Genomic DNA, 57,671 nt, shown 5'->3' with positions numbered 1-57,671 from the left:
GTAACGTTTAGTTAATGCAAACTCCCCATGATTAATTGGCATAGCAATTGATTGATTGACTTCAGGCATTTTATTCAATAAAGCACGGCACCAAGCTGGTGCCATTACATCAATTTCAATAGTTGGCTCTAGATGCTTTAAAGTGCGATATAAACTTTGGGACATCATCATGTCACCAACCCAAGATGGACCAATAATCAGGGTTTTCATTGTAGTTCCTCTTATTGCTCGTTTAACCATTTCATATATTCAGTTGTACCTTGTGCAACTGTTTTAAACTCAATTGGACATCCTGTTTTTCTAAATTTAGTCAAATCAGCTTGAGTAAAGCTTTGGTAACGTCCTTTCAGGTGATCTGGGAAAGGAATATAATCAATTTCACCTTTTTGATGATAATTTAAAACGGCATCAGCTACTGATTGGAAAGATTCAGCTCGTCCAGTTCCACAATTAAAGATGCCAGAAACATTATTTTTCCAGAACCATAAGTTTACCTCAACGACATCTCCAACATAAATAAAATCACGTCTAAAATTATCACTTCCAGTAAATAATTTAGGTTTTTCCCCTTTATTGATTTGTTCATTTAAATGAAACGCAACACTAGCCATGCTACCTTTATGGTTTTCCCGTGGACCATAAACATTAAAATAACGAAATCCACAAATTTGTGAATTTGCTTGTGGTAATATTTCACGGACATATTGGTCGAATAAGAATTTTGAATAACCATAAACATTTAATGGTTTTTCATAGGAACGCTCTTCAATAAAATTATCGCTCCGACCACCATAAGTGGCAGCTGAGGATGCATATAAAAAAGGAATATCAAAATCTAAACAATAATGGAGCAAATCCTTAGAATAATTATAATTATTTTCCATCATAAATTTGCCATCCCATTCAGTTGTGGATGAACAAGCACCTTGATGGAAAATAACTTCAATATCAAGATTTTCGCCAGATATTATTTCTGCTATAAATTCATCTTTATCCATATAATCAGCAATATCTAAATCGGCTAAATTTGAAAATTTAGTACCATCAGTTAAATCATCTACCACTAAAATATCTTTGTGCCCTAGATCATTTAATCCTTTAACGATATTACTTCCAATAAACCCAGCACCGCCAGTAACAACAATCATAATCACAACCTTTGACTAGTAAAAATAATATAATAACGATTTATTGGCAAATTTTCGAGTATTCATTTCTACATCTTAGTTTTGTTGCTAATGAATTTATGATAAAAAATGACACGATTTAATGGTATATATCAGTTATGTGAATCATACCTATGAATTTTTTATTAACATCAAGTACCGGTAAAACTGTTATTGGTCTTGGCTTGTGTTGTTCCATTATATTTAAAGCATCTGATACTGTTTGGTGTTGTTCAACTGTTACAGGTGTTGATATCATCAACTGAGTAACATTAATATTTAATAAATCTGGATAAGTCTTTAGCTGTCTTCGAATATCGCCATCAGTGATTATACCAAGTAATGCATTTTCCTTATTTACTATTGCAACTGCACCTATTCCAGAATTAGTCATCACAAAAATGGCATCAGAAATAGATTTTTCAGCAGTAATCGATACCTGTCTATTATGTTTTTCTACCAATTGCTTAACAGTCATTAAACGAATTTGCCCTAAACTTCCGCCAGGATGATAAAAAGCAAAATCATTTTTGGTAAATTTTTTAGCGTTCATAACTGAAATTGCTAAAGCATCACTTAATGCTAATTGAACAGTAGTACTTGTAGTTGGCGCTAAATTTAATGGGCATGCTTCATTAGTTATATGCGCGTCTAAATTATATGTTGCAAATCGGGCTAACGTCGATGAAGGATTACCACAAATTGAAATTAGTGGAATGTTAATTTTTTGTATGGTGGATAAAATATTAAGAATCTCGGCGGTTTCTCCGCTATTTGATATCGCAATAATGGTGTCAAATTTAGTAAGGCTACCTAAGTCACCATGGATTGCTTCAGCTGGATGTAAATAAAATGATGGTGTTCCAGTACTCATAAATGTAGCTGAAAGCTTACGAGCAATATATCCTGGCTTTCCCATTCCAGTTACGATAACTCTTCCTGACGTATTCAAAATTAACTCGACAGCATTAAAGAAACTTTCGTTGATGGTATCAACAATATCCTCTATTGCAGCTGCTTCTTGTTTTAAAACTTGTTTCGCCATTTTTAAAGTTTCAATTTTAAGCGTCAAAAGGTTTGCAGATTTTGTGGTCATATCTCAATTATCCTTATTTATAAATTGATTTAATTGAATTAATTCTGTCAAAAACGAATTAAACATGTTTAGAAATTGTACTAATAAAATGAAAAATAATTTTGATGATTCACAAAATACTTACGATGAAAAAGTGAAAGTTTGATTGTGATCACAATTGTTAAACTTGGTTGTGAAAGTGTTAAAAGATTAACATTTTGTGAATTATTTTATTACTACAATGCCCTCAAATTAATCGAGAAATTAACTATGAAACAAGAATTACCGAGATACAAAAGAATTTTAGAGTACTTAGATGAATATGATGTTGCCAATATCAATTCATTATCTAAGCTATTTTCCGTTTCGCATATGAGTATTAGGCGTGATTTAAAGCTTTTGCAAGAAAAAGGCCTAATAAAAGTATCTTATGGTGGTGAAATAAAGAGAAGTTTTTTAAATGGTACCCCTCTATATAACATCAAGCAAAATCGATTTTCAGAAGGAAAAAAGAAGGTAGGTAAAATTGCAACAGGATTATTGCAACCAGGAATGGTGATCTTTATTGATGCAGGCACAACAATGCGAGAATTTGCATTGAACATCAATGTTCCTATTACAGTTATTACTCCAGATTTACACGTTGCTCTTGAATTATCTTCCCATCCAGAAGTGAATACCATTATTTGCCCTGGTGAGATACAAGCGTCTAGTGCAGCCATTTATAACTCACAATCAATGAAGTATCTATCTGAACAGGTTATCGATTTGGCATTTATTGGCGCTGATGGTTTTAATCTTGAAGATGGCGCATTAACGACATCTCAAATTAAAGCTGACTGTAAATGGATGGCCTTAACCCGATCTATTCAATCTGTTTTGCTTGTTGACAGCAGTAAATTAGGACTTAGATGTCGATTTAAAATCTGTGATTTGAGTCGCTTTAATTACCTTATAACTGAAAAGCAATTTCCAAGTAATTTTGAAAAGCAATTATTAAAACAGGATATTAAATATATGTTTGAAGTCGTGTAACAAACTACCTAATGGTAGATGTATAAAAAGTTCATTAACTGAACTTAATTTTTGAGAGGAAGCAAAAATATGAAAGTAGCCGTTGTAGCTGATGATTTAACAGGTGCTAATGCCACATGTGCTTTATTAAGCAAAAAAGGGTTTAACGCGATCACTTGTTTGGAAAAATTTAATGAAGATCTTAGCAAATTTGATGTTATTTCGTTTGCAACAGATTCTCGTTCAATACCTTATAAAGAGGCATATTCGCGTGTTGTTGATTGCATAAATCAATTTAGTAAATATCAACCTTTAATTAGTAAACGAATTGATTCAACATTACGAGGAAATCTAGGAGCAGAAGTTGATGCCGTTATTGATAATGATCCTAATTTAATGGCTTTAGTTGTTCCAGTTTACCCATCGAGTGATCGTATCTGTGTAGGTGGTTCTTTATTAGTTAATGGCGTTCCATTACAAAATACAGCGATGCGTAACGATCCTAAAAATCCGATGACTGAGTCTTCAATTATTGAATTATTTCGATGCCAATCCCGTTATCCAATTTCTCATATTGCACTAAAGGATGTTTTAGAAGGCAAAGATAGAATTGAGCAACGGTTAAAACAAATATATCAACAGGGAGGACGAATTGTCATATTTGACGCAACAACAGATACGGATATAAGCGTTATCGCTCAAGCAGCTAATAATATTAATTTGCCTGTTTTTTGTGTAGATCCTGGACCTTTTACTGCGCAATTTGCAGATCTTCGTTATTCGTCTGAAAAAAAAATGGCAAACAAAGTCTTTGTTGCAATAGGAAGTGTTTCGGATCTTACTCAAAGACAAATTAAAAAATTGAGATATGACCGGAAAGTTTGGTTAGAAACAGTTTTAGTCGATGAATTAATTGAGATTGCAAAAGACACTAAGAAAGCTAAACCTATCGTCGATAAATTGTTAGAAAAAGTCGAACAATTTGATGTTATTGGTATTGATACAGTTGAAATGCCTGAGCATGTCTGTGATTTAAGTAAACTCGCTACTAAACATAATATGAATAAGAGCGAAATTAGCAACACGTTAAATCAAGCCATTGCTGAAATTACTGCACAGGTATTACTCCATCCTGAATCTATCATACGTGGCATTTATACCAGTGGAGGTGATGTAACCGTAAATGTTGTTAATCGCTTAGGCAGTAGTGGGTTCTTGCTAAAAGATGAAGTAGAACCATTAACAGTTTACGGGCATTTGGTTGGAGGACAATGCGATGGTTATTCGATTGTAACTAAAGGTGGTTTTGTTGGTAATGATAATACTTTAGTTCATTGTATCGATTATCTGAGTACAAAAATTTCATCACATGAAAGTTTAAAACATTAATAACCCTGAGTTAATTTAGTTAATAAATAAAAATTGAGTTTAATAAATTCTGAAAAAAGTTAAAGGAGTAAGACATGAACCATCGTAGCTTAATTGGCGTGCCTATGGGCGATCCAGCAGGAATCGGTCCTGAAATTGTTGTTAAAAGTATCGCTGCACCAGAAACGTATAAATATGGATGTGTAGTGGTAGCTGGTGATAAAAAAGTATTAGAAGATGCCTGTAAATTCTCCAAAGTAAATTTACATATCAATCAAATAACTGATCTTTCACAAATACAAGATGAACCTAATGTTTTGAATCTTATTCAATGTGGCCAATTAAATTATGACACTTTCAAAATTGGCCAAATTGAAGGCCAATGTGGGCAAGCTGCATTTAATTATATTAAAGTTATAACCGAGCTTGCTATGCAAAAGAAACTTGATGCTATAGCAACTACACCAATCAATAAAGAGTCGTTAAAAGCAGGAAATGTTAATTATATCGGTCATACCGAGATATTAGCAGACCTTACTGGCAGTAAAGATCCTTTAACCATGTTTCAAGTTAGAGATTTACGAGTCTTTTTCCTAACACGCCATTTGGCTCTTATCAAAGCCATCGAATCATTAACACCAGAAAGAGTATGTGATTATGCTATCCGTTGTAATGAAGCATTAATCAAATTAGGTATTGATAAACCTAAAATGACCGTTGCAGGAATAAATCCTCACTGTGGTGAGCATGGTCTTTTTGGTCATGAAGATGATGATGTCCTATTACCTGGTATTGAGATGGCTAAACAACAAGGGATTGATATTAATGGTCCGAAACCGGCAGATAGTGTTTTCCATTTTGCCATGGGTGGGGGATATGATGCAGTGTTATCTCCGTACCATGATCAAGGTCATATTGCAACGAAAATGGTTGATTTTCATCGTACTATTTCAATTACCAATGGTATGCCTATTCTCCGTACTTCAGTTGATCATGGCACAGCAAATGACATTGCCGGCAAAGGAATAGCCAATCCAGTTAGTTTGATTGAAGCAATTCGTTTAGCTGCACTTTACGCACCAAATTTCAAACGTTAGTAAGTATTTATACTTATAACTATTTATTTTTCGATAATGATTATCATTGTCGAAGGAGGGTTTGCATATGTCTAAAAAAGAAAATAATAAAAAATCACTTTATCCTTATGTCTTATTAAATGGCATTATTCTAGTGGTTGTAGGATTAATTGTTTTTTATTTAGGAAGTTTACATAGTATTGAAAAAAGTAGCTGGCGAATGGTAGCTGGTTTGCTTGTTGCAATAACTTTATTACTTTTTATGATTTTAAAAACAAGAATTCAAGCATTTCCTGCATTAATTATATCAGCTGTAATTACTGGATCATTAGGGGGAATGCCTGGTGAGTTTATGATAGCAACAATTAGTAAAGGCTTTGGTAACACACTTGGTAACATCGGAATTGTAATTGGTTTTGGTGTTATGATGGGGTCTGTTTTGCAGATGAGTGGTGCTGCACAAAAAATGGCTCAAGTTTTTATTAATTTATTAGGGAAAGGAAGAGAAGAATTAGCCCTAGTTATTATAGGATTATTAGTTAGTTTGGCTGTTTTTTGTGATTCAGCATTTATTGTCCTATTACCTCTTGTAAAGGCAATTTCTCGTAGTACAGGTAAGTCTGTTGTGGGACTTGGTTCAACATTAGCAATGGGATTAGTTATTAGTCATAGTATGATCCCGCCAGCAGTTGGGCCATTTGGTGTTGTTTCTCAGTTTGGTATTGGACTAGGTGAATATATGCTATGGGCAATGGTTGTAGCTATACCTATTACTATTGCTGGATTTATTTATACTCGTCATGTGGGTCGTAGCATTTATCAAATTCCAACTGAAGATGGTGAAAACTTCACACGGGAACGCTTGACTGTTACATCACAAAATATACAAGATGACCAACAATTACCAAGCGCATTAGCATCTTTTGCACCAATAGTTACTCCAATTATTCTGATATTAACTGCGACATTAGTTAATGAAATGAAATGGGATAACTCTATTGCTATTATGTTAAAAACTATTGGGCACCCAATTGTTGCTGTTGGAATTGGGCTATTAATCGCAATTATGGCCTTAACCAATTCATTCCCAAGAAAAGATGTTGTACATCAAATGGAAAATTCAATTCGATCAGCAGGTATTATATTGCTTGTCATTGGTGGCGGTGGCGCATTAGGAATGGTGTTGCGTGATTCAGGGACAGGGCAAATAATCGCAGAGTATATTGTTCAAATTGGAGTCCCAGGTATTTTGTTACCGTTGACAATCTCGACTTTGATTCGATTAATACAAGGATCAGGTGTGGTTGCAATGATTACAGCAGCAAGTATTACTGCCCCAATGATTGGGACACTAGGTGTAAATCCAATTATGGCAGGGTTAGGGTGCTCTATTGGATCATTTATGTTCTCTCACTTCAATGATGCATACTTTTGGGTGGTTAATCGTTCATTAGGGGTTACAGAAGTTAAAGAACAAATTAAAGTTTGGAGTATGACAACTACCGTTCTTTGGGCTGCAGGAACGGTTACATTATTAGTTGTTAATGCAATTTTCTTTTAAAATAAAAAAGGATAGCGTAAAGGAATATGCTATCCTTAATATCTTCTATAAATTTCAATTTAATAATTTTGCAGTAACTAAAATATATCTAGCTAAGTTAATATAAGGTTCGCTTTGGCAGTATTGTTTTTCAATTTCTAATAACTGATCAAAATGAGTTTCTGCTTTTGACTTATTAGTTAAATAGTCATGAAAGACTCGGATTCCTGTTTTATTCGTAATCTCAAAACTTTGTTCAATTAGCCATTGATACACTTGATTTGGATCACGAGGATAATCAGGCGATAAGGTTTTCTTTTTGCGTTTAGCAAGTCCTGATTGAGTATATCCAAAATTACCTAATGTCACCGTTTTAAATAATAGTCCATGATAGTTATAAAACATTAAAGATAAATAACCCTCTTTTTTTAGATGTCTTTTTAAAGATTGGATTATCTGTACAGGATCAGCTACCCACTCTAATACAGCATGGCAAATCACAAGATCAAAAGGTTGATCGATAAACTTATCAAGATTTTGAATTGAACAATGAATAAAGTTTAAGGTTAAATTTTCTTGCTGCGCTTGATGGTTAGCTAAATCCAGCATTTGTTTGGAAATATCACAAACAGTTATATTATGTCCTAATTTGGCAAGTCTACACGCTATTTGTCCTTGACCACCACCAGCGTCAAGGATGTTGATAGGTTTAGGATATTTGGCTAATATGTTTTCAAGTTCTTGCCAAACAATAGCTTCTCGGATTTTGCCTTTAGTTGTACCATAAATATTTTTGGCAAATTTATGGCTAATATCATCAAAATTACGATCGTTAACAGTCATATTTATTATTTAATTTAGTTACTTCTAAATTAATCTGAGCAATTTTTTCTGACATTTGTTGATAACATTGTTCCATCAAAGTTCTTGCATCTTCTTTACGTAAATTTTTTGTCTCAATAGGCGAGAGCATTTCGACAATCATATGACCATTATTGAGGCGATTTAGCTTAATGTTATTCGTATCCGATACACAAATTGGCACAATAGGGACTCCAGCTGCAATAGCTGCTTTAAATGCGCCTGTTTTAAAGGGTAACAAACCTCGCCCTTTACTACGGGTTCCTTCAGGAAACATCCAAATTGATATACCACGTTTTTTTATTTCTTTAACGACCAAATTAATCGTATCACGAGCTTTTGATTTATTGTTACGGTCAATCAAAATATTTCCTGTAAGGTAATAAAGTTGACCAAAGAATGGAATCAAAGCAAGACTTTTTTTGCCTACTGTAACTGTTTTAGGCTGTACAATATCAGCAGCGACAACCATATCATAATTATTTTGGTGATTAGCAATAAATACACAGCTACCTAAATTTTCAATTTCGGGGTATTTACGAGTATCGACTTTTACTCCTAATATTGGTTTAAAGAAAAAGCTGAAAAGATGGGCAAATCGAGCCACATTTTTGGGGTTGCGAGGATTGAATAAGCAAAAAATAACGCCTAGTACACAAGTTAAAATACCAATAAATAACACGATGATTAAGCGAAAAAGAAAAACCATAATTTACCTCATAAGTTAACTTGGCGTATTATATACGTAATCTATAAGAATATACAGTTTGTTAAATATCGCTTTGAAGGATGTTTATGCACGAATCAACAATCATTTGGGATGAAAATCAAACCCCAATTTCTCGTTATTTTGATGATATCTATTTTAATACCAACGGCGCAATCGATGAAACTCGTTATGTGTTCATTGAAGGAAATAGTTTATATGAGCGTTTTTTGCTACATCAGCGCGAAAGCTTCACTATAGCAGAAACAGGTTTTGGTACAGGTCTAAGTTTTTTAATTGCTTGGCAAATGTTCAAACAATTTAGAGAGAATAAACCTAATAGTCCTCTTAAAAGATTGGATTTTTTTAGTGTTGAAAAATATCCTTTATCTGAAAAAGAAATGTCAAAAGTTCATAGTAAAATAATCAACAGTAATGATTCTTTGAGTTTACTAGCCAAACAATTAAGAGATTCTTTAAACGAGTCTCAAAGTATCGTTTTAGATGATACTCATTTAGTTATTTGTTATGACGATATCACTCACTATCCAAAGTTTTTAAAACAACAAAATTGTTTGATTGATGTTTGGTTTTTTGATGGTTTTTCACCTGCAAAGAATCCTGAAATGTGGTCGGAATCGCTTTTTAAAAAGTGCTATGACTTAACGAATGAAGGAGGTTCTTTTGCTACTTTTACAGCGGCAGGCTTTGTTCGACGTAATTTAATCAATGCAGGTTTTAATGTCAAAAAACATAAGGGATTTGGGGTTAAGCGAGAAATGCTTATTGGCAGTAAATCTTAATTTAGTTTGCCAATTTTGACAAACTAAATTAGAGTTTGAAATTAATTAAATTCAAATTGATAAATAAGATCTAAAGTTTGTGCTAGACCAGAAGCAGCTTCCACGTATAAATTTGGTAAAAGTCTATATCGTAAGGTAAAGGTTGCTAATGAGTCAAAAATACCTACACCGTATTTTAATTGTAGATTAGGTAAAATATAGCCACTTACTACCACTTTTGAATTATTACCTGCTCCTTGAGTATCTAAAGTTAGATTTTTAATTCCAAAAGCATTACCTATATCACCGATGAATTTTCCTGTTTTTGCTGTCCCAACACCAACTAAAAATGCCGTCATCATATCGTTGTCACTCTGATCGGAGCTATCAAGACCTTGACCTCGAATTAAATAAGAAAGTGCTTCTTGTTGTGACATAGCTGGATCAGAAAATATTTCGATCTTAGGATCTTCTGTAGATCCTTTAACTCGAATCCCTGCAGTAATATTGCTATTATCCATTGAGTCAGGATTTCTTATAGCTTCTATGTCTAAGATAGCTTGATCGGTTGGTCCTGAAAAAGTGACAACGCCTTTGTGGATAATTAAATCTTGTCCATAGGCATGAAATCGACCATTAGGAATAAGAATTTCACCATGTAAATCCAACCCTTTATTAGTCTGTGTTGCGATCAATTTCCCTTTTAATGATGCTTTTAATCCAAATGCATCGACCGTGACGTTATCACCAATATTGATTTCGATATGACTATTAATTTTCATACCAAAGTTTTGTGGTTGAATTTGTTTATAGTTCCTATCCAACATTACTTCATCAGGAGAAACATCAATACTTGAAGGCGGAAGTGAATCAACCGTAATTTTACCTTTTGGAATTGAAACTTTACCAAGTACCGTTAGTTCATCTTGCGTTGCCTCGATCTTAATGTCTGGAATGACAGACATAACAATCATTGGCGGTACAGTAACCTCCATAGCGGCACCATTTACAGTTATGTTAGCTTGCCATTTTTCAAAGTTATTCCAACTAGCTTGGCCATTAATATTGATATTTCCAGATTTAGTAACTAATACACCTTTTAATGTTGATGATTTACCATTAAATTTAATATCAACCATAGCGGATTTTACATCAATTGGTAATTGATAAGTCTTAATATCACTATGTCTTAAATTGATGCCACCATTTAAGATTGGGTCCATTAATGAGCCAGAGAATTTGATATTACCATTGATAGCGCCTTTGGCATATTCATCTTTACTTAATAACGGATTTACAATCGCTAACGCCAAATTGTCAATATTCAATTGGCCACTTAACTCTTTTTTGGCGGTAGGATCTTTAATTAATAAATCACCAGTGATCTTTCCTAATTTATTTAAACTAAAACGCCAATCTAGCTTAGCTTGTTGCTCATTAAATTCTGCATTGATATTGAATAAATCAAATGGAATCGGCAAAGCTTGATTAGTGATCATTTGTTTAACATAAACTTTATTACTAGTTATATTTGCTTTGATACTTGGAATTTTGCTTGAGTCATCAAATTTAATATTTGCCTTTCCATTTATGAAACCATCAATTTTAGTTTCACCATCATTTGGAATAGGTAACTTAGCCAGATCAATATCTTTTAATGTAATTGATGTTTCATTATTTGGCGCAATGGAAAATGATTTATCTAAACAGATACTTGAAATATTATCACGCCAACAATGAGCGCCAATAGTTGGAATTTCTTTAGTGATATCATAAGAAAGACTGATCGGCTTGGTTAATTGCCAACGGCTCTTATCACCTAATGTTATTAAACTACGTGGTATATTTCCAGTCCATATAGTATGTTCTTTATCAAGTTCACCTGTTAAAGAAGTTGTCATGGAAAGAGGGCTACCATCAAGATTGATGGTTAAAGTGTGATGAGCTTCATTACCTGAAAGTTCTATGTTAGCTTTTTTGATACTTTCACTTGCAATATCGATATTTTGACCAACTAGATTCAATTGACCACTAAATTGATTGGTATATTGAACTTTGCCAGTTAGGTTTGCTTTGGCTATCGAAATAGATTCATAACTTAATGCGTTAATATTTAAATTTGTATTAATAACAGGGGAAGCACTATTTCCTGTCATTTTAATATTACCTACAACAGCACCATTGAGATTATCAGCCAGTAATGATAAAGCACTTAAATTAAGTTGTGCAGTCAAATTTCCCTTATCTGTAGAACCATTGATGTTAATTTGGTTTTTACCCCAAACCATTTCAAGGTTATTGGCTGATATAGCGTGGTTAGAATCGGCAAACAAATTACCATTAGCTGAAAAGTTTGCTTGTTTTATATTACCTTTTAACTGCATATCCGGTATATTTAATTGCCATGAATCCTCATCGAATGCCCCTGTGGTTTTTAATTGTCCGGCTAAACGAATAGGGTAGGCAGGTAATTCTTTAGTAAGATCAACATTATCTAATTTTATATTAGTATCCCATTTTAAAGCTTTTTGCCAATCTAAATAACCTGTAATATTAATGCTACCTTGAGGTAATTTAATATTAGCATGATCAAAGGATGCTGATTGATTTGTGCCATTACCAACAACGTCGAAACTGGTACCAGGTAAACCTTCACCTTTAATATCGCCTTTGGCTAGCATATTATATTTTTCGGTATTTCCATCTAATGCGATATTAAAATTATCTAACTGATATTGTGGCTTACCTTCAATTGGCCATTGAATATGTTTACCATTGATTTTAGCCATTAATGGTAAATATTTCTCAATAAAGTTAATTTGCCCATCAATAGTAATTTGGTTCAATCCGTTAATATTGGTGTAAGTGGACAATTGACCTAATAATTTTCCTGAAAACTGTCCATTAAGATGATTACTTTCAGTATCCACTTTCACTAAAGCAAAAATAGGCCAATCATCGCCTAAGGTAATCTGCCCTGATACAAAAGCATGCCCATTGGCATATGGTGTTATAGCATCAGTTTCAACTTGTTTTACAATAATATGATTATTAATCATATCCGTTTTAATACTAACCTGGTTGAAATGGTAATCTTGACCACCAATACGTAGCAACCAATTGTTACCGGTTAAACTAGTAACATCAAAATCTAATGGAATATTAACTTGTGGTAGTGACGTAATTAGAGGTTGGTTAAATATTTGGTTAATTTTTTGATTTAATGGTAAATCATCATTTGAAGTAGTAATTGATTTATTATCATCATTATCGGCAAAGATAGCTGATAAATCCATAGCAACTGATGGATAAACATAAATTTTTTCATTCACCCATCTAGCTTTACCTGTAAAGTCTGACATGCCAAATTGCATATCATTGACTTTTACATTGACATTAGTGATATGGGTCTGCTTAAGATCAATTGGTAGTGGTGTACTAATTGTTTCTCGTTTTTCGGGAATAGGTTCATCTGGTGAACGATTGATTTTGTCAGTATCAATAATAACGCTTACACCATCAGCATCAAACTGTTTGACACAAATTTTGGTTTGAATCAAACATGAACCATTCAATTTGAATTTTGCATCTTTTACTTTAACATCAATGCCCGGAAGTTCTAATGACAGCCCTTGAAGGTGTAAATTATGAAAAGTGCCATCTATTTGTTCAATTTTTAATTCTGGTAAAAACTTATTAAGTACGTAAGTTGTTAGTTTTACACCTAAACTGGTATAGATCATCAAAATAATAAAGGTGATGAGAAAAACAAAAATGGATAACACGACAATACTGCGTTTTTTCCACTTTCGGATTCGCTTTATTTTTTCAGCTTTTTTTACTCTATTTGGATTTTTTGCCATTTTATAATTCGCTTCCCAAACCAATATATAGATGTATTGAGCCTTTATCTTTTTTGTTTAGAGGTGTTGCTAAATCGAACTTAATTGGGCCTACCGGTGAAGCCCATCGAACACCTAAGCCTGTACCTGTATAAAACTTAGCTTTATCGACTTTATCTATCGCTTCACCAGTGTCAATAAATGCCGCTCCCCACCAAGAACCAGTAACATTGTATTGATATTCAGCAGAACCGGTTATCAGTTTTGACGCGCCTTTTAATTTACCTTTTTTATCTTTAGGTGATATGGATTGGTAACTATATCCGCGGATGCTTCGGTCACCACCAGCAAAAAATCTGAAAGAGGGCGGAACTCGTTCAAAGTTACTGGCTTGGATAATGCCGAAATTACCTCTAGCAATGAATCGATGAGATTGATTTATTGAACGAATCCAAGTTTGTTGCGTTTGAAAACGCACTAAATTGATATCAGATCCTAACGCATCAGCACCGCCTTCAATTGAAAAACGTTGAGAATCCCCCCACATAGGCAATAACTTACCATCATTACGAACACGCGAAATACTAACTGATGGATAATATAAGTTGGTTTTGTAACTGTCATCACCTTGGGTGAAGTTGTCTCGCAACATATTTAAGCCTAATGCTGTTTGCCAACCATCAAAGTTATCCCAATTACGAAGCACGCCAAATGTATAAGATCGAGAATAAGTATCGTTATTATCGATTTTCTTATAACCACCTTGAATCGTGTAATATTGTTCAATCGGATTTTTTTTCAATGGGATTTTATAGCTCATCGTAATAATCTGTTCAGGCGATGAGAGGGATAAGCTACTTTGAAAACTCTGTCCTCGGCTATTAATCCAAGGTTTATTCCAACCAATTTTACCATGCACACCATTATCGGTTGAAAAGCCTAAACCTAAGTCCATTGCATTTCTTTTTCTAGGTGTTGTTGCAACTTCAATGGGTAATGCTTTATCTGCTGTAAGATGAGGAAAATCTGGTGTAACCACAACAGAATTAAACCAGTTAGTTGAACTAAGACGGCGATTTAATAAAGATAAATCTTCAGCAGAGTATTCATCACCTTCTTTAAACGGTACAATATTTTGAAGATAATCCTGACGGATTTTTGCATTAGGAAAATTGACTTTACTAAATTTGTAACGCTTACCTGTATTAAAGTCGATATTCCAAAAAGCTTGATGATCAAATTGAGCTATCGCCAATTGATGAGTAGGCATATCTGCGTCAAAGTACCCTTTTTTTAACGATATGCTTTGTAATCCTTTCTTGAAATTCTCATAAGTGCCATGGTTCAACACATCACCAATTTTAGGTAATTGTGTTGCCATTAATTCTTGAAAATCTTTATCTTGTTTCCCTTCACCATTCAGATTGATATTTAATTGTTTTATTCTAACAGGTTGTCCAGGAGTTATTTTTACTGATAATACTTTAGGATCGGTTTCATCATATTCAAAAGTAGGGGAATAATAACCTAAAGCACGTAGTGCTTTTTGCGTTTCACTCTCAAAATAACGTTTGAAATTTGGCGTATTATTAATCTTATCTGGCGTAATTAAAGAAAGGCGTGCGTCGACATTTTCTTCAAGCTCTCCAGACAATCCTTTAATGGATAACTTCATATCTGCATAAGTTGATGCTGTCGTAACCATTAAAAGTAAGCATAATGAGCGAGAAAATCGTAACACATACACCTCGATAATGTTTAAGATTCAAGTAATTTCACATGTCCAATATAAGGTAAGTGGCGGTAATGTTGTGCATAATCGATACCATAACCAACCACAAACTCATCAGGGATGGAAAATCCAATATATTTAACAGGTACTGCTACTTCACGCCGAGATGGTTTGTCTAGTAATGTACAAATTTCAATACTACGCGGATGACGCAACTTAAGTATTGCCATCACTTTGCTAAGCGTATTACCTGTATCAATAATATCTTCGACAATCAACACATCTTTATCACGAATATCTTCATCTAAATCTTTTAATATTTTAACATCTCTATTACTTACCACCGCATTGCCATAACTCGAAGCCGTCATAAAATCAACTTCATGCCCGACAGTAATAGCACGGCTTAAATCAGCCATAAAAATAAACGAACCTCTTAACAAACCAACTAATATAAGCTCGTTTTGACTTTGAGCATAATCTTGGCTAATTTGTTGTCCTAATTTACTTACTCGTGTTTGGATATCTTCAGCCGATATCATCGTTTCTAATGTGTGCTTTTTCATCAATAATGCTCAGTGTACTTTTAAAAAATCAGAACAGATTTTAACAATTTTCATAGGTAAAAAGAATAACTAAACTAATTTTTTATCAAATAATTAAGAAATGATTAAAAGAATTTTCTTTTAAATATTAAATTAATCTTCAATTGTTTTGAGGATTGATTGTTTATTTTGCTTTTTTTGTTGGCGGCGCTTCTGAAAAAAAGCGCTTAACATTGAACTACACTCATCAGCCAATACGCCACCAATGATTTGAGCATAATGATTAATTCCTGTTCGGGAAAGAATATCAATGTAAGAACCTGCCGCACCAGTTTTAAAATCACTTGCTCCATAGACCACACGCTTGATGCGACTATGAATGATTGCACCCGCACACATGATACAAGGTTCAAGGGTGACATATAAAGTTGTATTTACTAATCGGTAATTCTTTTTATACTGACCGGCTTGTTCTATTGCCATAATTTCCGCATGAGCAGTTGGATTATGATTAATTATTGATTGGTTATAACCTTCACCAATGATTTGGTTATGTTCATCAACAATAACCGCTCCAACAGGAATTTCGCCTAGTGATTCTGCGTGTTTTGCTAATTCTAATGCTCGTCGCATCCAAATTTCATCTAACATACTCAATATTATAGATTGTTTAAATTAAGCACATCGCGCATATCATAAAGTCCTTCAGGTTGCTCAGCAAGCCATAATGCAGCACGGACTGCACCATTGGCGAACGTCATTCGGCTTGAGGCTTTATGGCTAATTTCGACTCTTTCGCCAATATCGGCAAAAATAGCCGTATGCTCACCAACAATATCACCAGCACGAATAGTTGCAAATCCAATAGCACCTTTTGGTCTTTCTCCGGTATGTCCTTCACGGCAATAAACTGCGCGGTCGTTCAAATCGCAGCCTAAAGTATCAGCAATTGCTTCGCCCATAGCTAGTGCGGTGCCAGAAGGTGCGTCAACTTTATGACGATGATGTGCTTCTATAATTTCGATATCAGTATAACTACCCATAATTTTAGTCGCTTTTTCAAGTAACTTGAGCACTAAATTCACGCCAACGCTGAAATTTGCAGCAAATACAATAGCAATTTGCTTAGCGGCTGTTGCAATCGCTTTTTTGCCTGCTTCATCAAATCCTGTTGTACCGATAATCATCATTTTCTTATTGTCTGTACAAAAAGCTAAATGAGCAAGTGTGCCTTCAGGACGAGTAAAATCGATTAATACATCAAATTGGTCTTTTGCCTGTTGTAGATTATCAGTCACTTTAATTCCACAGGCCCCAATTCCGGCAAGTTCACCAGCATCGCTACCGACCAATGATGATCCTTCTCGTTCAAATGCTGCACCTAATGTAACCCCTTCTATTTGTGACACAGATTGAATAAGCTGTCGCCCCATTTTTCCACCAGCGCCAGCAATAGCGATACGAATCATACTTGTAGCCATATAACTTTCCTTAACTTTTTTATCAGATATTTATAACAAATTATTATAGCGGAAAACTTTCAAGTTATATACTTAAACAAAATGATATACATTTCATGCTTTATGAGACTAAGTCGAAACTAAATAGCAATAACGGATGCCATAAGACGGCACTTTTAACCATATTTTTAAGAGGATTGATTTGAAGGGGGCATTTTTGCCTATTGCTGATAATTTACACTTTAGTCAAAAAGCGTTGTCTTATTTTATAGATAATACTTGCTTGGTATATCCATTTTTTATTGCGATATATTGAGAGATCAAATAAAGCAATTGATTTGCGATTGAACTTGATAATATGGACGCGAATGCGCCCATATAAACTTATAGCACTTTTAATAATTCTACATCGAAAATTAATGCACTATAAGGAGGAATTGAAGCGCCAGCCCCTTGCGCGCCATAGGCTAATTCTTGAGGAATATATAAACGCCATTTTGAACCTTCTGGCATTAATTGTAATGCTTCAACCCAACCGCGAATCACACCATTGACAGGGAATTCAGCTGGCTGTCCTCTTTCAACTGAGCTATCGAATACCGTACCATCAATTAACTGTCCAGTATAATGGACTCGAACACGGTCTGTTACTTTAGGGAATGCACCATCACCTTGTTTAATAATTTCGTATTGTAAACCAGATTCAGTCGATTTGATGCCATCTTTTTTTAGATTCTCAGCTAAAAAGTCTTTACCTGCTTGGGCAATTTTTTCAGCTTGTTTAGCTTTTTCTTTAGCTGCTTCTTCATGAACATGACGAAGGGCATCATGTAATTCTTGTAAAGGTAAAGCCGGTTGATTACCGCTTAGCACATCTTCCATAGCAAGTTTTAATGCATTTAACTCTAAATTATGTAAGCCAGATTCTTTTAGCTGTTGGCCAATTTGAAGTCCAATTGCATAACTTGCTTTTTGCTCAATTGTATCTAATTTCATTTTTTACCTGTCATTTGTTGAGAATAGTTTTTTATTATAGAGCATTAACATTCGAGATAAAAAGTAAAATATTAACAGTTGTTAATTATCATCAATATAAGCAAACATTTTATATCCTATTACCTAAAGTTTTTTTTATTTTATCTAGCGCTTAGTCAAAATATCAGCGATAATAAGCGACATTATATATTTGAATGGATTAATTTAGATGTCGTTTTTCAAACTTATTCCGCTTGCAATTGTGACTAGTATATCGATAACTGGTTGTTCACTTGTTGACCGTTTAGTTTATAGACCTGATATCAATCAAGGTAATTATATCTCTCCAGAAGCGATTGAATTATTACAAGTTGGTCAATCCAAAGATCAGGTCGTATTTATTATGGGCTCGCCAATGTTAACTTCAGCTTTTGGTGGTAATGTTTGGTACTATGTTTTCCGTCAACAACCTCAACATGGAAAATTAAGCCAAATTAATTATGCTATTTACTTTAATGAAATGGGTATAGTTACTGATATTAAAACTTCGTCTTTAGAAGGTTCTTTATCTTTAGAAGAGATGAACCAACAGGGTATTTCAGACCCAATTAATATAAAATCTGATGATGATCAACCGAATAGTTCACGTCCGCCACAAGCCCCTGAAGAGTAACAATCGGAATAAAAATTTCAAAAAAACCTCGTCATTCTGCGAGGTTTTTATTTATTTAATTCGATAAATTACTACTGTGGAAATTATTAGTGATTAGCTACAGAAGCAATGATTGAAAAGATGATTAAAAAGTAGATAAAGAAAAGAATAACTGTACATATAATTCCAATTAATACATATTTCCAATACCCATGTAAATTTCTGATAGCTTCAGTAAAGTCTTCTCCTCTACCGAGGGCTGCTGCTAGACTAAATGCACTACCGGATTGAAAAAGTTTAACTCCGTTGATTATTACTGGAATACCAACAATAGCTGTAATTATACCTAAACAGCTAATTGCACCTAAAACAATATTTACTACCCCAAAGATTTGTTGCATAGTCCCAATAAATCTCAATTGGCTTTTTAACAATTCTGTTGATTTAATTAAAATAGTATCTGTATTATCTGTTAACATTTCCATTCCTATCACTACCAATTATTATATTAAAAAAATGCAAGTCAGAATAACACGTTATTTACCTATGTCGAGGTAAATTTGTTTAAGAATTGTACATTGTTAACTTTTATATTAATCACATCATTCTAAGGTAAACCCCTGAAATAACGAAACGACTAGCTCCAACGTGCATTTGAGTAAGATAATTAAATGAAAAAATAGTACCACTGGGAATGATATTAAAAAAGACTTCACACATCTTAAAATTAGCTGCTTAATGCCTGATTAAGGATAAAGTGTATTACAATGAAGGTTTAAAGAATGTAGATGAAGTTGTTCCAAGTATAATAATATTTTAATATAACCAACAAAGACAGCCTTAAATACCGGTATATCAATGAAATCAACCTTAAATAAATTTTCTATAGCTCCAATGCTGGATTGGACTGACAAACATTGTCGATATTTTCATCGAATATTAACTAAGCAAACATTACTTTATACCGAAATGGTAACCACTGGCGCAATTTTATATGGTAAAGGAGACTATCTCGCTTTTAATGAACAGGAACAGCCAGTAAGTTTACAATTAGGTGGAAGTGATCCCATAGCGTTGGCTAAATGCGCTAAGTTGGCAGAGGAACGAGGATATAATGAGATTAACCTTAATGTAGGTTGCCCATCAGATCGCGTTCAAAATGGTATGTTTGGTGCTTGTTTAATGGGAAAAGCTGATTTAGTCGCAAATTGTATTGATGCCATGCAAAAAGAGGTAAATATACCTGTCACGGTAAAAACACGCATAGGTATTGATAACCAAGATAGTTATTCATTTTTATGTGATTTTATTGAAAAAGTGATGCCATATACCGATACATTTATTGTTCATGCTCGCAAAGCATGGCTTTCGGGGCTAAGCCCAAAAGAGAATCGAGAAGTACCACCACTTGATTATGAGCGAGTTTATCAGCTAAAGCGTGACTATCCGCAGTTAACTATCGCCATAAATGGTGGGATTAAAACCATTGAAGAAATCAAACATCATCTAAACTATGTTGATGGTGTCATGGTTGGGCGAGAAGCTTATCAAAATCCAATGCTATTAACTCAGATTGATCAGCAAATTTTTGGAGATGATACGCCAATTATCGATCCTATTGTCGCAATACAAACTCTTTATCCTTATATTGAAACACAACTTAGTCAAGGCGGACAACTCAATCATATTATGCGACACACCTTAGGAATATTTAATGGTAGAAAAGGTGCAAAACAGTGGCGACGTTACCTTAGCGAAAATGCGCATAAACCAGGAGCGGGAATTGAAGTTGTTGAACACGCGTTAACTTTCATTCATTAAAGAATTTTGTCTAGCTTAATTGGTCATGCGTCTGATTGCGCGGGATTGATAAATCAGTATATACTAACGAACAATTTTACTTAGGGCTTTTCTTCTGTGCGTTTAAATCCAAGTCAACAACAAGCTGTGGAATATGTTTCGGGGCCATGCCTTGTATTGGCTGGTGCGGGTTCGGGCAAAACTCGGGTAATCATTAATAAAATAGCTTATCTAATTCGAGTCAAAGAGTATTTACCTCGTCATATCGTTGCCGTGACTTTTACTAATAAAGCTGCACGAGAAATGAAAGAACGTATTGCTCAATCGCTAAGTAAGCAAGAGGCAAGAGGTCTGAAAATTTCAACTTTTCATACTTTAGGCTTAGATATTGTTCGACGAGAACATAAACATCTTGGTATAAAATCTAATTTTTCATTATTTGACGACCACGACCAAATTGCTCTACTCAAAGAACTAACACAACAATGGTTCGATGGAGACAAAGATCTCATCAACCAATTACGTTCTACCATCTCAAATTGGAAGAATGATATCGTTGATTCGACAGTAGCAATGGCTAGAGCACAAACCAACAAAGAAAAATTATTTGCTCACTGCTATCAACTTTACGAAAAACAACTTAAGTCTTGCAGTATATTAGATTTCGATGATCTAATCTTACTACCTACATTGTTACTAAAAACAAATGAAGAAGTTAGAGAAAAATGGCAAAATCGTATCCGCTACCTGCTTATTGATGAATATCAAGATACTAATACCAGCCAATATGAATTTATCAAATTATTAGTAGGTAGCCGAGCTAAATTTACGGTTGTTGGTGATGATGATCAGTCGATTTACTCATGGCGGGGGGCTCGTCCTAAAAATTTAATTTTACTAAAACAAGACTTTCCTAAGTTAGAAGTGATTAAATTAGAACAAAATTACCGATCATCAGGAAGAATTCTAAAAGTTGCTAACATCTTAATTGAAAACAATCCGCATATCTTTGAAAAAAAATTATTTTCAGAACTCAGTTATGGTGAACATTTAAAAGTGATCTCCGCCGACAATGAAGAACACGAAGCGGAAAAAGTTGTTAATGACTTAATTGGTCATCGTTTTGCTAATAATAGCCAATACGGTGAATATGCTATTTTATATCGCGGAAATCACCAGTCTCGCTTAATTGAAAAAATGCTAATGCAGTATCGAATACCTTACCGAATTTCTGGTGGGACATCTTTCTTCGCTCGCATTGAAATTAAAGACTTAATGGCATACCTACGCCTATTAACCAACCCTGATGATGATAATGCTTTTATCCGCATTATTAATACACCAAAACGAGAAATAGGGCCAGCAACTATCCAAAAACTGGGTGAGTGGGCAAATCAACGTGGTGTAAGCTTATATCATGCAAGTCATGATATGGGGCTAACCGAATTATTATCAGGCAAAAGGATGGAAACCCTACATGCTTTTATCCATTGGTTTGATTCTCTGATAGAAAAATCACATTCCGAACCAATGGCCGCGATTCATGAATTATTACATGGGATTCACTACGAAAGTTGGATCTATGAAACGTCTACCTCACCAACAGCCGGGCAGATGCGAATGCGTAATGTTGAACAGTTAGTTAGTTGGCTAAATGAAATGTTACAGGGTGATGAAATAGACGAAGCATTAACGCTAGAACAAGCAGTAGCAAGATTTACGTTACGTGATATGTTAGAGCGAAATGAAACTGAAGAAGAGCTAGATCAAGTACAATTAATGACATTACACGCCTCAAAAGGCCTCGAATTTCCTTATGTTTATTTAGTTGGTATGTCTGAAGGGGTATTACCTCATCAAACAAGTATTGATGAAGACAATATCGAAGAAGAGAGACGACTTGCTTATGTAGGCATAACTCGAGCTCAAAAAGAGCTAACCTTTTCATTCAGCCGGCAGAGAAAACAATTTGGTGAAACAGTTTATGTTGAACCAAGTCGCTTTTTACTCGAACTTCCACAAGACGATTTAGCTTGGCAAGATCAGCGTAATGAATTATCACCAGAAAAGAAAATGCAACAAGGCCAAAGCCGGTTAGCGATGCTAAAAGCGCAAATAGCTAGCGCAAAATAAATTATCTATATATCAAAAACAATTAACTACAGCTCAAATTATTAAACAAATTTATCGACATAACTGAAAAAAAGTTGAGGAACGGGGTTTTTGAGATCGAATAAATGAATATTTTTTCATTTTTTCTGATTATTAATATTGAATTTATTGCTGATAACGTCAAAATTGACGATATTTTGTCTATATAGATTGATAATCAATTAAAAAGCATTGACGGATCAAAATAGCTTTATATAATACTCAGCGTTTAATCACTAAATCCAATCGATGTCTCCTTAGCTCAGCTGGATAGAGCAACGGCCTTCTAAGCCGTAGGTCACAGGTTCGAATCCTGTAGGGGACGCCATTAAAGCTATATATAATCAACGAGTCTTAAGTTTAATCCTTAATATCTTTACATACTCTATCACACTATTTAAAGTGTTTACGTCATAATAAATTTTAATAATTAATAATTGCATTAATTAAATTAAATCAATATTATAAAATGAATATTATAAACGGTATTGATAATTCTATAATATTCGTTTATCCATATTATCATTTTCAAAATTATTAGAATTTATAAGTGAGTATTAATTGAGTATTAAAAAAATTCGAAACATTATCTTAAGTATTATTGTTTCAGTTGTTTGCTATTTTTTTTGTTAACCAGTTTGATCTATTTAATAAAAGATCTATTAGTGGCCAACTCTTTAAGATTTCTCAGTCACTGAATGAACGCACTCCAATTCGTCTAGATCAATTTACTATGTTGACCACATCTTATGCAGAAAACAATACATTAACTTATAGATATATTGTTGAAAAAATTAATTTTAATGAGATAGATAAAAGTGAAATTGATAAATTCCGTGATTTTCTGTTTTCTCAAATAAAAAATGATGGTTGTACTAATGATCAAATAAAACAATTATTAAAAAAAGGCGCAATTTTTCAATATCTATACTCAACCGAAGAGAATAAATATTTGTTTATGATTACCTTAAAAGAAAGTGATTGTTCAGGCGTAAAGCCTATTGATACAACAAAATAAAAAAGAATCTAATATGAACGTCCGTCATCTATAAAATCGTCGTTTGGAATTTGCCTGGTTATTAATTTTGGTTCGATTTTTTTACGCTTTTTATTAACCCTAGTTAATATTTAAATATTGCAAATTTAATTCCTTAACGACGGAATTATTAGCATAATATTTAGGAGCTTTAACTTTTTTATATGGGATAATTAATCTTTATTAAATTTCTTAATATGATTGATTATTATATTCAAAGCGAGCTTGCGAATAACAGATGTCAACGATAAATTGGTTATAAATATCATCATCAATACTTTTACTTTCCAGTTTGATTTTGAGTAGTTCGATGATTTGCCAGTCATTGTCATTACCAAAGTTTTTAATTAGTTCTTCGGCTCGGCTTTCAATCCATTCTTCCTTGGCATCTTGCATTTCAATATTGTTTAACATATTGCAGTAAGCGCTTTCGTAACCATTTTCAACCAATTTATGTAACTGCATAACTCACCTCGTAGCAATCTGTAGCATCCAGTAGAACAAGCCAAATAATCCACCTAAAATCACAAAGTATGTGCAAAAGAGGGCAAACTTTATTTCGCTGTCTGTTAACTCATAATCCTTATGAAATCTATCTTTGATTTTCATATTCACAAAATCTTTATCAGTCATATTTCCCTCGAGAAAGCCCTCAAAAGAGGGCAAAGGAGCTGAAATGTCGCCTTTCCGAGCTTTGAATACTAGTAGACACTCTTTATAAAAGTGTCTAGAAATATTAGGCGGCAAATTGATTGTTATCAAAACCGCTGTACTTTCATATGCCCCAGCTAGCTACTTGAATCTCGTTAACTAGTTAAATAACTCGTAGTCTTGTTTAACTTTGTTGTTAAGTTGATTGGTTTTGACGCGATAAATGATAATATAAGTTATCGTCAATGTCAATAATAAAAGTTATCAAAATAAAGATAAAGTTATCAAGCATTATTGTAGAGTGATAGCAAGATATGTTTAGCGGATTGTTGGAATAACTGGTAGGTTAATTCGTTAATGATATAAAGTTAATGTGCTGTAGAACTTTTCTTTGTTGCATCTATTAAGTTAGTTAATGGTAATGCTTTTGCTAAACTTGAAATTATTTTAATTTCCTCTATAGCTTTTTGGTTAAATAAATCATCCCCTCGATTGTCTACAATAACCATTATTTTTCTTCCATTTAATTGACTACCACTGACAACATCACCTACTTTTCTCATTACTGCTCCAACAGCATTTGGAGTAGGGTTAATAGCTAAAATTAACTCATTATCTATTTCAAAATCAAAATTATACTCATGATTAGATATTCCTTTTATTTTTGGATTTGGAGTTAATTTCTTTCGAGGCTTCCATGCTTTTAAATATAACTCAACCTCTTCCGCTAATTTATTGATTCTGTCAGGAATTCCAACCATTTCATATTCATAATGCATTAATGAGCACATAGCTGAAATATAATCAGAAAGTAAAGTATTTAATTTATCTTTGTTTGCAATAGCAATGATTTCACCATTCTCACTCAGCCCTATGTCACTGTGTGTACAATTTATTTTATCCCTTACTAATGACCAACTGCGTTTGTCTCCAATAACACCATTGAGTCTTAAATTAAAAATTGTCTCACCATCATCGGTAATCATTATTTGAGAATTAAGATCTATTATATAAAAAGATAATGGGCTTTTATCGATCCATAAATGATTTGTTTGTAGGCAGATTGCTTTCTCACCATTCACTGTTTCTACAGTATGGCATATTAATAGCTTGTTATGCTCTAAAAAACTACAATCAAATTTCATTTTTTCTACTCATCAGTTATACTGTTTATTTTTCCAGTAAAATCTAAATATACTTTATCACAAAAGAAATCAAACCAACTAGAAATATCTTCAACTTTATATAATGGGCTAATTTTATTAGTTTCCTTTCCAATATGTTCATGACAGCCATTTATATTATTAACGCCATCATGTGAACTAACTTTTTTCTCATCGCACGCTTCAACTTGGTATGCCCTTAGTTTTATTCCAGATTTTATTTTAAATAGCGTAATCACTGTTTTGTTGGATGTTTTAATTCGAATTGGTTTTTTATAATCAATTTGGACGGTTACGCCAGGGATAGTTCCCTTTAATTCATCACTAGAATCATAAGGTGTAAAATTAGATGTTATGTAGTTAGCATTGTTTGCTTTATTCCAATTAATATCTTTATCATAAGATTTTGGCATTGATATTAGTTGGAGTGAATCACTTGTGCCTAAACAATTTAAATGTTCTTTCCTTGCCTTGATCATTTTATTACCTTTTTTTACTATCAAAAACCCCCGAAGCGGTCATTTTAGTTTTTATTATCAATCCAATATAGACGACTGCCACCAAACACGGCCTAAAATAGTTATTTCATCTTGAGACACTATTTCATCATCATAGCCAATGTTATAGCTTTTGATTTTTATTTGATTGCCAGGCATTTTTTCTAAAATTTTTATTCTTAATAATCCATCGTGATTGATTGCATAGATTTTGCCATCTCTAACATATGTATCAGCTTGATCGATTGCTACTGTAGAACCATCTCTAAATACAGGTTCCATGCTGTCTCCATAGACAGTTAGACATACAGTGCATTCTTTATCAATGCCATATTTCCGCATTGTTGATTTGGATAGGCGTAATTTATATCCGTTATAATCTTCAATATCATCAGTGAAACCATCACCAGCTGCTAGCCGTACATCCTTATAAAATGGCACTTCAATTTCATCATCATCTAGCGGTGTTTTACTATCCCAATCTTCGATAGATCCTAATACTGTCGCATTAGACTTATTTTTGTTTACTTTGGCTTTACCAACACCTTTTGTTAGCCATATAGGATCAACGTTTAATGCGTTAGCGATTTCTAATATTTTTCGTGATGTACTGGATTTTCCTGAAAGCAATTTTTGAATAGCTGGTTGGCTAATTTTTACTTTTTCGGCTAGTTGATGCTGAGACATCCCAGATTCTTTTAATGCCAAATTTAATCTATCTGTAAATGTAGTCATGCTTTTTTCTCGGGGTTGTTAATTTTTTAATTATATAACTCAAGTTATCACTCATCAAATAACAATAGTTATTGATTTATCCAATAACTTTGGTTATTATTGATAATAAATATTATCGTTAGATTTAAAGAATAATAATTGAGACTGCTGCAAAAGCTATCCATATTTTAGGAAGTTAAAGGAGATAAAAAATCACTATTAGATTACACAAAAGGGGGTATGGACACATTAAAAACTAAAGTCAATGCGTTCGAAACCTTACAACACTTGCAAGTGATAAAACAATCAATTCAGCACAAACATAAAATTTATCCGATTGTTAGATTAAAGGCATGTATCCACGATTTAATAAATTACCAAATAGTGACTGAAATTATTTATAAAAATGATAGCAATTTTGCTGAATATTTTTGAGGTAAAACAATGAATATAGTTGAAATATTGAAATTGAAAGGAAGACCCAACGCCTATTATCCAAAAATGGCTAAGCCGTTAGGTGGTGTTAATGCAGCTGTTTTATTTTCTCAATTATTTTATTGGCAAGATAAAGCTATATCTGATTTAGGGGTGTATAAAACGCGCGATGAACTTGAGGAAGAAACTGGTTTATCTCACAACGAACAAAGAACAGCTATAAAAAAACTACAAGATAAAGGCGTTTTGATAATTACTGAAAAGCGATTAGATCATAAAACTTTTTACAAAATTGACAATAAAAAGGTCAATGAAATTTTAGCTAATTTCGCCAAATCTATTAATCATTTACCGCGAAATGAAGAAAGTAATCACCCCGAAGTAGACATCGTAGATTTCGGGGAGGCTAGAAAGTCGAGTTCGTTATTTCAAGAGATTACAACAAAGACTATTACAGAGAATACTACAAATATTATTGCGGATAAACCACAACCCCAAAAACGGGAGTTGCCTAATGATTTTAAACCCAACGATCATCATCGAAACATAGCACTAAATGAAAATGTCAATTTGGATACTGAATTTATTAAGTTTAAAGATTATTGCTTGGCTAATGGGAAAAAATATATTGATTGGAACGCTGCATTTAATAATTGGCTACGTAATGCAGGGAACTATAAAAAATCGAATCACTCTCAATCAAGATTTATAACTCTTGCAGAACGTAATCGAGCTGTCTTAGAGAGTATGAGGAGCTGATTATGGCAAAAATCTCAGATGGTTTTTTAGCAATTATTGGTGGACTTCTTGAACTCTACGGACAGCAAGCGAGTACAACTAAAATCAATATTTATTGGTCAACACTTAGTCAATACCCAATTGATTCATTGCGCAGAGCAGCCAATGTATGGGTGCGTAAAAGTGAATTTATGCCGAAGCCTGCTGATTTAATTAATTTAATGGGTGGTCCTAATAACCATTTATCACCCGATGAGGCATGGGCAATAGCAATACTTGCTAGTGATGAAACTAATACTTTGGTTTGGACTAAGGAAATAGCAAAGGCATGGGCACAAGCTGAACTTGTTTATCGTAATGGCGACAAAATTGGAGCAAGAAGAACTTTTATCGAAGCTTATGGACGTTTAGTTAACTCATCAATGATGAATGGCAAAAATGTAGAGGTGTTTGTATCACTTGGTAGCGATAAAACAAAACGTGCTGATGCAATTAATCGTGCTGTTTTCATTGGTTTATTATCACCAGAAAAAGCTAATTGCTATTTGCCAAAACCAGAAAACACGATCGCAATGCTTGAGTTTAAAGATGATCAGGTTTCTGCAAAGAGTATGGAGCATATCGCTAACATTAAAGAGATGTTAAAAAAAAGCAGAACTTGTATTAAAACTGATTAGCCTTTGTTAATAGCGACTTTATTAGATGTTTAACAAAATAGTAATAGGCTGTGTATTAGGATTAACAGCAAATGTAGCAAAAAATAAATATAAATCTGTAAAGCAAGTCAATAAACGAAACATTCGGAACAATGTAAGCAAATCGAAGGGGTTAATATTGAAATGAATTACAAAACAACGGCAAAAGTGAATGAAGATTGGCAAAGTAGGGAGAGAGTAATGAGAGAAACTAAAGATATTTTAACTGCCTGGAAAAATACGCGTATATTGAAAAGAATTGGAACTGAATATCCTTCAAAATCGGCTGTTTTTTTGGGAGCGCCAACAGATGTTGATTATCGCCAATATTTAACAGAAGATGAAGCTGAAATTGTTGATAATGCGGTACTGATTTTAAAAAATGACAATTATTCTCAATGGATTGTATTGACCGCATATTATCTGCGAGGTATTTCGTGTAACTCGCAGGCAAAAGCAATTGGGAAGCGTCCACACGATATCATTAATTTATTGAATCAAGCCGAGATGTTTATAAGAGGAAATATTTATCAATATTTTAAAAAAGTTGCATAACCGCTTGACTTTGCGCAAATGCGCATATATAATAAGGTAAAAATGCGGTTTAGAACGCATATAGTTAAACCCAGCTAATTAGTTGGGTTTTTTTATATCTATATTATTCTGTTTTTTCTAGAAATAATAATCAATACGCTAGCTATTAGCTTGATTCCTTTTTTGCCAACCTCATTTAATGAAATACTAACTGTGATTTTATTTCTGTTGTAGCTATTTCAATTTATTTCCGTTTACTATATTTTTTATATCAATATTTTGACTATTTGCTCATCACTGAATCGATAGCAATGCTAGACTCAGCCATAACTCACATTCAGCTAGTATGCTGCCACTCATAACTAATAAGAAGATTTAAATATGCCGATAAAAGACCCTAACAACGTCAATTGGACTGTTGTTGTGTATTTATTTTTTGTTACTTTGCTTGGTTCTCTATCAAGTTATTGCTATCAGTTCCTAAATGGTAATAAATTTAATATTGGGGTGCTATTTGCGCAAATATTTATATCGATATTTACTGGAACGCTTGTTGTATTAGCCGCAAGTTATTTTAATTGGGACTTTGAGTTAGCAGGAGGTATAGCTGGCTTAGCTGGATGGTCAGGTGCAGCGTTAATCAAGGCGTTAGAAGAACGATTAATAAGAAAAGCCAAAGGAGATGATTAATGAAATTAACTGAACATTTCACGCTAGAAGAATTTACACGTTCATTAACTGCTAGTCGTTTAAAAATTGATAATTCAGTCCCCCAAAATTTAATGCCAAATGTGCAGTTAACAGCCATAAAGCTAGAACTTGTTAGAAAAGCATTAGATAAACCAATTATTATCACCTCTGGATATCGCTGTCCTGCATTAAATGCAAGAGTAGGCGGAGTCTCAACAAGCGCTCATACTAAGGGCTTAGCGGTTGATTTTCGTTCATCATATGGTACCCCTAAAGAAATATGTCAAAGATTGATTGATGCTGGTGTTCAATTCGACAAACTTATCCAAGAGCATAATCAATGGGTACACATAGGATTTAGTCCTAGCAATAACCGGCAAATAGTATTAACAGCCGTTAAGCAAGGTGGTAAAACTATTTATAGGAGCGGTTTGCTATGAATAATGAAAAGATATTGAGCATATCATTAATCATTATCACTTTTGCTATTTATTTTTGTTATAACAATTTTGAAGAAAAAAAACGATTAAAAGACGCTAATGCTGAGCTAACTAATCAAATAAATCAGTTAGAGCAAACCATATCTAGAAACAACCAAATCATCGCAGATAACGAATTATCAAAACGTGAACTTGAAAAACAATCACTAGAACGGCAGGAGCAAATTAATGAGCAACTCAAAGATAATGATTGTGCTAAGCAGTTTGTGCCTATGCCTGTTTCTGCAAGCTTGTACAACCGAGCGAAAGGCATACGTGAATCGACCGATACCACCCAATCTATTAAGTGACTGTTTACCAAATTTACCACCTAATCCCATGACTTTTGGTGATAGCCTCCGATATAACGAGCATTTATTAAATGTCATTGAGAAGTGTAATGCAGATAAAAGGGCAATAAAAAGGATTGGTAATGAATTATAGTGAATCTTTTAAAGAAATGTTGAAACAAGTTGAGTCTGAGTTTAATTTTTATGGACCTGTTAAAACGGCGGTTTTTTCCTTAGGGTTGTCTAATGATTCTATAAAGCAACACTTCGAGCAAATTAGAGACATTTTGCTTGAATATAAAACAATCCAATACAGAAATGTTAATAATAAATGTAATTTGAACTCCTATTCACTTCTATTGCATTAACCCTAAAAATTCACGAACAGTTATAAAAAATAACTGCATATTTAATCAATAGCCACCTAGTGTGGTTTTTTTATTTCTGAAGGGAACATATGACAAAGGGCGAAAAGAAAAAATAAATTGCCCAAGTGAGTTAGCCAATTGTTTAGTCAAGGTTAAGGAAGATTTGCGTGGGGGCTTCAAAAATGTTGAAGAAGTTGTGCCAAGTATTGCTGGCTTGGCTAGCTATCATGGTAAGGCTAGATCGAGAGTATACGAATACAAAAAATTAAATGAAGAATTTAAGGACACGTTAGAGACTATTCAATCACTACAAGAATGTTTGTGGTAAATAAAGGTTTAATTGGTGATTTCAACGTCCCTATCACAAAGCCAATGCTATCTAATCATGGCTATAGCGAAAAACAAGAAATCTATCACCAATCATCTGACGGTACTATGTCACCAAAACCAACGTGGTTAAAGTTAGTCACACTCGAGTCAATACTATGACAACAGCACAAATCCAGTTATCTAAATTGCAATCGTTGCTGATGGTAGGGTTGGCTCAGATTGTAGATTAAACGATAGTAAAACAAAATAGGAGCAAATTTAATGCTTAAAAAAAATAAATTACTAGCATTGATAGATTCGTTTCGTAAACGTCTAAATGATGCCGAGGAGGAGTTGTCAAAAGAGGAAATCAATAAAATGGTTTATGAACTCACAAAACAACTTGAGGAAGTTCAAGGTAAAGAAGATGAGAAATCAAAAGCTAAAACCATTGAACTTCAAAAACAAATTGTTACGACTGTCTCGCAACTCGATATGACGGAAGTCAGGCGCATCATAGCGGAGGTTTTGAAGTTACCTGAATCATTGGTATTTGATGCTAATAATATGCAGGAAGTTTCAAAACTAGATAAATTCATCACAGTCTTAAATGTATCCCAATCGGATATCGGTACTGAAATTAAATTCAAAGGTGCTGACGAAGTAGAAATCGCATCAACATTATGCGAGGTCACAATTTCAGTCAATGCCTATGGTAAAAATGCTTACGATATGTTATGCCAACTCACTGAATCAATGCGATTTACCGTAGTTTGGCAACGGTTAAAGCGTTTAAGAATGGGTTATCTAAGGTGCTCGAAAATTCGTAGTCTACCAACTGCGATTGCTGGCGGTAAAGAACAGCGTGCGCAAGTCGATCTTATATTTTCAATTAATCCAATCGTCAAGTCTCCATTGAATCGTGGCGATACAGTAAAATTTAATTTAGAGAAGGGGTAATAATGAGTTTACCAATCAGTCAAGTTGTAGATGTCACTCTGCAACAATCGCCTCGCGGGGCACAAAAACGTGATTTAAGCGTTGTTGCTATTTTCACTCACGAAGTGTGCGAAGAGTTTACTAATCCAGATACACGATACATTGTTGTAACAGATTCTAACTCTGTAGCATCATTGTTCGGCACTAATTCAGATGTGTATCGTGCGGCATCTGCGTTATTTTCAGCACGACCTAAACCAAAAACCGCGTTAATTGCTAAATATATAAAAGATGATTTAACGACATCAGCAATTAGTTCGAAAATAAATGGTTCCGCGTTAACTGTTTCATATATTCAGTTTAAAAATATCACAGATGGTTATCTGTCATTCTATTTTGGTGATGCAAAAATCGATGTTAAAGAGCTTGATTTCTCTACTGTTTCAAGTATGCAAGATGTAGCAAATGTCGTTAATGCAAAACTAGCTGATATTGGTGTTAAATTTATTTACGATTTGGTCGGAAGTCGTTTTATTTTGTCATCTAATACAGAGGGTAAAGGTGCCAATTTCGGTTATGTGTTCGATTCGCAATTAGATGGCAGTTATATTGGTCAGTTAATAAATTTAATTGACGGTAGAGGCACGTTAATTAACGGTGAAGATGCAATCACTTATAACAAGGAAACACCTGCCGAAGCGCTGAGTAAATTACAAAATCAATACCAAAATTGGTACGGCGTTTATTTCGCCAACACAATCACAGATGCTGAATTGTTAGAGGCTCATGATTGGGTAGTGGCTCAAGGCGTTGAAAATGCAAAAGTGATGGCGTACACAGAAACACGACCAGCTAACATTGAATATACTGATACAAATGTGCTTAAAACACTATCAAAACGTAACAGCGGTCGTCTGATGGTTCAGTATAACAACAAGGGTAATACACATGCAGCAGCCGAACTTATGGGGATTGCCTTAACTACCGTTTGGACTGGTGTTAATACTGCTAAAACTGTTAAATTCAAGCAAGAAGTTAGTGTTACATCAGATGATAAAATCACAATAAACGAAGCCACAAAATGTCGTCGTCTTGGTATCAATTATTATACCGATTATGCGGGTGTAAATATGCTTGCTGAGGGTGTTATGCTTGGTGGTACGTTTATCGATGAAACAACGGGCTTGGATGCTTTTATTAATGCGGTGCAGGTTCAGGCGTTCAATACACTACAAGGTCAGCCTACAAAAATCCCTCAAACCGATCGTGGTCAGCAAATTTTAATTAGTTCTATCAAAGTTATCGGTGAGCAGTTTATTAATAATGGCTTCTTGGGGCTAGGTAAATGGACATTGGGTGACTTAGGCGAACTATCATATGGTGACCAAATCAATGGCTATTACTTCTATTCTGATTCATTCGATATGCAAGATACAGCAGATCGCGAAGCCCGCAAGATGATGCCAATTAACTGCGCACTTAAATTAGCTGGTGCGGGTCACAGCGTCGATATCATTGTTCAATTTAATCGATAGAGGTTTACATGACTAAATCATTTTCTTTAGAAGATGCCGTTTTGACTATCGACGGCACAGAAATTACTGGCTACGAGAATGCGCAGGACGCTATCAGTATTGCGCCAATTGGCGATGATGGCGATATTACGTATGGCGTTAATGGCAAGGGGGTATTTGTTCACTCTTGCAATCGTGGTGCAACAGTAACAATCAAAACGTTACAGCATTCTGAAACTAATCAAAAATTAAATCAATTGCGCAATGCTCAAATTAACAATTCGACAACGGCGACGGGTAAATTAATTACATACAAAGATTTACGTAATGGCGATGAGTTTTTACTTACTGGTTGCTGGTTTACAACACCACCAACGCACGCACGTGGCACAGCACACAACGGCGTAACATGGACATTTAAAGCAACTAAAGCAGAATTTGACATTAAAGGCGGTTTATAATGCAAAGCACAGATTTTACTATTGATGATGTGGTTTACACATTCACGCAAGCAGATTTTTTTAAATCAAATAAATATCTAAAAAAATTAACAGCTCTACTTCAGGGCTGTTTTTCATTTGAAGGGAATAAATCAGGTTTTGATATCGGACAACTTGCCTCCAATATCGGTTCTGACCAATTTGCTGAAATAGAAAAATTCATTCTTGATTATGTTACTGCGATAGATGAAAACGGTAAAAAAGTACTGTTTCAAAAGCCGCAAGAAGCAGGTGAATTTTTCAATACACATCGAAGCCATTACTATCAAGTGATAGTTGAGGGTTTAAAATTGCATTTTTTGGGTTTTTTACCAAATGGTATATTATCCAATCTAAGTACGCTCAGCTTGGAGGAGATAGCCAAGAAAGCGATGTAGATTGGTTTGTGTGGGGTGTTATCGTAAACAAATACGCCACACTCCACGAACTCAGAACAGTTTATTCACTCGATGATGTTATCGATATGCATAATGTGATAGCAGAAACTAAATTAGCAGAAAAGCAACAGCAAGAGGCGCAATAATGGTTTTAGAAGAATTTTTGATAAAAATTGGCGTTGACGCCTCAAAAGCTGGCGATATTGCAAAAGTGGTTAATAATTTGCAATCAGGCGCTAATCGGCTTTCTGATGCGGCAAATAGCATACAAGAAGATGCAAACAAAGCAATTCAAGAAACTAATAAATCAACATCGGAGACAGGTAACGCGGTAAATAAAACTGGGTCGAAATTAGATTCATTGAAATTGGTTTCAGTTGCGTTGGCGGATACCGCAGTGCTGTATGGAAAAAAATTAATCGATGCTTTTCATAATGCAATCGACAAAGCTAAAGAGTTAGCTACAAAAAAAGGTACGCTGTTCAAAATATCGCAAAATGAGCTTCAGCAAGCTGAACTTTATAAACGAGAAATGAGCAAAACAGGTGTAGCGCTTGATAGTATCAAAACTAAGATTGCGCTAAATGTCGCGCCCGCACTGACTAATTTAATTGCTGGATTTAGAAGCTGGTTAACAGTTAATAAGGACTTGATTGCCAATGGAATCAAAAAAGTAATTAAATTTGTTGGAATGGCAATTCAGGTTGTTTCTAATTTTATCGAATTTATTGACAAAATTGTATCTGGGACATTAGGTTGGGAAAACGCACTAATTGCATTAGGTATTGCATGGGCGGTTCTCAATCGAGCGTTATTATTTAGTCCTATTGGTATTATTTTAGGCTTATTAACTGCTTTAATGCTGTTAATTGATGATCTTATTGTCTATATGAATGGCGGTAAAAGCCTATTCGGTAAATACTGGCAACCATTTATTGACGGAGCAAAAGTGGCGTGGGAATTTGCAAAAACATTTTGGGAATTTCTCAAAGCATTATGGTCTGGCAATACAAAAAAATTAAAATCATTATCAGAAGGCTTGTTTGATTCAATAGTAGGCGGTTTTAAATCGCTAATATCGGGTATAAAGTCGTTATTGTCAACAGCACTCCAAAACATACTAATGTTTTTTGGCATGTCCGAAGGTGAAGCAAGTAAAATGGTTGATAGAATTGGTAAAATTTTCAATTTTATTATTGATGTGCTTACTTTCCCGTTTCGTATGGCGTATCAGGCTATCTGCGCGATAATGGATTGGCTTGGCATTGATGCCGGTGATGTTGTTAACGCGATTGGAGAAATATTTGAGGCTATCATAAACTTTGTTACCGCGCCATTCGAAGCGGCTTGGAAATTAGTAAATGATTTATTTGACATCTGGGAAGATGATACAACATCGACGACTGATAAGATAGGTAAAACGTTATGGGCAATATGGGATTTCATTACTTGGCCATTTAAGGCCGCGTGGGATTTTGTTAAAGGGTTGTTTGACTCATGGATGGATGATACGAACGAAACTACACAAAACTTTGCTAAAAAATTTTTAGAAATTCATGAGTCAATTACAGCGCCGTTCAAAAATGCGATGAAGTGGATAGAGGATAAATTTTATGGATTTATTGATTCAATTAAAAGCAAAATAAAGGGCGCATTATCGTGGTTAGGGATAGGTGGTGACGATGATAACGAGTTAGAAGTTACGTCAAAACGAGAAATTCTAGCGAACGGTGTTACTGATATTGCGAAAGCAGGACGTCTTACACCAAGCAAAAAAATAAATAATAACAATGCAGTAACTATTAATAATACAATGAATGTCACATCCGTACAGGATGGCGTGGACAGTTTAAATAGTGTCACCAATAATTCATTACGCGAATTAGCGGATAACACCCAAACGGCACTGGGATCTAACTAATGTTTCAATCTATATTAAATAAATCATCAAAAGACAGCGGTTTGATAATTACCGAGAACACGGTATTTAGTCTCGATATTAATACTGTTGAACAACACGCATCAAAGCTGAGGGTAACTGAAAACCCGATTGAAAACGGGGCTAACATTGCAGACCATGCGGTATTAGACCCTAAGGAAGTAACTGTTTATGGTTTGGTCGTAGGATACGAAACTAATACATTTTCATTTGATAATGTATTAGGTTTTAATTTTTCAGATTATCCGCTACCAATGCCGATTAAAACCATAACAGCTCAGGCGGAGAGTATGGTAAATCGTTTTGCATCACACTTTAGAGCTGGCGCTAAAGCTGTGAACCAAGTTATAGCTGATTTTCTACCTGATTATCAATCTCCACTTTTAAATAGTTTCTCATCAGACCGTATCGCTGATGCTCATGAAAAATTGTTAGCTGTACAGCGAAGTGGTGAGCCTGTAACGCTACAAACAAATACACGGCAGTATAAAAACATGATTTTGACATCTGTTGGACTGACTCAAAAGCAAAACACAAGCGGTGAATTTGTATTAACGTTTCGCGAAATTTTCATTGTAGATACTCAGACAGCGAGCGGCCTAAATGTGCCAAAACCAAAAACAAGAAATCTTGGTAAAACTCAACCGAAAGAGGTTGATAAATCAGTTCTGAGAACTGGAAAGGGAATACTTACAGGTAGGAAAGGATAGAATGCACATTATACAAACAACAATAGATGATGTATTAGAGCAATCATTTTCACTATACGATATGAATTTGCGCTTAACATTGAGATATAACGCAATATCAACAGGATATCAATTTGATTTATTTGATATTGATAATGACGAGTATATAACAAAAAATAAAGGGTTATCTGTTGGTAGTCCATCTTTAATTGAATTCAACTTACCGTTTGTGTTGGTTTTGGATGACAAATCAGGATTGGGTATTAATGCGATATTTAAAGACGATTTAAATAATCGTATGCAACTATTAATAATGACTAAGGAAGAATATCGTGCGGCAATTCGGCAGGGTTTTAGAGCTTAAAATAGGTAATCGTAAAGAAAGCATTGTTATTAATAATCTTAGAGTAACTTTCTCAATTAAAAAAACACTATCTTCAGAGCCAAACACTGCCGAAATATCAGTCTATAATCTCAATGCGTCAAATCGTAACCTTATTACGAGCAAGCAATATCATTTTTTAGAGTTATCAGTCTGCTATAAAGAAGATGTTTTAAGATTAATATTTTGTGGCGATATATTGACGGTAGAAAATAAACTGACGGGGCAGGATATCATCACAACAATGCGTTGTGGTGATGGACATCGAGCCTATAACGAAAAAACCATTATTAAAACGATGCAAAAAGGGCAAAAAGATAGCGACTTTCTAAACGAAGCAGTAAGTAGTTTTGGTGTTCAGAAGGGAGCTATTAATTTACCCAATGATAGAGCTTTGCCTCGCGGTAAAGTGCTCATGTGCGATACGCGCGAAGCAATGCATAAAATCGCTATTAACAATAATGCGGACTGGTCTATACAAGATGATCAGCTAGTTGTTATTCCTAAAAATAAAGCCCTTGCTAATAACGAGGGCTGGGTTATTTCTAGAAATACAGGAATGATTGGAAGCCCCAAAAAAAGCAATGAAGGATTAGAAGTTACAACGCTATGCAATCCTCATTATAGAATAGGTTCGCTTGTTTGCGTTGAATCAAGGCTTACTGAGTATAACGGCGATTATAAAGTAAAATCGATTGAACATAACGGCGATTTATACGGTACGAACTGGCACAGTAAATTAGTTTGCACGGCCGGAAAGTTTGAGAAAGTATAAAACGAATCATCAATCCAAAGTTGATCACAATTATAACAATTTGGTTAATAAAACATTAATCAAAAATATAAAAACACATCGCACTTAAAGATATCATTTATCAATAAATTAATCTTATATCAATGCTTAACATTGATCTTAACCCGCTTCGGCGGGTTTTTATTGCTCGGGGAAAAGATGACAGATTCACTATTTGAAGCGATTGAAAATCAAATAAAACGCGCTCAATCAAATATATATACTGCTTTGCCTGCAAAGGTTATTTCATTTGACGGTCATACAGTTCAATGTCAACTAATGATTAATAGAGTACTAGCAAATGGACAAGAAGTTTCAATCCCTCCTCTGGTTGATGTTCCTGCGCAGTTTCCTCATGCAGGCGGATTTTGCATTACGGTACCTATAACAGCAGGTGATGAGGGGCTTGTTATCTTTTCGAGTCGTTGCATAGATGGTTGGTTTGCATCGGGTAATGTATCTAAACCATTGGATAATCGAATTAATGACTTAAGCGACGGTTTTTTTATTGTCGGTTGCAATAGTGTGCCAAATAAAATACCTGACTTTTATCATGATGGCCTTTCGATGCAAACTGACGACGGTTCGACACATATAAGGCTTACAAATGGAACAATCTATATAAAAGGGAACATTGAGCATGAGGGCAATATGAATCAAATCGGAAGCTACAATCAAACAGATGGTAATACAAATAGCTCTGGCACGATAACGGCTCAGGATGTTAAAACCAATAAAGGTATTGATTTGAATACGCATACGCACACAGATGTAAAAAGCGGCAATGAAAAAACAGGAGCACCGACATGATAGTCAGAGGTTTAGATAACAATCACGATTGGACTTTTGGCCATGGTCTGGGTAACTATTTAGATTGTTCTGATGCGATAGCGCAATGCGTGAAAACCAAATTATTAGCACTAAAAAAAGACTGGTTTTTAAATCGTGAGGACGGCATCGCATGGTTTGATTATCTAACTAAAAATCCTAACACAAAACAATTAGAAATTGATGTAAGAACAGAAGTTTTTAAAGTTGATGGAGTTGTAAATATCGATAGTTTCGACATTTTATTAGATACCGATAACCGCAAATTTCTAATTCAAATCACATACACCGATAAATTCAATAAAACTAACGAGGCATCATTTAATGTTACAGATAACAGATAAAGGTATCGAAATTGATGACTTATACACTATTCAAAATCGATTAGTTTCCGCATTTAAATCGATATACGGTGATGACGTCAATCTCGATAGCGATACTCCTGACGGCCAATTATTAGGGTTATTTTCACAAGAACTTGCAAACATACATCAAGCTGTTTCTTTTATGGTGCAAATGTTAGACCCGTACCAAGCAACTGGGCATTGGCTGGAACAGCGAGCAATGTACGCAGGAATAACCCGAATTACTGCGTCATATTCTTATATTGATGAAGTAATTTTCACGGGCTCAGCAAAAACGACAATACCAAATAATTCTATTTACATAGATAAAAACAAAAATAAATGGGTTACGACAGAATCAATAACATTGAACAATTTAGGTAGCGCTCGTGTCAAATTCAGGTCGTTAGAACTCGGTAATTACACTGTTAATGCAATGGACGAGTTCACGCCAAGTACAATAATCATAGGCGTAGATAAAGTCACTGCGAATACTAAAAGTTATGGTGGCGTTGATGAAGAAACGGATGATCAATTATTAAAAAGGTTTATGTTATCGCACTCAATTAATAACTACGATGATCGGCAAGGTATACAGTCTTCATTAATGAATATAACAGGTGTGACTAAATGCGTTTTATATGAAAATTATACGAATAAAACCGATGAAAAAGGTGTGCCTGCTCACTCATTTAACGCTGTTATTTTAGGTGGAGCTGATGAAAAAATAGCGGAAGTTATTACTAAAAAGAAAATTGGTGGATGTGGGTTATATGGTCAAATTGAATCCTCTTATTTATTAGATGGTATACCGCGTAGAGTTTATTTCGATAGACCAAAAAAGGTCGATATCAACGTCTCAATGGTAATTGGTCGTTATAAATCATTTAACGATATCAATACTGAGCAAATCAAAAGCAACCTTAAAAATCTTGATTTTGACATCGGCGAAAATGTTTATTCATCACGCATTATCTCAAGCATTAACCTAGTTGACGGGTTTTATATTAAAGAACTCACGGTTAATGGCTCAAATATAGCAAATATCGATCATCGAGAATATGCACAGATAAACAATGTTGAGGTGCTAATTGAGTAGGGAAAAATTCATTATTTGGCAGTATAGATCAAAGCCAAAGGCTTTAGGCACTATTAAAGCTATCTACGAAGAAACCGACCAAACATTTAGAAACATTATTCAAGTGGCGGATATTCTCAATATTGACGATGCAACAGGTTACGCATTGGATTTAGTGGGTCGCCATGTTGGTGTATTTCGTGTTTTACCAACGGCTATTGCCAAAGAGTATTTTGGTTGGTTAGAAGACGATATTGCGCTTTCATTCAATGTTGGTGAATTTTATAGACATGGCGACTCTTTACGCACATCGGTTGTTTTGAACGATAGTGATTTTCGTTTTTTTATTAAAGCACGAATTTCAAAGAACTATCAAACTGGTGAGATATCAAGCATTGTTAAATCGATCAAATTTGTTATTGGTCAGTATGGTAATGTGGTTGATTCACAAAACATGACAATGAACATATTGGTTAACAGTGATCAATTAAGCTCACTAACATTATATGCAATTAGCAAAATGGATATTTTAGCTCGCCCAGTAGGTGTTATGTATCAATATGTTGTGTTAATTAACAATGAGCCATTCGGATTTGATCATGATAACCAATCACAAGGATTTAACTTAGGTAAATTTGTTCGACTACAAGAAATAGGAACTATTCAATGAAAGTACAGAATAAACCAGATTATTTAATTTTCGCTGATTCAGCAAAAAAAGGTGAAAATATAGATTTTCCTGATGTGAGTAGGGGCTGGGGAATCACCATCGATCAAACCGCATCAAAACCACCTCTTGAATGGATGAATGGTGCATTTAACCGCATTGATAAAAATATGATTTATTTGCTCCAGCAGGGCGTGCCAGAATGGAGTGAGTTGGTTACTTACCCAGTAAATGCAATTATCAAATATAACGGGGTGTTGTATACCGCTATAGTTGAAAATGATAATGTTAAACCCTCCACGAATACAACAAAATGGAAAAAAACACAGGCTGAAATACCAATTGCCAGACTTGATCAAAAAGGTCTCGTCAAACTAAATTCAGAAATTAATAGCGAATCAGAAACCGACGCTGCTACACCGCGTGCAGTAAAAAAAACATATGATCTAGCAACTATTGCTAATACAACAGCAACCACGGCAAACAATACAGCAAACGCAGCAGTTAAACGATCTGGCGACAACATGGCTGGCGAGTTGTTGATTAATAACAAACGAGTGTTGGTCGATGGCGATGCATTTCGTTTCAATGGCTATTTGAATAAAACCAATCTCAATAGTATCACTGCATCTCAGCACGGGGTTTATTTGCAAAACATGAATGAATTTGCGACGATATCGAATAATTATCCGATAAACGCAGCAGGGTCGTTAATTGTGACTCAAACAGGCGGCGACGGTATCAAAGGTTGCTTGCAAATTTACACTGATTATTACTCAGTACGGCAATTTGTAAGAACTTACAGAGACGGACCAAACATATGGTCGCCTTGGGTTGAGCAGATTACATCTGCAAATCTAAACACTTATTTACCTCCTCCGCCACCGCCTCAAGTATGGCATAACGAAATATCGCAACGTGCCGCAAATGTAGTTTATACGAATACAACAGGACAGACTATTTTCGTAATGATCTCGTTTCAACACGGCTGGTCCGGGACTGCAATAGACATGCGCCTATTCATCAATGGCATGGAATTTTATGCAACAACGGGAGGCTCTGGAAGCGGTAGCACAAAAAATGTAACAATGTATATGCCGATCCCGGCGGGGTGTACATATAGAGTAACCGGGGGTGGCAATTTAACAGCATGGTATGAGTTGAGGTGAAATCATGAAATATTATAAGGATGCAAATAATCAAGTTTATGCGTACTGCGACGACGGCTCTCAAGACGAGTTTATTTCTCGGGATCAAATTGCGATAACAGAAAAAGAGGCTCTAAAATTAATTAAGCCAAAACCAGCGGATATTCAATACCAAAATCAATCAATAAAAACAGCGTTAATTAATGAAGCCAATGAAAAAATAGCGGTGCTTCAGGATGTTATAGATTTAGATATGTGCAAATCAAACGAGAACGAGCAGCTAAAACAATGGAAAAAATATCGTATATTATTAACTCGTGTTGATACGTCAGATGTTAATGCCTTGTTTCCTGAAAAGCCGAATAACTAAACGCTATCAATCTTCAACTTCACATACTCTACCGCATCTTGATACGATTCAAAAATTCCGACTTCGTTTAATCCGTTGTTCCGATAAAAGCACCACCAGTCATTGTGTATATCGTATGACGGAAAAATTAAATACGAATCATTGTCTCAATCGAAAATTGAATCGTTATCATGGTCGGTTAGTATGTAAATTGTTTTTGTGTAGTTTATTGTGATAATGTTATGAAAGATTAGTTAGTTTTATTCATCATAAACTAATATTTTTCTGGAGCGTAAATTGAAGTGAAATTGTGGGAAGTAGATCGCGAAAATAAGTGTGACCAATTTGTGACATAAAAATCTATTAATATATACTAAAATCTATCAAAATTTACTAATTGAAATTTTGATTAACTCTTGTTATTTATAGGTTTGTTAAGGTTTTTCAATTAATGTATTTTAGTAAGCCAAGACACTTCTAAGCCGTAGGTCACAGGTTCGAATCCTGTAGGGCTCGCCATTAAAATTAAATATAATTAAAGGTTTAATTTTAAATATTTAAGTCTTGATTATCTTTATTTACATTTTGCGACACAGATTGTGATCACATCTAAAATTTGCACAAATGGATAGCATTCAAGTTATTATGTTATTTCAACCATTTTAACGTTTCTTACCCACCAAATTCTTTTAAGTTGTACTGTAGCAGATCAAGCTTTTTCATTTACATTTCATAAAGCGATGTTAGGTCAAAGCGAAAAAAGAATTGAGCTTGCTATTGCTTTATATACTCCAGAGCCGTCAAAGGGTGAATTAACGGCTTTCGGTTTAACAAAAGCTGATTATTAAGATAAGTATATAGAAATATGGCAAGATAATTTAAAAGCTTTTAGATTATTCAAGGTGATGTCTACTCAATGAGGTGCAAGCATGGGCAGCATAATAAGGCTTGATTACAATTGCCTTTCGTTGGTAGTGAAACTTAAGGATATTTGTGAAAATGAACGCATTTTTAATACATGAATTATATTCTTTAATACAATTTGGTAAAATTAACTCATTTTCGTGTTCTCCATGTACACTGGAATGAATTTTTTGAAAAAACTATTATGATAAAAATCGAAAATTTAATAGGATTATCGATAACTGAATTTTAATGTAAAAAGTTTGACTTCAATACTAGAGGTTATTTTGAAAGAGTAATGTAACTATCTGAATATTAATTACAAATCACAGTGAGTAATAATGCCGATGAACTTATTGTTCATAATCTTTCCCAATTAGAAACTACCCCATATTTTATCCCAGATTGGGCAAATAACTTCACCAATAAGCCTCTTATGCAATTTTTGGATGTTGAAAATGAAAAAGGATATTCTGATTTAATTTGTCTGGGTATTGATGAATTTATACCCAGTATCGTTTTGTCTTCTTTAGCTTCTGAAATAAAAGTTGGATTAGTCAATTATGATAAATAACTAGAAAAGGATAAAATAGAAAAAAATAATTAATGGAGTTAATTAAATGATTTATTTAAATGGAATAGATTTTTTTATATTGTCACTATTTATCTTTTGGTGGGTTTATTTATTAGTTTTCGTAATTGGTATAATAATTTTATGCTTCGCTAAAACCAAAATTATGCGAAGATTAGGTATTTTATTGATAATCACACCAATAGGTTGTTATATTTTTGCCTATTTATTATACGGATTTTTATCATTAATGTGGATTTGACCTATTTTAATTACCTTTTTTCCTAAATAATAAAATATAATTAAAATTCGCTATTTACCTTTTGTATTTCTTTTCTCTTTTTTCGGTTTTTTATTTGATGATAACTGCAAAGCCTGTACACTTTGCACTAAGTCAGCCAATTGCGTAACAATTTGGTTTCCGGTATCACTTTCATCACCACCTAGAGTTTTATTGCGTATAAAATCAGCTTTGATTTGTTGCCAACGTTTAGTTTGTGTATCAGTTAATACGCCACGAATTTCAGCGAGTTTAAGAAGATTTTCTTCAGCACCATTAGTTAATAGCTGAGCTTCACCCAAATAGTGATCGTTGATGATTTGATTAAGTTCATCATCATTCATAACAGAAGAAACCTTCTCAGCAAGTTTATTCATGTTTCGATAACTACCTTGAAGTTTGAAAGGTGGTTCTGTACGGTATTTATCTGATTGAGCAGCACTAACGATGTATTGCTGGTTAACTTTGAACACCACTTCTCTAATTTTCAATAAGTGACTAAGTACTGCAACAATTTCGCTGATTTCTGCTTGGCTGTAAGCATAACTTAATTCATTGCTATTAAGTGGCTTGCCTTGTGCATGGTCAATGAGTTGATAAAGATCATTTAAGTCACGTAAAGCAAGTGGTGCTAAAATTGGATTTGAAGTTAAGCAGTTTTCGATATAACTTGAAGCAAAAACTTCATCCATACCACCAAGAACTTCACCTAAATTATAAATATCTGCACGGTTAGCCAACATATCTGGTATTTTGAATACTTCTCCTGATTCAGTATATGGGTTACCTGACATAATAACGCAGAATTTTTTACCTCGGAGATCATAGGTCTTAGTTTTTTCTTTCCAAACACCTTCGATTCGGCGTGAACCATCACAAAGGGAAATGAATTTTTGTAAGAATTCCGGATTGGTGTGCTGTATATCATCAATATAAAGCATGACGTTATTTCCCATTTCAAGCGCTAGATTAAGTTTTACTAGCTCTTGTTTGGCAGTTGCATTCGGTGCTTGATTTGGATCGAAAGATAACACACTATGACCTAAAGCCGGACCGTTAATCTTCATAAAGATTAATCCAAGACGATTAGCAACATATTCCATTAACGTCGTTTTACCATAACCTGGTGGAGATATAAGCAGTAATAACCCCATTAAATCGGTACGTCTAGTTTCACCAACCGTTCCCATTTGTTTAGCTAAGTTATCACCAATGATAGGTAAGTAAACTTGATTAATGAGTTTGTTTCGCACAAACGAACTTAATGGTTTAGCCTTAAATTCCTCCAGATGTAGAAGATCACGTTGTTCATCGAGTACTTCCTGACGAAGACTTTGATAATGCTGAAACTCCGGAATAATAATTCTGGACTGTTTACGCATGCGACTGAAGAAATCATCAAGATTAATATTCAACACTCCCTGAATTATACTTGGATGATCGCCAAGTAAATCGTTGACGGAAATATCAAGCTCAAGCTCGCTAATTCCTAGCGTAATGCTACTTTCTTTATCTAACATACACAATACTAAAGCTTCAGCAATATAGTCTGATAGTTTTTGATATTGGGGTAGGGTACAAAGACCTTTAAACCAACTTTCGATTAGAATCCAGCGATCGGCAAGTCGTTTTTGAAGATTGCTTTGTGATTGGTTAAAATCACCCCACATATGAGATTCCTCGAGGCGGGCTTTTAAACCTTCAAATAGATAGTGGCCATATTTACTTAACGTAAATTCTTGTGGTGTTTCGGCTAATATATAGCTTAAATATTCAGTTGCTTGTTTTACATGATACTGTTCATGTTGAATAGGATATTTTTCTAAAAATTGGGTTAATTCAAAAGACATCTCTGTTTGAAGATTTCTTATACCTTCATCATGACCAAATAACGCCTGTATATCTTTACAAGTTTTGGCTCGCTCTGGCCATAATTTGGCAATATCACTCTTTTGATTATGATGCCAAAAAAGGATAGCTAAGCTTCGGGCTAAAGGGTTATAGCGTAATAGACCGGCCGCTTCACCTAGCGGGATCAGTTTGGCTAATATTTTTAATGCATCGTGATCGTGAATCCCTTTTTCATAGCCTTCACGATATCGCATTGACGCATAATCTCTTACTGTTTTAGCTAATACCTCAGGTTGGTTTAATTGATTTTTTAAATCGTCATAACTTAAATCATGCTCTTTTTTAAGCGCTGAATTAATTATTGAATATGCTAAATATTCACCACGGTAAACACTAGGCGATTCGGATTCTAATGAAATTGACCAGAAAGGTTTATAACTTTCTAATTTAGGGTGATTAATTCTTTCTTGATAATCAGTACCCGTTAATTGCAAATAAAGATGATCTTCTTTTGGTACAATGGTTAAATCAAGCTCTTGGGTGTTGACACTAAACTTATGTCTTGGCCCCAGTTTGATTACATTTCCGCCAGATTCAAATATTTCTGATTTATCTCGTAAGGCTCGTATTGATTGATCTCTGGCACTTTGGAAACGAGATTCAATATCATCTGCTTTGACATTATCAAAAAGTGCTCTTAATTTTTCGACTATTTCACGAATTTTTAAAGCTAAAGCGTCGGCAACAAAAAAAGCATTTAACTCATTTTGATCAGAAAATTTAGCCGTTCTTCTTGGTATACTATCTAAAATTCGATTGGCAGCCGTAAGTAACGCTTCTGTTCGTCTTGTTCTATCTTCAAGTAGTGATTGTTTATGGGTTTCAAATGATTCTAATATCTCTTCTCGTTTAGCCAGAATATCATTAAGGAACTCTTCACTTTCACTGAATTGATTTTCAAGCTCTTCAAGTTGTACTAGAAGACGAGATAGCTCATCATCACATTTTTCAGGTGTTGTTGCCATACTCAAGGCATTGGCAATACTTTGCCCAAATAATTTAAATTGAGCACCAAATTGAGCGACCATTTCAACATTAGCTAAATTTTTTCGTTTTTGTTGGATTTTAGCTTTTGTTTGGTTAAGTTTTGCATAGACTTCAGCTATTGATTCTATGATTTTAGTTTGTAATGTGACGTCATCAAATTTTAGGGTTGCTATCAATTGTGAAAGCATATCTAAATCAGTTGACATAGTTTCTGTTATTTCAACAGATTCAAGTAATTTTGCAACAGTATCTGCTTTGGTAATTTGCTGTTCAATATCGTCAATTTTTATATTGAATGGCTCTAATGCTTTATCACTTCCTAAAAACTCAGCAGTAGCTAATGAAACTTCAGCTTGTCTAGCTTTTAGTTTATTTTCCATTTCATCGATTTGGTCTAAATCAATGTATCGGTAAGTTCTTAATGTGACTAAACTGCCAAGTTGTAACTTTATTGCATTTAATGCATCAACAAATTCTTGTGTTTCTTGCCAGCTATCAGGGTAAAGCTTGGTTAATAAATCTTGTTGATTAGAAATTGCCTCACGCATAGCGCTTTCGGATTGACGTCGAATGCTTTCGACTTTTTCATACTCATCTATAACTAATTCACTCGTTTGTGAAATATTACGAAGAATAGGGGAGAATGATAGGTGTTTCTCGTCATTGAGCCAAAAGTAATTATCAAAGAGCCGTTTTGTATCTTCACTTAGTTTGCTATAGAGTTGTGAAGAGACTGCCTGGTTATCGATTTCACGCGAGATAAAATACAGATCTGAAATTCCGCGAACAAGTTCAGCATTACCTATTTTTCCGAGGAAGCTATTATTTGTCGGTTGTTGTGCTGCATATTCATCACTATAAAAAGGAGTTTGCCAAATTTGCATTGGATGAACTCTAGTTGGCTCATCACTTTCTCCTTCAAAAACGACCATTCGACCATCTTCAAAAACGGCGTAGCCATGACCTAAAATTGGGTTATCTAGTTTGCGTTCAATCATATTATAATTGAACAGTGCTAGTCGCCCATTGCTTGGGTCATAGAAAATGTATAAAACATCTTCCCCATTTGGTGAACGGCGAATTCGTCTGAAACGCATACCTGACATTGATTGGTCAAAAGTTTTATAATCTCCATTTTGTAAGTAGTATCCCCCAGGAAATATAATTCCATGATCTTCTGGAAGTTGAATACATGATTGACCAATAAAATCTATACGATGGACTTGCTGGGTTAGCGAGTTATAAACTAAATAGCGCCAATTGTCTTCGCGGTAAGGGAGAATTTTCAATAGGATTAATGAACCAACTTTTGCATATTCTATTTTAGCATCATTAATTGATTGATTTTTATCAACAACCTCTTCTCGATAAATTCCTAAACCATCATTAGTATTATTTTCACACTTTATTGTTAAGTCACCACCAATGGTTTCAACAAATACTGTATCAAGAACATTGATATGAGGAAATCGCCCATTAACAATATCTTCACGTGTTGTTTCGATCCATTCAAAATCGTAGGCAGGTGGTAGTGCGATATCTCGCTCACCTCGATTATCTATATACTCGATTGTTTTTTTATCGCTAGATATAGACCATCGAAATACACGAATATCACTAATTCGTTCTCCAATTTGAAAACTAGCAAGAAGTTTTCCATCACGTTCAACAAGCTGAAGTAACTGGGCATTTTTATAATAAGTATAAAGCTCATTAAAGTCTTGTATAAATCTATCTATATTTAAGAATGTATTTGAGAGATCAACCGGATCAGCTTCATAATTGTTATCACGTTCAACTAATTGATAAAGTGAAAATACATCTTCTATCTTGGTTTCTTTTTTTAATCCTAAATAGACGTTATAACCAAACAACAACCAATCACCAAAGCGAACAATATCTCGTGCTACACAGTTATTTTCCGTTCTTATACGAATACGGCTAATAATGGACATGTCACTTTTACCAAACTCAGATAGCCTTTCCTGATTTAGAGCTTCTGTCTTTTGATTAAGTTCTTGTCCTAAAGAGGTTAAACGTTTACGAAGAATTTCATAAGCTCCGCCTTCCGCGACTGCTTTATCAATTGATGTTTGTTGCTGATCTTGGGTTTCTGACATGTTTTACTCGTTGAAGATAATACTGAAATACCTAATGTTTTAGGTAGGAAATGAATCCTACCTAAAACTGATTACATTATAGATAAATGGCTATTCTGATAGTAACCTATTCATTCTCATTATTGGATGACAAAAATTGTTTTGCTAACGCTTTTAAATCAGTGTTTTGCAAAGTCTCTTTTATGTTTATGTTTTTGTCTCCCGATAAGCGAGATAGTACTGATTGTAATGCAGATTGTAGTACAGGGCTCTGATTAACAGTTCCTTCTATTGCTTTACCTACACTAATTGCTTTAGAGAAGCTATTAAAGAAGTTATCATTACCGCCTACAATTTCAATATTGGCTTTACTGAATGCCGCAGCAAGCACGTCAGCTTGTTCTCTAGCAATTTCTTTGTTAGCAGCAATAGCAGCCATGGCTTGTTCGAAACCTTTTTCAAGCGCTAAACGGAATTCCTCATGATTTTTCGATTGTTCATTCATCGTACCCATTGCTTGGAACTTATCTACTAAACCATTTGCCTCAGCAGTTAATTTTTCGCGAATTACTAACGCTTCTGCAAGACCTTGTTCTTTTGTTGCTGATGCTTTTGCGAATCCAATACGTTCATCACCACGAGCTTGAGCAGAAAGTTTTTCCTCAAGTACTTTAGCTTCAGTTAAACCTTGTTTTTCTACTGCAATTGCTTTGGCTTCAATAACTTTAGCTTCTGCTAAGCCTTTTTCTTGATTACCTTTCGCTTCAGCTAATAATGTCTCAGCTGTAATATTTGCTTTGACTAAACCTTCTTTTTCTTCTGCTTCTGCTCTTGCTTTACGTACTTTAGCTTCGGCAAGGCCTATTGCCGCTTCTTCGGCTTCTATACCCTGAGCTAATTGTTTTTTAGCTTCAGCTTGTTTAGCTGCAGCTTCTAATTCAGCTTGAGCCATCGTGCTGATTTCAATTGCGCGATGTTTAGATGATTGTTCATCTGCCTCAGCTTGTTTTACTTGTTTAACTAGCTCTTGTTCAGCTCTAGCTTCAGCTTCAATAATTGTTGTTTGTTTTTCACGATCTGCTCTTGAAACTTCACGAACTTCTTTAATGTTTTCCTCTTCAACTGCAACTGTTTTTTCAACTGCTACACGTTCACGAATAACATTAGCAATCTGTTTCTTTTCCTCTTCTACAACTTTGTCTTTCTCTATTCGTTGTAGTTCAACTTCACGTTCACGAGCAACAATTTCAAGTGAACGAGCTCGGATTACACGTTCTTCTTCAATCGCAATAGCTCTTAGGCGGTTATTCTGTGCAACTTCTACTTCACGTAAACGATTCTCTTCTCTTACTTCAATTTCTTGTTGGGTTTGAATTCTAGCTTGTTCAGCTTTCAAACGTTCTTCTTCTTGAACTTTTAATGTTTCAGCGGCTTCTCTAGCTCGAATAGTTTCAATTTCACGTTTTTGTCTAGCCTCAGCGTCAGCTTGTTGACGTTCTAATTCAAGTTTAGCTTCGATAGTTTCAGTATCTTTTTTCTTAAGAGCTAACTCTAAATCGCGTTCTCGCTTATTGGTTTCATCTTTATGTACAGCAGTTATAGCTGTAATTTTATTAATACCTTCAGCATCAAAAATATTATCTGGGTCGAGTGATTTAATTGGAGTTTGTTCTAAATAATCGATAGCAACATCTTCAAGGGCATAACCGTTAAGGTCTTTACCTATTACATCAATGATACGTTCACGGAAATTCATTCGATCTTCAAACAGCTTTGCAAGTTCAAATTGTTTACCTACGGTTTTCAATGCTTCTGAAAATTTAGCACTAAATAATGTGCTTACCGCTTGTTGGTCTGATGCACGATCTACACCGATTGATTTGGCAACTTTAAGAACATCTTCTGTTGTTTCATTAACGCGTAAATAGAAGGCTACGCAGATGTCAGCCCTAAGGTTGTCTTGGCAAATTAAACCATCTTTACCTCTTCGTTCTACGTCAAAAGTGATCAAGGAAATTTTCATGAACTCTTTTTTGTAGATGATTGGATATACCAATGCACCAGTAAAATGAACTTTAGGTTTTGACGTCATGTCATTAACAATAAGCGCCGTACCTTGAGGAACCTTTATGTAAAATGCCTTAAATAATAGGAAGAATCCGACAATTACAAGGAATATACTTCCAACTATTACCAAAAAAAACATTATAGTATCACTGCTTAAAGACATATTTTTCTATTCTCCAAATTAACTTCTATTAGCCATTAAAATCTTTTAGGCTAATTATTTCATAACAATTTGTTGTTTCATCATACTGAAGGATTACGGCTTTATCACCGCGCTTGAATTGATAAGATTCATCACATCTTACCTCTAAAATAAGGCCCGCTCCTCCATCTTCACAGGTAGCTTGTCCTTTAGTTCTGGTTACGGTACTTGAGCGTATTTCGATAACTTGCCCTAATAATGATTTATGATTGTGGTTAATTATCAACTTTCTGAATAAAGGACGAAGTGGTTTAATAAAAAAAGCAGTTAAATAGACTGATAAAATAAATGAGATAATTAAAAGAGCTATCCCTGCTAAATAATAAAGAAATACAAAATTATACAAAGGTAGGATTAATAGACGAAAGGCAAAATAACAAATTGACCATCCAATTAAAGAGATCAAAGTGATGATGAGAGTCATTGGTACTTCATTGAAGCCAAATTTCATTAATAAACCACCTAATCCAGTAGATGGAACATCACTATAAACATCATTGACACTGATATCAAAATCTAAACAGTCAACGCTTAATAGTCCTAATGCTGCAACAAACCAATATAAGATACAGATTGTTAACAATGCACTAAAGATAATTACGGGAAAAGAAAAAAATATTCCCCAAAACAGTTCCATTATATTCCCTTCATCTATCCAAACTAGTTTTAACTAATTAATTATTTTATAATTGTTTTTGCTATTCTAACTTAAAAATATCAAAACGCGAAAACTTTAATTCGATTGTTTTTCTTTTAATCTAGCTAAAATTGAAGCTGCATTATTATTGCCAGCTTTAATACCGGCCGCTTCTAATTTACTATCAAGCGAATCAGGATTTTCAGTTGCTGCTAATTCTTTTTTTGCTTCAAAAGTGGCAGCAGCTTTTTCTTGACGTTTTTTGATTCTATCTAATGAATCGAGTGCAGTATGCAATTTAGCTGTTGAACCACCGTAACGCTGTGCTACTGCAGATTGTGCTTTTTGGACACTTTCAGTAGCTTTAACTATATCAACTTGTTGTTTTAAGTTACGAATATTGATTTCAGATTGTGAAATAGTTTGTCGTAAATTTTTAACACTTTCAGCAAAATAGTTAGCTTGCTTTTTGTTATTTTCATATTGATTCTCGAGTACCGAAAGTTTTTCCGCTACTTCCAAAGCTAACTCTTCATTGTTATTTTCAAGTGCTTTAATAGCATATGCTTCATATTCAGTTATTTGAGCTTTTGTTGATTCAACTTGTTTCTCTGCTAATTTTTGTTCTGCTAGAATATTAGCTAATGATTCTTTAGCTTGTCTTAATTCTTCATCAGCATCTCTAATTTCTTGGTCTAATATACGTAACGCTTGAGAATCAATTATTGATTCGCCAACTTCATTTATTCCACCACGTAATGCTGTTACTAATTTTTTGAAGATAACCATATTTAACTCCTTCTATAACTTTTCGCTTTAACTATTCAATATTAAAGAAATGCTCATAAGCTTCAGTCGCTTTGATCACATTGTCTGATAACATTTCGAGTTCATAAATAATATCGTTTAAGGTTGAGGATGAACTAAGTGCACCATACATAATGTAATTGATTTCTCCATCTCCTGTTTTTTCAATTGCTATAGTTGATAAAGCAAATAGTTTTCTAGCAGACAGAATTTCTTCATTAAATGATGAAGGATTTTTGATTAGTGAAACTGGCCAAAGTAGTGCTTCTACAATAATTTGCTGATTTGAAACGCTTAAAAAAAGTGGTAAATCACCATAGTCATGCATAATGATATGTAAACAAGCATCGACACCATCAATTATTTCAATACTTGCAGAACTTTGTTTGATTAAATCAGTTTGATTTAATTCTTGGAAAAGGTCATTAATTTTCCAGATTTCTGTATTTTTCATTTCATTGTTTTCCTTCACATGGTACAAAAAAGATTTATTTTCTACAGCTGGTTGACGAAATTTTTTTTCGATTTCAAGTAACTCAGCAGTATTTTCAGGCAAAATCCAAACTTCTTTTTTTATCAACCCCTGTTCTCTTAAACGTTGTCGGTATTGTTGTTGATAAAATGCTGAGCTTTTAGCTTCTTTGGTTTTTTTCATAAATTTTGGTTATTCTTTAATTTTTTATACAACTTATATTAGCATAATTTTATCACATGTAAATATTACATGTGATATTTTTTATCAATTTATTGATGCTAAATTTACTTTAATTTTAATAAAAAACTAAACATCTTTAGGGAGGTTTTATAGAAGGCTATAGAATAAATAACCCGCATGATGCGGGTTATTTATTTGAAAAAATGATATATCATTCTAGAAATCAACATCTAAACCTAATTGGAATGTTCTGCCTGGAGCAGTAAACATGTTTAGATATTTATGATCTGATGTGCTGTATAATTTATTATTACTTAGATAATCCCAATATTTTTGATCGGTAAGATTATAAACTCCACCATTCAATTTAACATTCTTAGTAATATTAATATAACCAGTTAAATCAATAATGCCATGACCGGCGATTCTAAAATAGTCATCTTTAGAATTAGGAAGTGGTCTACCATCATTACCATAAGATTCTCTAGATGTCGCTTCGGCTTTTTTACCTTTTTGGAATGTTGCTGTAACAGCCACACCATAAAATTTATTCGGATCATCCCACGCTAAACCGACAACACTTTTCATTGGTGCTATTGAATCCATTTCAATATATTTATCACCTAAATAGCTTGATTTTGATTTGCCTTGGTTATAACCAATTGCAAATTTAGCGCTTAAGCCATTAGCAGATTCTACCCATTTGCCGATATTGAATTCACTGCTCAATTCAGCACCATAGATGTATGCCTTATCACGATTTTCTGCTTGATAAACAATTCGGTTACCTGTTCCGACAAAGTTCTTTCTATAACGTGTATAAGCGATGAAATTTTTATATTTATTATAAAAAGCTGAAGATGTTAAAGTTACACCTGAAACAGGATGTCCTTTCAAACCTAATTCAAAATTGTCACTGGTTTCAGTGTTAAGATTTGAATCACCAACAAGTACATACATATTGCTATGCGCTAAATAAGATCCATATAATTGGTTCTGATTTGGCATTTGTGCGGAACGTTTGTATTGTAAATAAGCAGTGAAGTCAGGATTAATATCATACATAAATGACATAGAAGGTAAAACTTGGAAATCACTATTGCTACTATATTGTTTACCTAACTGGCTACCATTGATGTTTGTTACAGCCATATTTTCTAAATTACGAGGTTTAGTATTTTGGTAAATAACTCTAACACCAGGTACTAGATAGAAATTATTACTATCTTTAATATTAAAACTAATTCTGTCTTCGAGGAATCCCCCTAATTGATAACTTCGACTATCTGCTTGGGGTTTAGTGTAATCTCCGTCTGGAAATATTCTACCATTTTGAGATTGGGCTGAAGTAAAGAATGGTGATTCATCTTCACTCCATTTACCATTTAAACCAGCGCTAATTTTCTGATTTTCATAGTTTTTAACTAAAGTAGTAATAAAATTATAAGTTTTTGTATTGTAATTTGTTTGAGTATTAAAATTACCTTTAGTTGTATGTCTAATATCGGTACTATCATAGACATTGGTTCGTTGATAATTTAATTGAGTAGTTAAACTATCAATCCAGCTTATAGCAGTTGGTTTCCATTGATCTTTAATCGCAAGATTAAAGCGATTGTTTTTGCTTCTTTGATGATCAAGTGACTCAACTTTTTTACCGTATTTATCCCAAGTATCATAATGAGAATTTTTGGTTTTATTATTGTAATCAACTGTTGTATTAATTAAATGTTCTTCTGTCATTTGCCAGCCAAAACCAGCTAAAATCGAGTTGGAGTGCCAGTTTTCTGGATAACTACTTATTGAGTCTCCATTATTACGTGTTTGCTGGCCATCGCGTCGACTTAAAACCAAAATACCATTTAGATAATCATCACCACCAGCCATAGTTAAGCCCTGGTGGAAACTTCTATCTGAACTATCATAGTTATTTTGATAACCAAAGTAGGTCGTTTTACCCGGATAGAGGTAATAACTTGCCGATTTAGTTTGGAATGAAACTGAGCCACCTAGAGCATTATTTGCATTACTAACCGATGTCGCTCCTGATTGAATATCAACTTTATTGTACATATAGGTATCAATATAATCTCGGCCAATACCGTAAGATCCAAACCCAGCTCGTCCAACAGAGTTAACCCGACCTTGAGCTATTGGTAAAGGCATACCATCAATATCGATTGACACGCGGTTAGCATCTAAACCACGAATATTGTATCCAGTAAACCCACCACGGTCCCAACTACTTTTACCACTACCTGAACCTGAAATACTTCCTGGGGCAGAAATTAGAGGTTGATAACGCATTATAGTACCAAAATTAGTACCTCCATCACGGCGAATATCTTGCTCAGAAATTTCAGTATTCATTCCCGGATTTTTTGTTGCTTCATGAGCTGTTACAGTAATAGTATCAATGTCTTTTTCATCATTATGTTTATCAGTAGCGAAAGTAGGTAGTGCTAATGTTAAACCTATTGCTAATGAACTTGTCTTTTTTAAATATTTAAAATTCACATTTTTATCCTTTCAAACTTAATATGTTTAATGCGCGCATTTATTGCTTCAATTAATAAAAATATTATTAAAATAGTTTATTCAGGGTAAAAGCTTTGGAAAAGCAATTTTGCTGCTTCATCAACTCTTGGCCCGATTCCAAATAAGTAACTATCATCTATAACCGTAATACGATTATTTTTAAATGCACTCGTTTCAGTAATACCTGGAATAGTATTGACTTTGTCTAAACCACCTAATTGATCAATCGAATATTTATTTAAAATGATAACTTCTGGATTGATAGCTATAATTGATTCTGCAGTGTAACTTTTGAAGCTATTATGCGTTGCCAAATTTTCACCACCAGCGATAGTAATTAATGCATCAATTGTAGTATTTTTACCTGCTACAGAATTGGAACCACTCATACTCATTAGGGATAAAACTTTTGTTTTTTGTGGGTGAGTTGCGATTTTGGCTTGAATGTCGGCAAGATTGGCTTTAATTCTATTGATTAATTTTTCGCCTTCTTCTTGTTTATTTAATTTAGATGCAATTTTATTGATATTTTCGTATAACAGTTCAATTGTACCAGGTACACGCCTTAATGCTAATACATCTACTTTTGACTCAGAAACTTTTTCGATAACATTATCAGGTTCTACATCATTTAATGTTATAAACAAGGTTGGTCTAAGCGATAAAACACCTTCAATATTTAATAATTTCCAATAACCGATTTGTGGCAATTGTTTAACTTTCTCAGGATAACTGCTTGTTTTATCAACACCTACGACATCATCTCCAGCACCTAGTGCGAATACAATTTCAGTAAGAGATCCTCCAGCAATAACAATTCTTTCATTTGCTAAACTATAATTGAGAAGACTGTTGATACTAAATATTAGTAAAAATAGGCTAATCCTTTTTATAAAATTTTTCTTCATGATTTAATTTACCTACCATGGTTTTCAATTTTGGAAGAATAATATAGTGAAAATGATAACCATTATCAACATAAAATATTGGGGGATTTAATAGCAAAGCATTAGAAACTGATCAAGCATAAATGATAAATTAAAATTTATTCAAATAAATAATAATGTTATAACAAATTATTACAAAAATAATATATTGATATTTTGGGGGATATGAAAATTAG

The 57,671-nt window shown here is 34.1% G+C and carries 57 protein-coding genes and 1 tRNA gene (1 of these 58 running past the window's edge); 35 read left to right on the top strand and 23 right to left on the bottom strand.

Features of this window, described 5'->3' with window-relative positions; genetic code table 11:
- The 3 genes from rfaF to A9G07_RS06145 all read right to left on the bottom strand — a co-directional run.
- On the bottom strand, positions 1–210 hold the beginning of the coding sequence (rfaF, locus tag A9G07_RS06155; protein WP_065734469.1) for an ADP-heptose--LPS heptosyltransferase RfaF. 831 nt of this gene lie to the left of the window's left edge; only the first 210 of its 1,041 coding nucleotides appear in the window; its start codon is at positions 208–210; its stop codon lies beyond the left edge, outside the window.
- An 11-nt stretch (positions 211–221) separates the two neighbouring features.
- The gene (gene rfaD, locus A9G07_RS06150; RefSeq protein ID WP_065734467.1) at positions 222–1,148 is read right to left on the bottom strand and encodes an ADP-glyceromanno-heptose 6-epimerase; all 927 of its coding nucleotides are present in this window, start codon (positions 1,146–1,148) and stop codon (positions 222–224) included.
- Positions 1,149–1,266: 118 nt separating this feature from the next.
- Complete coding sequence (locus A9G07_RS06145; protein ID WP_065734466.1) at positions 1,267–2,262, bottom strand: KpsF/GutQ family sugar-phosphate isomerase; 996 nt, start codon at positions 2,260–2,262, stop codon at positions 1,267–1,269.
- Positions 2,263–2,511: 249 nt separating this feature from the next.
- On the opposite strand from A9G07_RS06145, the gene A9G07_RS06140 reads away from it, so the two are divergent.
- From A9G07_RS06140 to A9G07_RS06125, 4 genes are all read left to right on the top strand, one after another.
- The gene (locus tag A9G07_RS06140; protein WP_141673957.1) at positions 2,512–3,276 is read left to right on the top strand and encodes a DeoR/GlpR family DNA-binding transcription regulator; all 765 of its coding nucleotides are present in this window, start codon (positions 2,512–2,514) and stop codon (positions 3,274–3,276) included.
- 69 nt (positions 3,277–3,345) lie between these two features.
- Positions 3,346–4,644, top strand: coding sequence for a four-carbon acid sugar kinase family protein (locus A9G07_RS06135; RefSeq protein WP_065734462.1), 1,299 nt, complete (start codon positions 3,346–3,348; stop codon positions 4,642–4,644).
- Between the two features lie 74 nt (positions 4,645–4,718).
- On the top strand, positions 4,719–5,720 hold the full coding sequence (gene pdxA / locus A9G07_RS06130) for a 4-hydroxythreonine-4-phosphate dehydrogenase PdxA (RefSeq protein ID WP_065734461.1): 1,002 nt from the start codon (positions 4,719–4,721) through the stop codon (positions 5,718–5,720).
- A gap of 199 nt (positions 5,721–5,919) precedes the next feature.
- Positions 5,920–7,260: a GntP family permease gene (locus A9G07_RS06125; RefSeq protein WP_065563268.1), complete on the top strand. Its 1,341-nt coding sequence runs from the start codon at positions 5,920–5,922 to the stop codon at positions 7,258–7,260.
- Between the two features lie 54 nt (positions 7,261–7,314).
- Here the strand turns inward: A9G07_RS06125 and cmoM are convergent, their stop codons facing one another.
- Positions 7,315–8,082: a tRNA uridine 5-oxyacetic acid(34) methyltransferase CmoM gene (gene cmoM / locus A9G07_RS06120; protein ID WP_065734459.1), complete on the bottom strand. Its 768-nt coding sequence runs from the start codon at positions 8,080–8,082 to the stop codon at positions 7,315–7,317.
- Positions 8,072–8,809 (bottom strand): 1-acylglycerol-3-phosphate O-acyltransferase, encoded by a 738-nt coding sequence (locus A9G07_RS06115; protein ID WP_065734458.1) that lies wholly within the window; start codon positions 8,807–8,809, stop codon positions 8,072–8,074. The genes cmoM and A9G07_RS06115 overlap by 11 nt, the downstream gene beginning before the upstream one ends.
- A gap of 86 nt (positions 8,810–8,895) precedes the next feature.
- Between A9G07_RS06115 and mnmD the strand changes: the two genes are divergently transcribed.
- Positions 8,896–9,609, top strand: coding sequence for a tRNA (5-methylaminomethyl-2-thiouridine)(34)-methyltransferase MnmD (gene mnmD, locus A9G07_RS06110; protein WP_065563225.1), 714 nt, complete (start codon positions 8,896–8,898; stop codon positions 9,607–9,609).
- Positions 9,610–9,650: 41 nt separating this feature from the next.
- Here mnmD and tamB read toward each other — a convergent pair whose 3' ends face one another.
- From tamB to A9G07_RS06080, 6 genes are all read right to left on the bottom strand, one after another.
- Entirely contained in the window at positions 9,651–13,451 is a 3,801-nt protein-coding gene (gene tamB, locus A9G07_RS06105; RefSeq protein ID WP_065734456.1) for an autotransporter assembly complex protein TamB, read from the bottom strand.
- Between the two features lies 1 nt (position 13,452).
- Positions 13,453–15,171, bottom strand: a complete 1,719-nt coding sequence (gene tamA / locus A9G07_RS06100; RefSeq protein ID WP_305082836.1) for an autotransporter assembly complex protein TamA — start codon at positions 15,169–15,171, stop codon at positions 13,453–13,455.
- Positions 15,172–15,188: 17 nt separating this feature from the next.
- On the bottom strand, positions 15,189–15,728 hold the full coding sequence (hpt, locus tag A9G07_RS06095) for a hypoxanthine phosphoribosyltransferase (RefSeq protein WP_065563227.1): 540 nt from the start codon (positions 15,726–15,728) through the stop codon (positions 15,189–15,191).
- Between the two features lie 132 nt (positions 15,729–15,860).
- Positions 15,861–16,358 carry a tRNA adenosine(34) deaminase TadA gene (gene tadA, locus A9G07_RS06090; protein WP_065563228.1) on the bottom strand — a complete coding sequence of 166 codons (498 nt, stop codon included), beginning with the start codon at positions 16,356–16,358 and terminating at the stop codon, positions 15,861–15,863.
- Between the two features lie 8 nt (positions 16,359–16,366).
- Complete coding sequence (dapB, locus tag A9G07_RS06085) at positions 16,367–17,188, bottom strand: 4-hydroxy-tetrahydrodipicolinate reductase (RefSeq protein WP_065563229.1); 822 nt, start codon at positions 17,186–17,188, stop codon at positions 16,367–16,369.
- A 363-nt stretch (positions 17,189–17,551) separates the two neighbouring features.
- Positions 17,552–18,163 carry an FKBP-type peptidyl-prolyl cis-trans isomerase gene (locus A9G07_RS06080; RefSeq protein WP_065734455.1) on the bottom strand — a complete coding sequence of 204 codons (612 nt, stop codon included), beginning with the start codon at positions 18,161–18,163 and terminating at the stop codon, positions 17,552–17,554.
- Positions 18,164–18,371: 208 nt separating this feature from the next.
- Between A9G07_RS06080 and bamE the strand changes: the two genes are divergently transcribed.
- A complete protein-coding gene (gene bamE, locus A9G07_RS06075) occupies positions 18,372–18,815 on the top strand; it encodes an outer membrane protein assembly factor BamE (RefSeq protein ID WP_065563231.1) in 444 nt (147 codons plus the stop codon).
- An 86-nt stretch (positions 18,816–18,901) separates the two neighbouring features.
- On the opposite strand, the gene A9G07_RS06070 is transcribed toward bamE, so the two are convergent.
- Positions 18,902–19,273: a DUF5362 family protein gene (locus tag A9G07_RS06070; protein WP_065734453.1), complete on the bottom strand. Its 372-nt coding sequence runs from the start codon at positions 19,271–19,273 to the stop codon at positions 18,902–18,904.
- Between the two features lie 379 nt (positions 19,274–19,652).
- Here A9G07_RS06070 and dusA point away from each other — a divergent pair, with 379 nt between their 5' ends.
- From dusA to A9G07_RS06050, 4 genes are all read left to right on the top strand, one after another.
- Positions 19,653–20,615, top strand: coding sequence for a tRNA dihydrouridine(20/20a) synthase DusA (gene dusA / locus A9G07_RS06065; RefSeq protein ID WP_065734452.1), 963 nt, complete (start codon positions 19,653–19,655; stop codon positions 20,613–20,615).
- Between the two features lie 96 nt (positions 20,616–20,711).
- The gene (rep, locus tag A9G07_RS06060; protein ID WP_065734450.1) at positions 20,712–22,727 is read left to right on the top strand and encodes a DNA helicase Rep; all 2,016 of its coding nucleotides are present in this window, start codon (positions 20,712–20,714) and stop codon (positions 22,725–22,727) included.
- 269 nt (positions 22,728–22,996) lie between these two features.
- Positions 22,997–23,073 (top strand) — tRNA-Arg (locus A9G07_RS06055).
- Between the two features lie 405 nt (positions 23,074–23,478).
- Complete coding sequence (locus A9G07_RS06050) at positions 23,479–23,763, top strand: hypothetical protein (protein ID WP_141677483.1); 285 nt, start codon at positions 23,479–23,481, stop codon at positions 23,761–23,763.
- 210 nt (positions 23,764–23,973) lie between these two features.
- Here A9G07_RS06050 and A9G07_RS06045 read toward each other — a convergent pair whose 3' ends face one another.
- The 4 genes from A9G07_RS06045 to A9G07_RS06025 form a co-directional block, all read right to left on the bottom strand.
- Positions 23,974–24,246: a hypothetical protein gene (locus A9G07_RS06045; protein WP_065734446.1), complete on the bottom strand. Its 273-nt coding sequence runs from the start codon at positions 24,244–24,246 to the stop codon at positions 23,974–23,976.
- A 554-nt stretch (positions 24,247–24,800) separates the two neighbouring features.
- Positions 24,801–25,577, bottom strand: a complete 777-nt coding sequence (locus A9G07_RS06035) for a DUF1828 domain-containing protein (protein WP_065734443.1) — start codon at positions 25,575–25,577, stop codon at positions 24,801–24,803.
- Between the two features lie 5 nt (positions 25,578–25,582).
- Positions 25,583–26,074, bottom strand: a complete 492-nt coding sequence (locus A9G07_RS06030; protein ID WP_065734441.1) for a hypothetical protein — start codon at positions 26,072–26,074, stop codon at positions 25,583–25,585.
- 57 nt (positions 26,075–26,131) lie between these two features.
- Positions 26,132–26,827 carry an XRE family transcriptional regulator gene (locus A9G07_RS06025; RefSeq protein ID WP_065734440.1) on the bottom strand — a complete coding sequence of 232 codons (696 nt, stop codon included), beginning with the start codon at positions 26,825–26,827 and terminating at the stop codon, positions 26,132–26,134.
- Between the two features lie 423 nt (positions 26,828–27,250).
- Between A9G07_RS06025 and A9G07_RS06015 the strand changes: the two genes are divergently transcribed.
- The 25 genes from A9G07_RS06015 (at position 27,251) to A9G07_RS05905 (ending at position 44,368) form a co-directional block, all read left to right on the top strand.
- Positions 27,251–28,000, top strand: coding sequence for a hypothetical protein (locus A9G07_RS06015; protein ID WP_065734436.1), 750 nt, complete (start codon positions 27,251–27,253; stop codon positions 27,998–28,000).
- Positions 28,001–28,002: 2 nt separating this feature from the next.
- The gene (locus A9G07_RS06010) at positions 28,003–28,656 is read left to right on the top strand and encodes a hypothetical protein (RefSeq protein WP_065734434.1); all 654 of its coding nucleotides are present in this window, start codon (positions 28,003–28,005) and stop codon (positions 28,654–28,656) included.
- 162 nt (positions 28,657–28,818) lie between these two features.
- On the top strand, positions 28,819–29,229 hold the full coding sequence (locus tag A9G07_RS06005) for an antiterminator Q family protein (RefSeq protein WP_141677482.1): 411 nt from the start codon (positions 28,819–28,821) through the stop codon (positions 29,227–29,229).
- Positions 29,230–29,589: 360 nt separating this feature from the next.
- A complete protein-coding gene (locus A9G07_RS06000; protein WP_065734430.1) occupies positions 29,590–29,898 on the top strand; it encodes a phage holin family protein in 309 nt (102 codons plus the stop codon).
- Positions 29,898–30,338 (top strand): D-Ala-D-Ala carboxypeptidase family metallohydrolase, encoded by a 441-nt coding sequence (locus A9G07_RS05995; RefSeq protein ID WP_065734429.1) that lies wholly within the window; start codon positions 29,898–29,900, stop codon positions 30,336–30,338. The genes A9G07_RS06000 and A9G07_RS05995 overlap by 1 nt, the downstream gene beginning before the upstream one ends.
- Positions 30,335–30,688, top strand: a complete 354-nt coding sequence (locus tag A9G07_RS11950) for a hypothetical protein (RefSeq protein WP_065734427.1) — start codon at positions 30,335–30,337, stop codon at positions 30,686–30,688. The genes A9G07_RS05995 and A9G07_RS11950 overlap by 4 nt, the downstream gene beginning before the upstream one ends.
- Positions 30,585–30,821: an Rz1-like lysis system protein LysC gene (gene lysC / locus A9G07_RS12185; RefSeq protein ID WP_081303376.1), complete on the top strand. Its 237-nt coding sequence runs from the start codon at positions 30,585–30,587 to the stop codon at positions 30,819–30,821. The genes A9G07_RS11950 and lysC overlap by 104 nt, the downstream gene beginning before the upstream one ends.
- A gap of 377 nt (positions 30,822–31,198) precedes the next feature.
- A complete protein-coding gene (locus A9G07_RS12180; RefSeq protein WP_218060017.1) occupies positions 31,199–31,363 on the top strand; it encodes a DNA-packaging protein in 165 nt (54 codons plus the stop codon).
- Positions 31,357–31,524 carry a DNA-packaging protein gene (locus tag A9G07_RS12070; protein ID WP_218060016.1) on the top strand — a complete coding sequence of 56 codons (168 nt, stop codon included), beginning with the start codon at positions 31,357–31,359 and terminating at the stop codon, positions 31,522–31,524. Before A9G07_RS12180 ends, A9G07_RS12070 begins: the two co-directional genes overlap by 7 nt.
- 102 nt (positions 31,525–31,626) lie before the next feature.
- Positions 31,627–32,304, top strand: a complete 678-nt coding sequence (locus A9G07_RS11880) for a phage neck terminator protein (protein WP_081303360.1) — start codon at positions 31,627–31,629, stop codon at positions 32,302–32,304.
- Between the two features lie 2 nt (positions 32,305–32,306).
- Positions 32,307–33,818, top strand: coding sequence for a DUF3383 domain-containing protein (locus A9G07_RS05970; protein WP_065734425.1), 1,512 nt, complete (start codon positions 32,307–32,309; stop codon positions 33,816–33,818).
- An 8-nt stretch (positions 33,819–33,826) separates the two neighbouring features.
- A complete protein-coding gene (locus A9G07_RS05965; RefSeq protein WP_065734423.1) occupies positions 33,827–34,258 on the top strand; it encodes a phage protein in 432 nt (143 codons plus the stop codon).
- Positions 34,258–34,674 (top strand): phage tail assembly chaperone, encoded by a 417-nt coding sequence (locus tag A9G07_RS05960; RefSeq protein ID WP_065734421.1) that lies wholly within the window; start codon positions 34,258–34,260, stop codon positions 34,672–34,674. The genes A9G07_RS05965 and A9G07_RS05960 overlap by 1 nt, the downstream gene beginning before the upstream one ends.
- Before the next feature lie 8 nt (positions 34,675–34,682).
- Positions 34,683–34,820 carry a hypothetical protein gene (locus tag A9G07_RS12005; protein WP_176713955.1) on the top strand — a complete coding sequence of 46 codons (138 nt, stop codon included), beginning with the start codon at positions 34,683–34,685 and terminating at the stop codon, positions 34,818–34,820.
- Positions 34,820–36,595 (top strand): phage tail protein, encoded by a 1,776-nt coding sequence (locus A9G07_RS05955; RefSeq protein ID WP_065734420.1) that lies wholly within the window; start codon positions 34,820–34,822, stop codon positions 36,593–36,595. The genes A9G07_RS12005 and A9G07_RS05955 overlap by 1 nt, the downstream gene beginning before the upstream one ends.
- Entirely contained in the window at positions 36,595–37,323 is a 729-nt protein-coding gene (locus tag A9G07_RS05950; RefSeq protein WP_065734419.1) for a phage baseplate protein, read from the top strand. The genes A9G07_RS05955 and A9G07_RS05950 overlap by 1 nt, the downstream gene beginning before the upstream one ends.
- A 1-nt stretch (position 37,324) precedes the next feature.
- Complete coding sequence (locus tag A9G07_RS05945; protein ID WP_065734418.1) at positions 37,325–37,666, top strand: phage baseplate plug family protein; 342 nt, start codon at positions 37,325–37,327, stop codon at positions 37,664–37,666.
- Complete coding sequence (locus A9G07_RS05940; RefSeq protein ID WP_065734417.1) at positions 37,635–38,459, top strand: phage protein; 825 nt, start codon at positions 37,635–37,637, stop codon at positions 38,457–38,459. Before A9G07_RS05945 ends, A9G07_RS05940 begins: the two co-directional genes overlap by 32 nt.
- Positions 38,460–38,636: 177 nt before the next feature.
- Positions 38,637–39,287, top strand: a complete 651-nt coding sequence (locus A9G07_RS05935; protein ID WP_065734416.1) for a Gp138 family membrane-puncturing spike protein — start codon at positions 38,637–38,639, stop codon at positions 39,285–39,287.
- A complete protein-coding gene (locus A9G07_RS05930; RefSeq protein ID WP_065734415.1) occupies positions 39,284–39,649 on the top strand; it encodes a hypothetical protein in 366 nt (121 codons plus the stop codon). Before A9G07_RS05935 ends, A9G07_RS05930 begins: the two co-directional genes overlap by 4 nt.
- Positions 39,630–40,748: a baseplate J/gp47 family protein gene (locus tag A9G07_RS05925; RefSeq protein WP_065734414.1), complete on the top strand. Its 1,119-nt coding sequence runs from the start codon at positions 39,630–39,632 to the stop codon at positions 40,746–40,748. The genes A9G07_RS05930 and A9G07_RS05925 overlap by 20 nt, the downstream gene beginning before the upstream one ends.
- Positions 40,741–41,397, top strand: a complete 657-nt coding sequence (locus A9G07_RS05920; RefSeq protein WP_065734413.1) for a DUF2612 domain-containing protein — start codon at positions 40,741–40,743, stop codon at positions 41,395–41,397. Before A9G07_RS05925 ends, A9G07_RS05920 begins: the two co-directional genes overlap by 8 nt.
- Positions 41,394–42,563, top strand: a complete 1,170-nt coding sequence (locus A9G07_RS05915) for a pyocin knob domain-containing protein (protein ID WP_065734412.1) — start codon at positions 41,394–41,396, stop codon at positions 42,561–42,563. The genes A9G07_RS05920 and A9G07_RS05915 overlap by 4 nt, the downstream gene beginning before the upstream one ends.
- A 4-nt stretch (positions 42,564–42,567) precedes the next feature.
- Positions 42,568–42,912, top strand: coding sequence for a tail fiber assembly protein (locus A9G07_RS05910; protein ID WP_081303359.1), 345 nt, complete (start codon positions 42,568–42,570; stop codon positions 42,910–42,912).
- A gap of 1,213 nt (positions 42,913–44,125) precedes the next feature.
- A complete protein-coding gene (locus tag A9G07_RS05905; RefSeq protein ID WP_065734411.1) occupies positions 44,126–44,368 on the top strand; it encodes a DUF6334 family protein in 243 nt (80 codons plus the stop codon).
- A 309-nt stretch (positions 44,369–44,677) separates the two neighbouring features.
- Here the strand turns inward: A9G07_RS05905 and A9G07_RS05895 are convergent, their stop codons facing one another.
- The 7 genes from A9G07_RS05895 to A9G07_RS05865 form a co-directional block, all read right to left on the bottom strand.
- A complete protein-coding gene (locus tag A9G07_RS05895) occupies positions 44,678–49,663 on the bottom strand; it encodes a DNA repair ATPase (RefSeq protein ID WP_065734409.1) in 4,986 nt (1,661 codons plus the stop codon).
- A gap of 106 nt (positions 49,664–49,769) precedes the next feature.
- Positions 49,770–51,872, bottom strand: a complete 2,103-nt coding sequence (locus A9G07_RS05890) for a hypothetical protein (protein WP_065563261.1) — start codon at positions 51,870–51,872, stop codon at positions 49,770–49,772.
- Between the two features lie 28 nt (positions 51,873–51,900).
- Entirely contained in the window at positions 51,901–52,548 is a 648-nt protein-coding gene (locus A9G07_RS05885) for a hypothetical protein (RefSeq protein ID WP_065734408.1), read from the bottom strand.
- Between the two features lie 96 nt (positions 52,549–52,644).
- Positions 52,645–53,337 (bottom strand): PspA/IM30 family protein, encoded by a 693-nt coding sequence (locus A9G07_RS05880; RefSeq protein ID WP_065734407.1) that lies wholly within the window; start codon positions 53,335–53,337, stop codon positions 52,645–52,647.
- Positions 53,338–53,368: 31 nt separating this feature from the next.
- Entirely contained in the window at positions 53,369–54,010 is a 642-nt protein-coding gene (locus A9G07_RS05875; RefSeq protein WP_065734406.1) for a YjfI family protein, read from the bottom strand.
- A 216-nt stretch (positions 54,011–54,226) separates the two neighbouring features.
- Positions 54,227–56,527, bottom strand: coding sequence for a TonB-dependent receptor domain-containing protein (locus A9G07_RS05870; RefSeq protein WP_065734405.1), 2,301 nt, complete (start codon positions 56,525–56,527; stop codon positions 54,227–54,229).
- Positions 56,528–56,604: 77 nt separating this feature from the next.
- Positions 56,605–57,456, bottom strand: a complete 852-nt coding sequence (locus A9G07_RS05865; RefSeq protein ID WP_065734404.1) for a heme/hemin ABC transporter substrate-binding protein — start codon at positions 57,454–57,456, stop codon at positions 56,605–56,607.
- Positions 57,457–57,671: the final 215 nt, after the last annotated feature.

The organism is Gilliamella sp. wkB72 (assembly GCF_001693745.1).
GTDB classification, from domain to species: domain Bacteria; phylum Pseudomonadota; class Gammaproteobacteria; order Enterobacterales; family Orbaceae; genus Gilliamella; species Gilliamella apicola_E.
Note: the sequence above shows the minus strand (reverse complement) of the source record. Positions and strands in the feature narration are given on the sequence as shown.

Coding starts and splice junctions, on each gene's coding strand:
- A9G07_RS05945 (WP_065734418.1), top strand. CDS start 37,325: ATGCACATTATACAAACAACAATAGATGATGTATTAGAGCAATCATTT.
- lysC (WP_081303376.1), top strand. CDS start 30,585: ATGATTGTGCTAAGCAGTTTGTGCCTATGCCTGTTTCTGCAAGCTTGT.
- A9G07_RS05865 (WP_065734404.1), bottom strand. CDS start 57,456: ATGAAGAAAAATTTTATAAAAAGGATTAGCCTATTTTTACTAATATTT.
- A9G07_RS11950 (WP_065734427.1), top strand. CDS start 30,335: ATGAATAATGAAAAGATATTGAGCATATCATTAATCATTATCACTTTT.
- A9G07_RS06140 (WP_141673957.1), top strand. CDS start 2,512: ATGAAACAAGAATTACCGAGATACAAAAGAATTTTAGAGTACTTAGAT.
- A9G07_RS05930 (WP_065734415.1), top strand. CDS start 39,284: ATGATAGTCAGAGGTTTAGATAACAATCACGATTGGACTTTTGGCCAT.
- A9G07_RS06080 (WP_065734455.1), bottom strand. CDS start 18,163: ATGAAATTAGATACAATTGAGCAAAAAGCAAGTTATGCAATTGGACTT.
- tamB (WP_065734456.1), bottom strand. CDS start 13,451: ATGGCAAAAAATCCAAATAGAGTAAAAAAAGCTGAAAAAATAAAGCGA.
- A9G07_RS06050 (WP_141677483.1), top strand. CDS start 23,479: ATGTTGACCACATCTTATGCAGAAAACAATACATTAACTTATAGATAT.
- A9G07_RS06115 (WP_065734458.1), bottom strand. CDS start 8,809: ATGGTTTTTCTTTTTCGCTTAATCATCGTGTTATTTATTGGTATTTTA.
- A9G07_RS05885 (WP_065734408.1), bottom strand. CDS start 52,548: ATGGAACTGTTTTGGGGAATATTTTTTTCTTTTCCCGTAATTATCTTT.
- A9G07_RS06145 (WP_065734466.1), bottom strand. CDS start 2,262: ATGACCACAAAATCTGCAAACCTTTTGACGCTTAAAATTGAAACTTTA.
- A9G07_RS05910 (WP_081303359.1), top strand. CDS start 42,568: ATGAAATATTATAAGGATGCAAATAATCAAGTTTATGCGTACTGCGAC.
- dapB (WP_065563229.1), bottom strand. CDS start 17,188: ATGGCTACAAGTATGATTCGTATCGCTATTGCTGGCGCTGGTGGAAAA.
- bamE (WP_065563231.1), top strand. CDS start 18,372: ATGTCGTTTTTCAAACTTATTCCGCTTGCAATTGTGACTAGTATATCG.
- A9G07_RS05965 (WP_065734423.1), top strand. CDS start 33,827: ATGACTAAATCATTTTCTTTAGAAGATGCCGTTTTGACTATCGACGGC.
- cmoM (WP_065734459.1), bottom strand. CDS start 8,082: ATGACTGTTAACGATCGTAATTTTGATGATATTAGCCATAAATTTGCC.
- mnmD (WP_065563225.1), top strand. CDS start 8,896: ATGCACGAATCAACAATCATTTGGGATGAAAATCAAACCCCAATTTCT.
- A9G07_RS06045 (WP_065734446.1), bottom strand. CDS start 24,246: ATGCAGTTACATAAATTGGTTGAAAATGGTTACGAAAGCGCTTACTGC.
- A9G07_RS05935 (WP_065734416.1), top strand. CDS start 38,637: ATGACAGATTCACTATTTGAAGCGATTGAAAATCAAATAAAACGCGCT.
- A9G07_RS05970 (WP_065734425.1), top strand. CDS start 32,307: ATGAGTTTACCAATCAGTCAAGTTGTAGATGTCACTCTGCAACAATCG.
- A9G07_RS05960 (WP_065734421.1), top strand. CDS start 34,258: ATGCAAAGCACAGATTTTACTATTGATGATGTGGTTTACACATTCACG.
- A9G07_RS06000 (WP_065734430.1), top strand. CDS start 29,590: ATGCCGATAAAAGACCCTAACAACGTCAATTGGACTGTTGTTGTGTAT.
- A9G07_RS06030 (WP_065734441.1), bottom strand. CDS start 26,074: ATGATCAAGGCAAGGAAAGAACATTTAAATTGTTTAGGCACAAGTGAT.
- pdxA (WP_065734461.1), top strand. CDS start 4,719: ATGAACCATCGTAGCTTAATTGGCGTGCCTATGGGCGATCCAGCAGGA.
- A9G07_RS05950 (WP_065734419.1), top strand. CDS start 36,595: ATGTTTCAATCTATATTAAATAAATCATCAAAAGACAGCGGTTTGATA.
- A9G07_RS06005 (WP_141677482.1), top strand. CDS start 28,819: ATGAATTACAAAACAACGGCAAAAGTGAATGAAGATTGGCAAAGTAGG.
- A9G07_RS05995 (WP_065734429.1), top strand. CDS start 29,898: ATGAAATTAACTGAACATTTCACGCTAGAAGAATTTACACGTTCATTA.
- A9G07_RS06135 (WP_065734462.1), top strand. CDS start 3,346: ATGAAAGTAGCCGTTGTAGCTGATGATTTAACAGGTGCTAATGCCACA.
- A9G07_RS06010 (WP_065734434.1), top strand. CDS start 28,003: ATGGCAAAAATCTCAGATGGTTTTTTAGCAATTATTGGTGGACTTCTT.
- A9G07_RS06025 (WP_065734440.1), bottom strand. CDS start 26,827: ATGACTACATTTACAGATAGATTAAATTTGGCATTAAAAGAATCTGGG.
- rfaD (WP_065734467.1), bottom strand. CDS start 1,148: ATGATTGTTGTTACTGGCGGTGCTGGGTTTATTGGAAGTAATATCGTT.
- A9G07_RS05915 (WP_065734412.1), top strand. CDS start 41,394: ATGAAAGTACAGAATAAACCAGATTATTTAATTTTCGCTGATTCAGCA.
- A9G07_RS05875 (WP_065734406.1), bottom strand. CDS start 54,010: ATGAAAAAAACCAAAGAAGCTAAAAGCTCAGCATTTTATCAACAACAA.
- A9G07_RS05925 (WP_065734414.1), top strand. CDS start 39,630: ATGTTACAGATAACAGATAAAGGTATCGAAATTGATGACTTATACACT.
- A9G07_RS06015 (WP_065734436.1), top strand. CDS start 27,251: ATGAATATAGTTGAAATATTGAAATTGAAAGGAAGACCCAACGCCTAT.
- A9G07_RS06125 (WP_065563268.1), top strand. CDS start 5,920: ATGGTAGCTGGTTTGCTTGTTGCAATAACTTTATTACTTTTTATGATT.
- A9G07_RS05890 (WP_065563261.1), bottom strand. CDS start 51,872: ATGTCTTTAAGCAGTGATACTATAATGTTTTTTTTGGTAATAGTTGGA.
- A9G07_RS06035 (WP_065734443.1), bottom strand. CDS start 25,577: ATGAAATTTGATTGTAGTTTTTTAGAGCATAACAAGCTATTAATATGC.
- A9G07_RS05955 (WP_065734420.1), top strand. CDS start 34,820: ATGGTTTTAGAAGAATTTTTGATAAAAATTGGCGTTGACGCCTCAAAA.
- tadA (WP_065563228.1), bottom strand. CDS start 16,358: ATGTTAGATGAAATTTGGATGCGACGAGCATTAGAATTAGCAAAACAC.
- A9G07_RS06070 (WP_065734453.1), bottom strand. CDS start 19,273: ATGTTAACAGATAATACAGATACTATTTTAATTAAATCAACAGAATTG.
- A9G07_RS11880 (WP_081303360.1), top strand. CDS start 31,627: ATGCTTAAAAAAAATAAATTACTAGCATTGATAGATTCGTTTCGTAAA.
- hpt (WP_065563227.1), bottom strand. CDS start 15,728: ATGAAAAAGCACACATTAGAAACGATGATATCGGCTGAAGATATCCAA.
- A9G07_RS05895 (WP_065734409.1), bottom strand. CDS start 49,663: ATGTCAGAAACCCAAGATCAGCAACAAACATCAATTGATAAAGCAGTC.
- dusA (WP_065734452.1), top strand. CDS start 19,653: ATGAAATCAACCTTAAATAAATTTTCTATAGCTCCAATGCTGGATTGG.
- A9G07_RS05880 (WP_065734407.1), bottom strand. CDS start 53,337: ATGGTTATCTTCAAAAAATTAGTAACAGCATTACGTGGTGGAATAAAT.